The 57,671-nt window shown below is 42.3% G+C and carries 52 protein-coding genes (1 of these 52 running past the window's edge); 8 read left to right on the forward strand and 44 right to left on the reverse strand.

Translation table 11 applies throughout. The features are described 5' to 3' along the window. Window positions 1-361: 361 nt before the first annotated feature. A complete protein-coding gene (locus C7460_RS18155) occupies window positions 362-871 on the forward strand; it encodes a hypothetical protein (protein WP_115869560.1) in 510 nt (169 codons plus the stop codon). Between the two features lie 243 nt (window positions 872-1,114). Here C7460_RS18155 and C7460_RS18160 read toward each other — a convergent pair whose 3' ends face one another. From C7460_RS18160 to mnmE, 32 genes are all read right to left on the reverse strand, one after another. Then, window positions 1,115-1,756, reverse strand: coding sequence for a DUF6266 family protein (locus tag C7460_RS18160; protein ID WP_014022308.1), 642 nt, complete (start codon window positions 1,754-1,756; stop codon window positions 1,115-1,117). A 178-nt stretch (window positions 1,757-1,934) separates the two neighbouring features. Next, window positions 1,935-2,642 (reverse strand): DUF6943 family protein, encoded by a 708-nt coding sequence (locus C7460_RS24565; protein WP_394340434.1) that lies wholly within the window; start codon window positions 2,640-2,642, stop codon window positions 1,935-1,937. Further along, window positions 2,630-2,848, reverse strand: coding sequence for a GDCCVxC domain-containing (seleno)protein (locus C7460_RS18175; RefSeq protein ID WP_014022306.1), 219 nt, complete (start codon window positions 2,846-2,848; stop codon window positions 2,630-2,632). Before C7460_RS18175 ends, C7460_RS24565 begins: the two co-directional genes overlap by 13 nt. Then, window positions 2,845-3,453 (reverse strand): mercuric transport protein MerTP, encoded by a 609-nt coding sequence (gene merTP, locus C7460_RS18180; RefSeq protein ID WP_115869563.1) that lies wholly within the window; start codon window positions 3,451-3,453, stop codon window positions 2,845-2,847. The genes C7460_RS18175 and merTP overlap by 4 nt, the downstream gene beginning before the upstream one ends. Beyond that, window positions 3,450-3,818, reverse strand: coding sequence for an ArsR/SmtB family transcription factor (locus C7460_RS18185; protein WP_115869564.1), 369 nt, complete (start codon window positions 3,816-3,818; stop codon window positions 3,450-3,452). The genes merTP and C7460_RS18185 overlap by 4 nt, the downstream gene beginning before the upstream one ends. A gap of 1,025 nt (window positions 3,819-4,843) precedes the next feature. Continuing rightward, the gene (locus C7460_RS18190; protein WP_014022303.1) at window positions 4,844-5,641 is read right to left on the reverse strand and encodes a cation transporter; all 798 of its coding nucleotides are present in this window, start codon (window positions 5,639-5,641) and stop codon (window positions 4,844-4,846) included. Window positions 5,642-5,664: 23 nt separating this feature from the next. After that, a complete protein-coding gene (locus tag C7460_RS18195) occupies window positions 5,665-6,126 on the reverse strand; it encodes a heme-binding domain-containing protein (RefSeq protein WP_115869565.1) in 462 nt (153 codons plus the stop codon). Further along, the gene (locus C7460_RS18200; RefSeq protein ID WP_115869566.1) at window positions 6,123-6,740 is read right to left on the reverse strand and encodes a DUF3347 domain-containing protein; all 618 of its coding nucleotides are present in this window, start codon (window positions 6,738-6,740) and stop codon (window positions 6,123-6,125) included. Before C7460_RS18200 ends, C7460_RS18195 begins: the two co-directional genes overlap by 4 nt. 139 nt (window positions 6,741-6,879) lie before the next feature. After that, window positions 6,880-8,658, reverse strand: a complete 1,779-nt coding sequence (locus tag C7460_RS18205; RefSeq protein WP_115869567.1) for an efflux RND transporter periplasmic adaptor subunit — start codon at window positions 8,656-8,658, stop codon at window positions 6,880-6,882. Window position 8,659: 1 nt separating this feature from the next. Continuing rightward, entirely contained in the window at window positions 8,660-10,717 is a 2,058-nt protein-coding gene (locus C7460_RS18210; protein WP_115869568.1) for a copper-translocating P-type ATPase, read from the reverse strand. A 2-nt stretch (window positions 10,718-10,719) separates the two neighbouring features. Then, window positions 10,720-11,952, reverse strand: coding sequence for a TolC family protein (locus C7460_RS18215; protein ID WP_115869569.1), 1,233 nt, complete (start codon window positions 11,950-11,952; stop codon window positions 10,720-10,722). Continuing rightward, window positions 11,949-15,773 carry an efflux RND transporter permease subunit gene (locus C7460_RS18220; RefSeq protein WP_115869570.1) on the reverse strand — a complete coding sequence of 1,275 codons (3,825 nt, stop codon included), beginning with the start codon at window positions 15,771-15,773 and terminating at the stop codon, window positions 11,949-11,951. Before C7460_RS18220 ends, C7460_RS18215 begins: the two co-directional genes overlap by 4 nt. A 104-nt stretch (window positions 15,774-15,877) precedes the next feature. Then, entirely contained in the window at window positions 15,878-16,297 is a 420-nt protein-coding gene (locus tag C7460_RS18225; RefSeq protein ID WP_147303019.1) for an HYC_CC_PP family protein, read from the reverse strand. A gap of 56 nt (window positions 16,298-16,353) precedes the next feature. Beyond that, window positions 16,354-17,109 carry a heavy-metal-associated domain-containing protein gene (locus C7460_RS18230; RefSeq protein WP_115869572.1) on the reverse strand — a complete coding sequence of 252 codons (756 nt, stop codon included), beginning with the start codon at window positions 17,107-17,109 and terminating at the stop codon, window positions 16,354-16,356. A 92-nt stretch (window positions 17,110-17,201) separates the two neighbouring features. Further along, window positions 17,202-17,771, reverse strand: coding sequence for a helix-turn-helix domain-containing protein (locus C7460_RS18235; protein ID WP_115869573.1), 570 nt, complete (start codon window positions 17,769-17,771; stop codon window positions 17,202-17,204). A 45-nt stretch (window positions 17,772-17,816) separates the two neighbouring features. Then, window positions 17,817-18,704: a cation diffusion facilitator family transporter gene (locus C7460_RS18240; protein WP_041935341.1), complete on the reverse strand. Its 888-nt coding sequence runs from the start codon at window positions 18,702-18,704 to the stop codon at window positions 17,817-17,819. Window positions 18,705-18,706: 2 nt separating this feature from the next. Next, a complete protein-coding gene (locus C7460_RS18245; protein ID WP_115869574.1) occupies window positions 18,707-19,501 on the reverse strand; it encodes a cation transporter in 795 nt (264 codons plus the stop codon). Then, the gene (locus C7460_RS18250) at window positions 19,498-19,887 is read right to left on the reverse strand and encodes a DUF3703 domain-containing protein (RefSeq protein WP_115869575.1); all 390 of its coding nucleotides are present in this window, start codon (window positions 19,885-19,887) and stop codon (window positions 19,498-19,500) included. Before C7460_RS18250 ends, C7460_RS18245 begins: the two co-directional genes overlap by 4 nt. A gap of 12 nt (window positions 19,888-19,899) precedes the next feature. Further along, window positions 19,900-21,102 (reverse strand): efflux RND transporter periplasmic adaptor subunit, encoded by a 1,203-nt coding sequence (locus C7460_RS18255; protein WP_115869658.1) that lies wholly within the window; start codon window positions 21,100-21,102, stop codon window positions 19,900-19,902. Window positions 21,103-21,139: 37 nt separating this feature from the next. After that, on the reverse strand, window positions 21,140-25,540 hold the full coding sequence (locus C7460_RS18260; RefSeq protein WP_115869576.1) for a CusA/CzcA family heavy metal efflux RND transporter: 4,401 nt from the start codon (window positions 25,538-25,540) through the stop codon (window positions 21,140-21,142). A gap of 91 nt (window positions 25,541-25,631) precedes the next feature. Then, window positions 25,632-25,940 carry a DUF6660 family protein gene (locus C7460_RS24570; protein WP_394340435.1) on the reverse strand — a complete coding sequence of 103 codons (309 nt, stop codon included), beginning with the start codon at window positions 25,938-25,940 and terminating at the stop codon, window positions 25,632-25,634. Window positions 25,941-25,985: 45 nt separating this feature from the next. Then, window positions 25,986-26,393 carry a Fur family transcriptional regulator gene (locus C7460_RS18265; RefSeq protein WP_115869577.1) on the reverse strand — a complete coding sequence of 136 codons (408 nt, stop codon included), beginning with the start codon at window positions 26,391-26,393 and terminating at the stop codon, window positions 25,986-25,988. Further along, on the reverse strand, window positions 26,390-28,489 hold the full coding sequence (locus C7460_RS18270) for a Piwi domain-containing protein (protein ID WP_115869578.1): 2,100 nt from the start codon (window positions 28,487-28,489) through the stop codon (window positions 26,390-26,392). The genes C7460_RS18265 and C7460_RS18270 overlap by 4 nt, the downstream gene beginning before the upstream one ends. Window positions 28,490-28,511: 22 nt before the next feature. Beyond that, window positions 28,512-28,802, reverse strand: coding sequence for a helix-turn-helix domain-containing protein (locus tag C7460_RS18275; RefSeq protein ID WP_115869579.1), 291 nt, complete (start codon window positions 28,800-28,802; stop codon window positions 28,512-28,514). 119 nt (window positions 28,803-28,921) lie between these two features. Continuing rightward, window positions 28,922-30,739 carry a DUF3987 domain-containing protein gene (locus tag C7460_RS18280; protein WP_115869580.1) on the reverse strand — a complete coding sequence of 606 codons (1,818 nt, stop codon included), beginning with the start codon at window positions 30,737-30,739 and terminating at the stop codon, window positions 28,922-28,924. Between the two features lie 3 nt (window positions 30,740-30,742). Continuing rightward, the gene (locus tag C7460_RS24135) at window positions 30,743-31,663 is read right to left on the reverse strand and encodes a BT4734/BF3469 family protein (protein ID WP_115869581.1); all 921 of its coding nucleotides are present in this window, start codon (window positions 31,661-31,663) and stop codon (window positions 30,743-30,745) included. Next, entirely contained in the window at window positions 31,650-31,946 is a 297-nt protein-coding gene (locus tag C7460_RS18290; RefSeq protein WP_115869582.1) for a helix-turn-helix domain-containing protein, read from the reverse strand. Before C7460_RS18290 ends, C7460_RS24135 begins: the two co-directional genes overlap by 14 nt. Then, complete coding sequence (locus C7460_RS18295; protein WP_014022282.1) at window positions 31,943-32,242, reverse strand: helix-turn-helix domain-containing protein; 300 nt, start codon at window positions 32,240-32,242, stop codon at window positions 31,943-31,945. The genes C7460_RS18290 and C7460_RS18295 overlap by 4 nt, the downstream gene beginning before the upstream one ends. 231 nt (window positions 32,243-32,473) lie before the next feature. Next, window positions 32,474-33,490: a hypothetical protein gene (locus C7460_RS18300; protein ID WP_073093950.1), complete on the reverse strand. Its 1,017-nt coding sequence runs from the start codon at window positions 33,488-33,490 to the stop codon at window positions 32,474-32,476. Next, on the reverse strand, window positions 33,487-34,581 hold the full coding sequence (locus tag C7460_RS18305; protein ID WP_073093949.1) for a site-specific integrase: 1,095 nt from the start codon (window positions 34,579-34,581) through the stop codon (window positions 33,487-33,489). Before C7460_RS18305 ends, C7460_RS18300 begins: the two co-directional genes overlap by 4 nt. Then, window positions 34,578-34,862 carry a helix-turn-helix domain-containing protein gene (locus C7460_RS18310; protein WP_245986460.1) on the reverse strand — a complete coding sequence of 95 codons (285 nt, stop codon included), beginning with the start codon at window positions 34,860-34,862 and terminating at the stop codon, window positions 34,578-34,580. Before C7460_RS18310 ends, C7460_RS18305 begins: the two co-directional genes overlap by 4 nt. A 311-nt stretch (window positions 34,863-35,173) precedes the next feature. Further along, complete coding sequence (gene mnmE, locus C7460_RS18315) at window positions 35,174-36,532, reverse strand: tRNA uridine-5-carboxymethylaminomethyl(34) synthesis GTPase MnmE (RefSeq protein WP_115869584.1); 1,359 nt, start codon at window positions 36,530-36,532, stop codon at window positions 35,174-35,176. A 176-nt stretch (window positions 36,533-36,708) separates the two neighbouring features. Between mnmE and C7460_RS18320 the strand changes: the two genes are divergently transcribed. Together C7460_RS18320 and C7460_RS18325 are read left to right on the forward strand one after the other, a co-directional pair. Next, window positions 36,709-40,437 carry a DEAD/DEAH box helicase gene (locus tag C7460_RS18320; RefSeq protein WP_147303020.1) on the forward strand — a complete coding sequence of 1,243 codons (3,729 nt, stop codon included), beginning with the start codon at window positions 36,709-36,711 and terminating at the stop codon, window positions 40,435-40,437. Between the two features lie 77 nt (window positions 40,438-40,514). Beyond that, window positions 40,515-40,967, forward strand: coding sequence for an outer membrane insertion C- signal (locus tag C7460_RS18325; RefSeq protein WP_115869586.1), 453 nt, complete (start codon window positions 40,515-40,517; stop codon window positions 40,965-40,967). A gap of 6 nt (window positions 40,968-40,973) precedes the next feature. Here C7460_RS18325 and C7460_RS18330 read toward each other — a convergent pair whose 3' ends face one another. From C7460_RS18330 to C7460_RS18350, 5 genes are all read right to left on the reverse strand, one after another. Continuing rightward, window positions 40,974-41,849, reverse strand: coding sequence for a metal ABC transporter permease (locus tag C7460_RS18330; protein WP_115869587.1), 876 nt, complete (start codon window positions 41,847-41,849; stop codon window positions 40,974-40,976). Window positions 41,850-41,939: 90 nt separating this feature from the next. Further along, window positions 41,940-43,232, reverse strand: coding sequence for a metal ABC transporter permease (locus tag C7460_RS18335; protein WP_115869588.1), 1,293 nt, complete (start codon window positions 43,230-43,232; stop codon window positions 41,940-41,942). Continuing rightward, complete coding sequence (locus C7460_RS18340) at window positions 43,229-44,020, reverse strand: metal ABC transporter ATP-binding protein (RefSeq protein ID WP_115869589.1); 792 nt, start codon at window positions 44,018-44,020, stop codon at window positions 43,229-43,231. Before C7460_RS18340 ends, C7460_RS18335 begins: the two co-directional genes overlap by 4 nt. A gap of 6 nt (window positions 44,021-44,026) precedes the next feature. After that, complete coding sequence (locus tag C7460_RS18345) at window positions 44,027-44,935, reverse strand: metal ABC transporter solute-binding protein, Zn/Mn family (protein WP_115869590.1); 909 nt, start codon at window positions 44,933-44,935, stop codon at window positions 44,027-44,029. After that, window positions 44,932-45,600 (reverse strand): metal-dependent transcriptional regulator, encoded by a 669-nt coding sequence (locus tag C7460_RS18350; RefSeq protein ID WP_115869591.1) that lies wholly within the window; start codon window positions 45,598-45,600, stop codon window positions 44,932-44,934. The genes C7460_RS18345 and C7460_RS18350 overlap by 4 nt, the downstream gene beginning before the upstream one ends. A 306-nt stretch (window positions 45,601-45,906) precedes the next feature. On the opposite strand from C7460_RS18350, the gene C7460_RS18355 reads away from it, so the two are divergent. The 4 genes from C7460_RS18355 to lysA are packed head-to-tail and all read left to right on the forward strand — an operon-like array spanning window position 45,907 to window position 49,363. Next, window positions 45,907-46,725 carry a 2,3,4,5-tetrahydropyridine-2,6-dicarboxylate N-succinyltransferase gene (locus tag C7460_RS18355; protein WP_115869659.1) on the forward strand — a complete coding sequence of 273 codons (819 nt, stop codon included), beginning with the start codon at window positions 45,907-45,909 and terminating at the stop codon, window positions 46,723-46,725. A 57-nt stretch (window positions 46,726-46,782) separates the two neighbouring features. After that, window positions 46,783-47,580 carry a DUF3108 domain-containing protein gene (locus tag C7460_RS18360; RefSeq protein WP_170148093.1) on the forward strand — a complete coding sequence of 266 codons (798 nt, stop codon included), beginning with the start codon at window positions 46,783-46,785 and terminating at the stop codon, window positions 47,578-47,580. A gap of 25 nt (window positions 47,581-47,605) precedes the next feature. Further along, window positions 47,606-48,205, forward strand: a complete 600-nt coding sequence (locus C7460_RS18365) for a tetratricopeptide repeat protein (protein ID WP_170148094.1) — start codon at window positions 47,606-47,608, stop codon at window positions 48,203-48,205. A gap of 12 nt (window positions 48,206-48,217) precedes the next feature. Further along, the gene (lysA, locus tag C7460_RS18370; RefSeq protein ID WP_115869594.1) at window positions 48,218-49,363 is read left to right on the forward strand and encodes a diaminopimelate decarboxylase; all 1,146 of its coding nucleotides are present in this window, start codon (window positions 48,218-48,220) and stop codon (window positions 49,361-49,363) included. On the opposite strand, the gene C7460_RS18375 is transcribed toward lysA, so the two are convergent. The 4 genes from C7460_RS18375 to C7460_RS18390 all read right to left on the reverse strand — a co-directional run bounded on the left by C7460_RS18375 (window position 49,360) and on the right by C7460_RS18390 (window position 52,589). Then, on the reverse strand, window positions 49,360-50,778 hold the full coding sequence (locus C7460_RS18375) for a Na+/H+ antiporter NhaC family protein (RefSeq protein ID WP_115869595.1): 1,419 nt from the start codon (window positions 50,776-50,778) through the stop codon (window positions 49,360-49,362). The two genes, lysA and C7460_RS18375, sit on opposite strands and share 4 nt — an antisense overlap. Beyond that, the gene (locus C7460_RS18380; RefSeq protein ID WP_115869596.1) at window positions 50,778-51,341 is read right to left on the reverse strand and encodes a DUF4136 domain-containing protein; all 564 of its coding nucleotides are present in this window, start codon (window positions 51,339-51,341) and stop codon (window positions 50,778-50,780) included. The genes C7460_RS18375 and C7460_RS18380 overlap by 1 nt, the downstream gene beginning before the upstream one ends. Before the next feature lie 13 nt (window positions 51,342-51,354). Next, window positions 51,355-51,552 (reverse strand): hypothetical protein, encoded by a 198-nt coding sequence (locus C7460_RS18385; RefSeq protein ID WP_115869597.1) that lies wholly within the window; start codon window positions 51,550-51,552, stop codon window positions 51,355-51,357. Between the two features lie 128 nt (window positions 51,553-51,680). Continuing rightward, on the reverse strand, window positions 51,681-52,589 hold the full coding sequence (locus tag C7460_RS18390) for a hypothetical protein (protein ID WP_147303021.1): 909 nt from the start codon (window positions 52,587-52,589) through the stop codon (window positions 51,681-51,683). A 198-nt stretch (window positions 52,590-52,787) separates the two neighbouring features. Here C7460_RS18390 and C7460_RS18395 point away from each other — a divergent pair, with 198 nt between their 5' ends. Then, complete coding sequence (locus C7460_RS18395; RefSeq protein WP_115869599.1) at window positions 52,788-53,543, forward strand: hypothetical protein; 756 nt, start codon at window positions 52,788-52,790, stop codon at window positions 53,541-53,543. 204 nt (window positions 53,544-53,747) lie between these two features. Here C7460_RS18395 and C7460_RS18400 read toward each other — a convergent pair whose 3' ends face one another. The 3 genes from C7460_RS18400 to C7460_RS18410 all read right to left on the reverse strand — a co-directional run. Then, window positions 53,748-54,941 (reverse strand): sodium-dependent transporter, encoded by a 1,194-nt coding sequence (locus C7460_RS18400; RefSeq protein ID WP_245986464.1) that lies wholly within the window; start codon window positions 54,939-54,941, stop codon window positions 53,748-53,750. An 86-nt stretch (window positions 54,942-55,027) separates the two neighbouring features. Next, window positions 55,028-56,455 (reverse strand): TonB-dependent receptor, encoded by a 1,428-nt coding sequence (locus tag C7460_RS18405; protein WP_115869660.1) that lies wholly within the window; start codon window positions 56,453-56,455, stop codon window positions 55,028-55,030. 187 nt (window positions 56,456-56,642) lie between these two features. After that, a protein-coding gene (locus C7460_RS18410; protein WP_115869600.1) for an acyl-CoA dehydrogenase family protein crosses the window boundary here: on the reverse strand, window positions 56,643-57,671 show its 3' portion. It continues 780 nt past the right edge of the window; the window shows 1,029 of its 1,809 coding nt (coding positions 781-1,809); its start codon lies beyond the right edge, outside the window; it ends in the stop codon at window positions 56,643-56,645.

The following is a 57,671-nucleotide window of genomic DNA, read 5'->3' on the forward strand; positions in this document are numbered from 1 at the left end:
ACTTCAAAGAAACCGCCCAGTACGAGAGTACGCTGGGTGGTGTGAGAGGACAATGAGGCTGGATTGATCATCCATCCTCATTTCCTACTCGATTGTGGGATATATCTATGGATGGTGTGTGGAATTCGGTGATCGAGTGTGGAGGACTATTGAACACTCTGCCGTCGTAGCGGTTTGTTTATCAGTTAATCATCAGTACATTTGTATTATGTCATCCGTAAAATTATATAGCACCTACGAGGAACTAAAGCATGACCGAGTGAAGCGACCACAGACTCAAGAGGAAAAGCTTCGTCAAATGAAAGCCACCCAATCTTTGAAGAAGTTGAAAAACTTCAAATGACCAATCTCATCTTTTAAAGTGGAAAAGGAATTATCTGATCAGGTTAAAGAACTTTCCCTTTCTCTAAATAATCATGAAGTAGCCTACTTATTTGTAGGAGGAGTAGCTATTAGTTATTACGGAGAACCAAGACCGTCAGCCAATCTGCCGAAGGAGGTGGTATACGATATTGATGTTTGGTATTTAGCGACAAATGAGAACTTTATCAAATTGATCCGAGCTATATCGGATATTAGTCCAGAGTTAAAAGATGATCTAGCGCGTATTGTGTTCGACCCTATGAAGACCTTCATTAAGTTTCATAAAGAAGCATTCCATTTTGATTTTCTCCCCGTGCTAGTAGCTTTCTATCTTAAGGACTTTGATCGATGCTATCAAGACAAAGAATTAGGTGAAATTGATGGTGTGCAAATCCCTATTCTGTCCAGAAAGGATTTGCTTTTGGATAAAGAAAGATTATCAAGGGATAAAGATTTGGCAGATATAGAGAATCTTAAGAAGAACTCGTATCGAGGGTTTTCGAGATAATTTCAGGGTACTTTTTCAGGGTAACTTTAATAGGCGTTTTTTGATCGTTTACTTACCTACTTCCCAATACAAAATATAATGTACGTTGATTATCAGGTAGTTACGTGCTTATAGGTACAAATAAGCAACAAAAACTATCGCTAAACAGCTAAATAAGGGATAAAGAAAGGAAAAATGGAGCGGAGCGGACATAAAAAAACCGCCTCACAAAGGAAGCGGTTTTTATCGAAAACACCAATCGCTTTACGCAACTGTTACAGAGCCTAAATAAGAGCTGTTAGCAACTTTAGTTCCGTCTTCTGATACAAACCCTAAGAAGACTTCAACGTCTTCTCCTGAGTATTCAGAAGGCACTGGAATGGTTGCTGTACCAACTGATCTTGCTGGTCCCGCAGTTGTGAAAACTGCCTCACCTCTTGTGGTATTCAAAAGAGCAATCAGAGCTTTGTCCGTTGCTAAGGCACTACCACTTCCTGAATTGTCTGTCCAGGTCGCTTCTACGTTTCCAGCACTTGGAGAAGAAGCTGCACCATTCGCAGCACCAGTCAGGTTTCCTCTTGAGACCAATGCACTTGCATAGTCTACCATGAAGTTGGGGTAAGCTCCTGTAATGGCATTGTTCAGGTTGTATGACATGGCCGCATTGAATTGCGTCATCTTGTTGGCATACTGCTTAAAACCAACTCTAAGGAAGTCTGTCATTGGCTGCAAGAACTTCAATACAGTTGAGAACTTAGAACGCTGGTCAACCTGACCTTCAGTTCTTGGGTTCGCTACACTGGAAGGTTTGATTCTTAGGTAATCGATGCCCTTCCAAGTTCCACCGATTACATTCCCAACCTGTCCTGAGACACCACCGAGAATACCTTGATTAATTTTTCCCATCTTTTTACGATTTTTTAAGGGTTAAACATTTGCTTGGACTTGACACGGACTTACCATGGATTTGCCCTTCACCATCTAAAATACTACAAGAAACAGGCGAAGATTCATTCTTAGGTGCTGTTGCTTTGGTGTGCTTTATTTTGCCTTTGTTGCCCTGTTCTTTTGTCAGATCAAGAAGCTATCCTGCCCCTGTTTCCTTCATTAGGTTGTGGAATATTGACTGCCTGACAGTATCTATCATTTTTAAGGTGAGCTTGATTTTTTGCTCGTTGACATCCAATAGTTTTAGTGCCTGAATCGACTTTTCAAATGCCTTCTCTTTGGTGCTTGCTTTGACTTCACTTTCTCTTATAACCTTTCGGATCTCGTCAATAGTTATGAATGGAATCACCGAGCCTTTCAAATAGAAATGGAATGACTTAGACCTCCACAGTCCGAAGCATAGCCAATACAGAAACTCTCTATCTGCCTCATTTTCCAAAAGACATACAAAGCAATTCGGGCAAGGTGTGCAAAGAGGTTTTCCACTGTTCAATCCTTTATTCAGGATAAAGAAATGGGGTTTGTTGTAGGTGGTTCCTAGTCTGTGTGTTTTCAAGCGAAACGATTTCATATAGCAAGCCATTAGAATTATGCTCGCTGCGCTTCGCACAGACATTTTCAAAAGAGAAAAGAAAAAAGGGAAAAAAAGAAAAGAGAAAGCTCTTGAAAAGGTGGGTGTGGCACGATTGACAAGGTTTTTGGGAAAAATACTACCCGAAGGGTGGAGGTTTTTATCAAAACCCGTAGGGCTTGACCTTGACAATCCGGTTGTGCGGTGGTCATGTGCGAACCCACCTAACTTTGCTGCTCTCTTTATTTTGATTGTCTGATTTACCCACAACATGAACTTTTACCACCTTCTTGGATTGGTGGGCAAGCTACTGTACCATAAGAGCAATAAACGCAACAATCACCTTGTATGGGTTTAAGTACTTCTTTACAGTTTTCGCATTCATAGAAATACTGACATGCATCTGTTGGCATGGTTTCTTCTTTTTGATGTCCACACTTAGGACAAGTAATTGTTGATTTAAGAACTACTTCACTCATTTTGATTTGTTTACTGATTCTACTTTGTAACCTGTTTTGTCAACAGCCGATTTTACTTTCTCAATGTCTGTTTTAGATTCATCAAAAGTTACCACTGCATTCGCTTTTTCATAAGAAACCTCTAAACCAGAAATGCCAGGTAGTTTTCCAATTTCAAGTTTCACATGTTCTTCACATCCCGTGCAGGTCATTCCAGTAATATTGATTTCGTAGGTTGATTCGAGATTGACATTATCTGATACTGATAGTTTGGTTTCAGGGTAAAAGGCATCCGAGTAATAAGGGAATGCAAGCATGATCGCTGCAAATACCGTCACTATACCAAGGAATTTCTTTGAATGCCAAAAAGAAGGTTTGTCCTCATCACAATTACAAGCAATTTCTTCCTCAGTTCTTGGTCTCAATTTCTGATACCATGCAAAAGCTAAAACGACTACAGTTATTCCAATCAACCAAGGTCGAAAAGGTTCTAACCAAGAAAATGTTGCGGCTACTCCGCTTGATCCTGCAAGTAGTGCCAACACTGGGGTAATGCAACAAAGTGATGCACTAATAGCGGTCAGTACACTTGTCATTACTAATGAGCTTGATTTCTTATTCGTCATATTGTTGATTCTTTTTCTGGTGTTAATAACCCTAATATTGGATTCAGTATGAGGTCGTTTGATTCGGAAATAGAGTAGAATATTGTTTGTCCTACTTTGTTTGTTTCAACCAGTCCCGCATCTTTTAGCTTTCTCAAATGCTGAGAAATGGCAGGAACTGTCATGCCCAGAATATCACTTAGATCACATGGACACATTTTGGATTCCTTGTCCAATAGAAACAGAATTTTTAGTCGTACCTCATTGCCAGCAAGGTTAAGTGCCCTTGCTATTCGGTTTACTGCATCACCTACTTTTTCAATGTCTTGCTTACACTGCTTGATCTGTTTTTCATCAGCATAAACTCTAATACATGTTTTGGTCATAATGAATCGTATTTAAGTGATTACTTAAATAAACGCAAAGAAAAGAAATTTAGTTTAATGTTTAAGCAAATACTTAAATACAAGAGTCATTGACATGCTTAAATGTAATTGCTGTGTGAACGCAGGTAAACTAAGGCGTAGCCATTTATGCGAGCCGCCTGCGAGTGGAGCAAGGGTGGTGGCTGCAAAAGCCCGAAGAATGAGGGCGGCAGACAGCTACCGTTTACGGCAGGGCTGGCGTGATTTTTTGCTTTAGGGTCGGGAAAGGCAAGGGTAGCGATTGAACGGAACGGAACGATTTGTTGGGTGGAATGGAGCAATTACTGGCTGTTATTAGGGTTGGAGTATTTGACATTTTAATCAATTCACCAAATACTAATTGAAGGCATAACAGACGGATTGCGAAATGGAACTGTGTCGGCTCGTTGAGTGAAATGAATGAGCTACTCTTGTGTGGGGTGCTGAAAGTGGCTGAATGCAAGGAAAGAGGAACGAGAGACTGAAATGAAGCTACTGTAGGCACTGGATTAACTGCAAAAAGCATGACAGCCCGATTAGCCCGCAGCGACCCGCAGGCGAGCAAAAACACATGCAGCGACAGACCCCCAATTTAATTCTTCTGTGAGTACAGCGAACACCTTATTGGGGTTTGGGGGGATGAAGTAGCTGCAAGTGAGGATTGAGAGTAGTGTGTGAAGCAAAACAAGTGAACGGCAGGTGGTGAGCACCTACTGGAGCACAAACCACCTGGTAAGTGAACGGTATATGCAAGGGCGACCGAAGGGAGTACATTTTACCCTTGCAGATATGTTTTTGCGGAACAAAACGGAACGATTGACGAACACCGCTTTACCTGCGTTGGGGTGTGCGTTGGGAAAAGCAAGTGTATGACTGAATGGATTGGAGTGCAACGGAAAGGAATGAAGGAGTGCTCTTGCTTTGTGGTGCAGGAAGTGGGTGAATGTAAAGAGTGAGGTACGAACGAATGCAATGAACCTACTGGAAGCACATGGGTGAGGGTGGGGTTATTTCGCTAATCTTAAAATCCTTGTTGCTCCTCTAAATACAATAATGAAAACAACAGAACCAATAACTAAGTCAGGTATTTTACTTTCAAAATAGTAGACTAAGCCTCCAGCCAAAATTACACCTAAATTGATGATAATATCATTGGAAGTAAAAATTGCAGAAGCTTGCATGTGTGCTTCTTTGCTCTTCGCCTTTTGAATCAGGTAAAGTGAAACGGAATTTGCCAAAAGAGCTAAAAAGGATATGATAATCATGTTTTGAAAAATCGGTATGCCATCAGATCCTACAAAACGTCTAATGACTTCCAATAAACCAAATAGAGCTAATGACATTTGAAAGTACCCACTTAGTTTAGCTACTTTCTTTTTACGAATTAATGTTTGACCTACTGCCAGTAAGCTTAATGCATACACTAACGAATCTGCTAGCATATCCAAAGAATCTGCCACCAACCCCATAGATTTAGAAATCAAGCCGAATAGCATTTCAAGAACAAAAAAGACAAAATTGATGATAAGAACAGCCCAAAGGATTTTTCGTTGGTTGCTTGGGTCTGATTCTACATCAATTACTACCTGTGATTGTGTGTTTGATATTAGTTTTGAACCTAATTTTAGTTCTGCTAATATCCTTTCAATTTCCGTAGTATTGCCAATGTGAAATATGGTTAGTTTCCTTTGAGGTATCTCAAATTCAAGTTGTTTGATTTCGTTTATTCCATCCAATTTCATCCGAATCATTTGTTCCTCAGAAGGGCAATCCATTTGTGATATTTTGAATACAGATTTTTCCATTATAAAAAACAAAGGTTTTTTTTTCACCTATCAATATCAACTAATATTGAATCAAAGTAACTAACCAAAAGAGTTTTTTTTAGCGAATCCAGTTTGGCTTCTGAATGAAGAAATAGGTAGGATGGCATTGGCATTTTATCGTTATCAATTTGACTTAGAATTGATTTTAGTTTTGTCCGTTTCATTCGATTTGATAGAAGACCAAATTCTGATAGGTTTAATTCAGATTTTCCTTCTGAAATATGATTCTGTAAAAGAAAGCCTATAGGTTGAACATTACTGTACCATGGGTATTTGGTTTGGTTGCTATGACAATCATAACAGGATGCTCGGATAATATTTCCAATGACAACTGGAGACTCGTAATGCTCAATAAAATCAGCATTGGTAACTGGTTCTATTTCATTGCGTTGGACGGGGACAAATTGAATCCCCACCAACACAATAAAAACTACCCATAGAGATAATTTAAGCCGTTTTTTCATTTCATTGAAATGGTTTCTTTCACCGAACCACAAGTCAGCATTTTGCTGCCAAACAATGGGTTTTTGATCTCTTGAGAATCACTCAGCCAACTACCCCCTTTTCCCTTGTCGTACATCGGGCAATACTGTTGATAAAGTGTTCTGTCCGTTCCTGTGATTGCAAGCAAGTCCATGAAATCTTTTGCCATGCCTTCAAAATGCTCACGTTGATGAGCTATTTCGCTTTTTGCAATGTGTTCACCATGTTCTTTTACTACTTCCAATATTTCCTTAATCTCGGACTGCTTGGATGCTTCAAAAGTGTTAAGGTCTATACTTGAAGACGTTTCTGCAAGTTTTTGACCTGCGCTGGCAGCCGCTCTTGAATCGTCTTGAACCAGGGCATTTTTAATTACCAGGTATTGATCGATTAATTGAGAAATGGACTTATTTTCACTCGTTTCCACAACTGAACCATCTGACATTTCATCCTCTGCTTTATGATTCATGGCACTATGATCATGGACACCATTTCCATTTTCATGATCGGTAGATTTTTTATTGGCACATGCAATTAATGAAAATGAGATACTTGCTAATAAAGCGAGTGTTAAGATTGAATTTGATTTTTTCATTGTATTAAAATTTAGAAGTTAAACATTTGAATTAGTGATAAGCCAAGAACGATGAAGGATATGATACCCCATATTATTCTGGAAGCCCATTTTTTAAATTTTGAGGGAGGTGCATTGTCTCCAGTTTTGCAACACTCTTTCATTTTATTGTTTTGGTGTTTTCGCCACAAGAAAGCATTGACTCTCCGAAATAAGGATTTTGAATTTCTTTATCCAGACTCAACCAATCTGCTCCTTTGTTAGAGTCTGCCATTGGACAATGCTGAACATAAATAGCAGTGGATATTGGATCAAAAGATTCTGCTGTTGCTATCATTGAATTGGATATGCTGATGAACTTTTCTCGAATGGCTTTGATGTCACCAAGATGCTCGATGTGCTGTAAAGCTGCTTTCAAAACAGTTGACTGCTGCATCCATTGCGAGTGTGCATCTGCCTTAAAAAGGTTCATATCAACTTTACCTAAGGCGCTGTACAAAGCTGCGCCAGATGCTTTAGCTTCTTCAAAATCATCACTAGCCAACGCAACTTTCAATTTGAAGTAATTGTCAAAAATTGGTTGTAACGATTTTTTTGCATCTTCTGAGATTGTGGTTCTTTTGGATGAAACAGGCATTGTTTCCATATTTGAATTGGTATTTCCTCCATGGTTGTGACCAGCCATGGCTACACCTCCTTCCGGGTTCATCATACTTGGTTTGCCTGCTAATTGTGCTGCTGCATCAATACTGAAGGTACCATTGATTGCAATTTCTTCACCAGGCTGCAAGCCATCTTCAATCACATAACTTTCACCTAATTCTGGACCCAAAGTAACTTCTCGCATGATGAAACTTACACCTTGAGCTGACATTTGCATCACATAAACTACAGAGCGTTTGCCCGTCCACATTACAGCAGTTTTAGGGACAGTTAAGGATGTATAATTGGTATTGGTTTTTGCTTCTATCGTTCCAGTTGTGAACATTTCTGGTTTGAGCATTAAACCTTTGTTTGTTGCTTCAAGTCTTGCTTTTGCCACTCTGGTCTTTGGATCGATAACAGGATCGATGTAGCTAATTTTTCCTTTAAATGTTTTACCAGGTATTGATTGCACTGTGTATATCACCGCATCACCTTTGTTTATCCAAGTCATATCTGTCTCATACACATCAAAAAGCACCCATACTTTAGATAAGTCCGCTATTTCATATAAGGCTTCCCCTTGTTTGATATAGTCACCCAGATTGACCATTTTTTTAGTTACATATCCTGAAACATTGGCGAGAATTGGAAACTGTTCTATGGTCTTATTTGATTTGACTATCTGATCAATCTGTTTGTCTGAGAGTTTCCAGTTTTTCAATTTTTCTTTGGCAGCATTAAACAATGCAGGCTGTGTTTCTTTTATTTTTTTGGCTTCAAACAATTCTTCTTGTGCAGTCACCAATTCAGGGGAATACACATTTGCCAAAACCTGACCTGCCGACACAAATTCTCCTGTAAAATTGACTGAAAGCTTTTCAATCCTGCCTGGGATGTGTGAAGATTGGGTAGATAGCAAACGTTCATCTGCCTGTACTTTTCCATTTAGACGAATTGATTTATCAGCCTTACCCTTATTAACCACCATAGTTTGAATCTGTGCCAACTGCATGGCAGTTGGTGACATGCTCACTGCCATAGGGTCTAATTCACCATCTGTGGATTCCAAAGGAATCAAGTCCATACCACAAATAGGACAATCGCCTGATTCACTCTTCCTGATCTGTGGATGCATAGAGCATGTCCAAATTGTTTCGGAATCTGCCATTGCAGTATGGTTATGTTCATCCGTTTGGTTTTCATTGGATCTTCCGAAAATTATCCAGCCAAGTAGCAAGCCGATAGCCATTGTGCTTATGGCTATAATTACTGTTGTTTTATTTATATTTTTCATCTTAATTCTTGATTTGTCTTTTTAATAATTGTGCATTGAAAGCAACTATCACAGTGCTAAGGCTCATTAGAACCGCACCGATGGCAGGGCTGAGAATAATCCCAACACCTGCCAAAACACCAGCAGCTAAAGGAACGGCTACAATGTTGTAACCTGCTGCCCACCATAAGTTTTGCATCATTTTTTTGTAAGTAGCCGCACCGAAAAGAATCAAATTGGCAATGTCTTTCGGGTTACTGTTGACCAAAACAATATCAGCCGTTTCGGCTGCTACATCTGTGCCCGAACCAACGGCAATCCCCACATTAGCCTGTGCAAGAGCAGGGGCATCATTTACACCATCACCCGTCATGGCTACAAATTCACCTTTTTCCTGAAGCTCTTTAATGATGCGTTGTTTGTCTTCGGGGAGTACTTCTGCATAGAAGTTGTCCAAAGAGAGTTGCTGGCTAACTGCTTTTGCCACTTGCTGGTTATCACCTGTTGCCATGTAAACTTTTATACCTCTCTCTTTTAGCGTATTTATTGCTGATAAAGATTCTGGTCGAATTTCGTCTGCAAGGGCAATGTATCCTGCCAATGAATTGTCAATCAAAACAAATACTACCGTTTCATCCTCTGTTTTAAAAGCATCAGCTGGAGTGTCAAATCCCTGCTCTGTAAGCATTCCTGGACTAACAATTTTGATTTCCTGTCCTTTTAGGTTTGCCTTGATTCCTTTTCCTGTAATATTTTGGAAGTTCTCAGGCTCTTGTAAAGTCAAATCATTTGCTTTTGCCTTACGAACGATACCTGCCGCTATAGGATGCTCAGAACTATTTTCTATAGACGCAGCAATTTGAAGTAATTCATTGTCCGAGTAATTGTCTAAAGTACTTTTAAACCGTGTTACCCCAAATTCACCTTTGGTTAAAGTGCCTGTTTTGTCGAATATGATTGCGGTTAGTTTCCTTGCATTCTCAAATGCTGTTCGGTTTCTGATCAATAATCCATTTTTAGCAGAAACAGCCGTGGAAATGGCCACTACTAAAGGGACAGCTAAGCCCAAAGCATGAGGACATGAGATAATCATGACGGTTACCATACGTTCTAATGCATATTCAAAGTCTTTACCGAGGCTCAACCATACTACAAGTGTGGTCATACCTGCTCCTAAAGCGATGTAGAATAACCATGCAGCGGCTTTATCTGCCAGATTTTGGGTTTTGGATTTCGTTTCCTGAGCTTCTTTCACCATTTCTATCACCTTAGACAAGTAGGAATCTTTGCCCGTATGCTTCACTTTGATTTTTAAGGTGCCATTGTCATTGACCGAACCACCAATAACCTGATCATTTCTATGTTTGGTTACTGGTTTTGATTCCCCAGTAAGCATGGATTCATTTACATGACTTTCACCTTCCAATACGATACCATCAGCAGGGATTTTTTCGCCTGGTCTTACCAGTATGGTGTCATTGCCTTTTAAATTATCAATAGGCACATCTTCATGCTCCCCATCTTCTTTAATTCTGCGAGCTGTTGAAGGCATCATTTTGGCCAATTCCTGCAAGGCATTGGAAGCTCCCATAACGGATTTCATCTCTATCCAGTGGCCTAATAGCATGATGACGATTAAGCTGGCGAGTTCCCAAAAGAAGATTTTGCCACCAAGTCCAAATACTACAGCTGAACTGTAGAAATAGGCTACTGAAATAGCTAAAGCAATCAAAGTCATCATACCCGGAGCTTTCTTTTTTACTTCATCTGCGAGACCTTTTAGGAATGGCCAACCTCCATAAAAGAAAATAATGGATGAAAGCACGAATTGAACATATCGATCACCATTGAAGCGAAGTTCATAACCGATTAATCCCTGTATCATTGGTGCAAGCACTACGATAGGCAGGGTGATGACTAAAGAAATCCAAAAGCGTTTTTTGAAATCTTCAATCATGTGGGCATGATGTCCCTGGTGATGGTCATGAGATTCATGGCCATTATTATGATTACTATGGTCATGGTGTTCATGACTATGCTTGTGATCTTCGTTTGTATGATTATGATGTTTATTTTCCATGATTATTTCGATTTAGCTGTGATATAATCCAGTTCTGCTAATGCGATGTGGTATTCCGACAAGGCAGTAGCTTTCATTTTTTGATACTTTAATATTTGTTGTTGCATCCTAAGTACTTCTTCAAAGTCTTTTCCCGAAGTGCTGTAAGCAGAGAATAAAAGGTTTAATGATTGCCTAGACTCCTGTATTTGTTCTTCGTATAACTGTATCAACTCAATCTGTTTTTGGATCTCGAACCAAATCATGTCATAGGAACTGATTAGCCTGTTAGCAGCTTCTTCTCTTTGCAGGGAATAAGATTCTTGCATGAGTTGAGCTTCTTTTTGTGCTGCTTTATATTTTCCTCTGAAAATTGGAAGGCTCACAGACACCATTGGCATAAATACATCTTGACCATTATCAGGTAATGACACATCCGTACGTTGACCTACGATTACATAATCTAAGCCTACACCAAGTTTTGGAAGACCCTGCTTGATTGCGGCTTGTTCACTTGCTTTACTTGCTTCAATTTTCAACTCCAATTCATCAAGAATAGGATTGGACGCGAGTAACGAGTCTTTACGATAGTTTGCAGGTAAACTAAAAGTGAATAAAGAGTCCTGAACAACAATATTGTCGTCATCAGACCGATTCAAAAGCTTATTAAAACGAGTTACAAGAGGTTTTTGCTTTTGTTCCAGTATAGACAAATTACTAGTTGCATCTTTGAGCATAATATCCACCCGCAATACATCTACCATTGAGCCTTTATCGTTTTGAAATTGAATAGTGGCTATCTCTTTGTATGAGGACAGGATGCGTTGATTTTCTTCTTCAATGGAAATCAACTTATGCAGCTCATAGAGTGGATAATATGATGCTGATACTTGGTAGTACAATTTGTTTCGGGCATCTAAAAACTCTTGATATGTTGCTTCTGCCATTAAAGTAGCAGCATCTTCCTGGGCTTTTAAAGTGCCGAACCATGGAAACATTTGTGTCAAAGAAAACCTTGCTCGTTGCGGCCCCACTCTTGTTTCCACTGGAGACACGAAATAACCGAAGGAAAGATTGGGGTCTGGCAAACTGCTAACTTGTGTTACTTTTTGCATAGCAGCTTCAAAGGATTTGTATTTAGCCTGCAATCCCGGATTGTTTTCTGCCGCTAACTTGAAATAGTCATCTAACGACTGAGCATTTGTTAATGTGGAAAAGCCAAATGCCGTGAATATGATTATGATTATTTTTTTCATGATTGGCCTTTTGAAATTTTACGTTCTTCTCTCCAGCAGTAAATCACCGGAACTATGAAATAAGTGATGGCAGCAAATAGCATCCCACCAACAGCAGGCAATGCCATGGGTATCATAATATCTGAACCTCTACCAGTAGAAGTGAGGATAGGTAGTAAAGCAATGATGGTCGTGGCAGTTGTCATTACTGCTGGCTTTATTCTGCGCTGTCCTGCTTCCACTGTTGCTGCTCTTATTCCTTTTATATTATCTGTTTTATTTCTATCAAAGCTTTGATCCAGATAAGTAGCCATCAATACTCCATCGTCAGTTGCTATTCCAAAGAGGGCAATAAACCCAACCCAAACGGCCACACTCAGATTAATGGTGTGTATTTGGAATAAATCACGAAAATTTGTGCCGAAGACTGAGAAGTCTGCAAACCAACTTTGCCCATAGAGCCATAGCATGATAAAGCCACCGCTAAAAGCCATTGCAATACCTGTAAATACCATTAATGAAGTGGATACCGAACGGAACTGGAAATAAAGAATGAGAAATACAATGCCTAATACCAAAGGAACAATGATAGAAAGTCGTTTTTCTGCCCTCACCTGATTTTCATAACTCCCTGAAAACTTATAGCTCACACCAGCAGGTACGGTCAGTTCACCTGAATCAATTTTATCCTGAATCGTGCGTTGAGCATCGTTTACCACAGTGACTTCCGAGAAACCATCACGTTTATCAAACAGTACATAGCCAACCAGAAAGGTTTCTTCACTTTTTATCGCTTGTGGGCCCCTTACATATTCAAAGTCAATGATTTGAGATAATGGAATTTGAGCACCTGTGGGTGTCGGCATTAGTATTTTACCCAATGCTTCCGGGTCATCCCTCAATTCTCTTGGATAGCGAACCCTTACAGGAAATCGTTCACGGCCTTCTACAGTAGAGGTTATTTTCATTCCACCAATTGCGGTTTCTATGGTCTGTTGAACATCCTCAATGTTCAATCCGTATCGCGAGATTTCATCCCTATTTATGTTGAGGTGTATGTAGGGCTTACCTACAATTCTATCCGCAAATACTGCTTCTGCCTTTACAGAAGGCACTTCTTTTAGAACATTCTCCAACTGCAATCCAAAGTTCTCTATTGTTTTCAGGTCAGGGCCATATACCTTGATTCCCATAGGAGCTCGCATCCCTGTTTGGAGCATGACCAACCGAGTTTCAATCGGTTGAAGCTTAGGTGCTGAGGTGACACCTGGTAGTTTGGTGGCTTTTACTATCTCATTCCAAATATCATCGGGAGATTGAATGTGATCACGCCAATTGCGGTAATACTCGCCATTATCATCTGCAATTAATGCAGTCGCTTCTATGCCCTGTTCCAAACCTTCTTTGTTAGTAAGGGCATCTCCCGAAATAGTAATGAACCGATTGTCTTTGTCCACCTTAAACCTTTGTCTATGTCCTTTTTTGTTTAGGATGTATTCTGACTTGTAATTGATGATGTTTTCGTACATCGAAATAGGGGCTGGGTCAAGGGCTGATTCTACCCGTCCGAGTTTACCAACCGTTAGCTCTACTTCGGGGATACTGGTTAGTAGCATATCCAACTGGCCTACTATCTTTCGATTGAATGTTACTCCGGAATGAGGCATTGAGGTTGGCATCAACAGAAAGCTGCCTTCATCCAGAGAAGGCATAAATTCCTTTCCTATACCTGGAAAGGTTTGGGACATGGCTGACCATCCTTTGGTCTGATCCAAATTCCATCCAACCTTCTCAAAACCCTTGGAGACAAAACCAAAAACAGCATTGAAGCCAAGCCAAATATTTGCACCTAATAGGATGAGTATAGTCGGGATAATCAAAAACTTGATTTTGTTATTTAAACACCAAGTGAGGATTTTTTTGTATTGAAATTCCAATAGCCTAAACGCACCGAGTATAACACCGACCAATAGGGCAACAAAAACAAAGTTGAGGAGAAGGGATTTAGATGCACCTAGTGGTAACCAATATTTTGCCAGCAACCAAATGACTCCCAACAGGACAATGATTAATTCCGCATACTTGAGTAAGAACTTTATTACAGTCGGAAGTGAAGCATTTTTGAGCTGTTCAATGTTTTTTACAATACCGATGATTCCAAATAGAATTAGTAACACTCCCGTCCAAACCTGTCCAATAAAGAGGCTTATAATTCCAATAAGTACTAAGCCGTAATGACCATACTTTCTTAAAAACTTGTTTTTGATATTGAATCCAAAAAACCAATGTGCCAGCGTTGGTAAAATCAGCAATGAAACGATCAATGCAGCTAAAAGGGCAAAAGTCTTTGTAAAAGCCAGAGGACCAAACAGCTTGCCTTCTGCTGCCTGCATGGTAAATACAGGGACAAAACTCACAATTGTGGTAGAGACAGCCGTTAATATCGCAGTGGCCACCTCTGATGCTCCATTGTAAATGGTATCAATTAGTTTTTGGCTTGGTGGGGCTTCATCAATATGCTTGATGATATTTTCAGAAAGAATAATACCTAAGTCCACCATTGTTCCGATGGCAATGGCTATTCCTGATAGTGCTACAATATTCGCATCGACACCAAAGTATCGCATGGCAATAAACACCATGAGCACGGCAATGGGCAAAAGGCTGGAAATAAGGAATGAAGCTCTTAGGTTATATACCATCACAATCACCACCAGAATGGTAATGAGAATTTCCAGCGACAAGGCTTCTTCCAGTGTACCTAAGGTTTCATAGATCAATTCTGAGCGATCATAAAACGGGACAATTGTAAGCTGGCTTTCTCTACCGTCAGCCAATGTTTTCTTGGGAAGGCCGGGTGCTATTTCAATAATTTTGGCTTTTACATTGTTGATGACCTGCAAGGGATTCGCTCCATATCGAGCTACTACAACGCCACCTACTACTTCAGCACCATCTTTGTCCAAAATACCTCGTCTTGTAGCGGGGCCAAGAGATACTACACCAATGTCTTTTATCCTTATAGGCACATTGTCTTGTACTGCAACTACTGCCTTTTCTATGTCTTCTACTTTCTTGACATATCCTAAACCACGAACTAAATATTCAGCCTGATTGATTTCTATGGTCTTTGCACCAACATCCTTATTGGATTTTTGTACTGCCTGCATGACTTTATGCAAGGGGATGTTGTAGGCTTTCAAAGCGTCAGGATTTACATCAATTTGGTATTCCTGAATAAAACCGCCAATGGAAGCAACTTCTGAAACGCCTTCTGTTGCATTTAAACCATACTTCACATAGAAGTCCTGAACTGTGCGGATTTCGTGCAAATCCCAACCGCCAGTTGGATTTCCGTTTTTGTCCCTTCCTTCAATGGTGTACCAATACACCTGCCCTAAGGCGGTGGCATCTGGGCCCAATGCAGGCTGTACGGCATCAGGGAGTAAGCCAGAGGGTAGTGAGTTGAGTTTTTCGAGTATTCTGGAACGTGACCAATAGAACTCTACATCTTCGGAGAAGATGATATAAATACTGGAAAAACCGAAGATGGATGAACTTCTGATAGATTTTACTCCTGGGATACCTAATAAATAGGTAGTTAAAGGATAAGAGATTTGATCTTCAATATCCTGTGGTGAACGGCCAGCCCATTGGGTAAAAACGATTTGTTGGTTTTCTCCTATGTCTGGTATGGCATCTACCGGAACGGGATCAGAAGGCAATGCACCCACTTGCCATCCAAATGGAGCAGTTACAATTCCCCAGGCTACAAAACCTGTAAGGACGAGAACAGTGACCAACTTATTCTCTAAGAAATATTTTATGATTTTATTGAGCATAATACAATTGAATTTGATTGAACAGAAAAGAATTGTTCAATGGCAGGAAATGCCACTATGCTCCATAGTCACAAGACCAGGAACATCAAATTGTACTATGCGGTTTAAATTAAAAAGGTCTGAAAAAGGACTTGAATATCCTTATCAGGTATGGGAGGAGAGTAATAAGTGTTATGAACAAAAGCTTGATCAGCAAATAGAATCGGCTGAACAAACGAATGAACAAAAGCAACGAAGAAAGTCGGGTTAACCTCAGTTGAGAAGGCTTGAAGATTTGCATTCTCATCTAATTGAAGTACCTCATGTTGATTTTCACAACAGGGTTTAGGTTTTACCTGTTCTTCTGAGGATGGTTCTTTTTTGCAGTCTCCATCCATGTCGGACATTCCGCAATCAGGATTATGAAGCCCGATTGAAAAAGAGGTCTCAACCGCTACGCCACCACAAAAATGTGTGTTCATAGAGAAACCCACGCTGGAAAACAACATGAGCAAAGCAAGCGATATGGAGATTATTCTTTTCACCTAAAGCAAAAATAGGAAATTAAAAGAAGCATGTTTTATAAAATTTTGACTTTTGTTTACAAGATTCGGTTTTGAAGAAGCATAATCAATGACATGCCTATCATTGAAAGGTCTTCAACAATTGTAACTGTGCTCATTGGTAAGTTGAAAACATCCCCTAAACAAGCGCATTTAATCTTTCTCTTATCCAAATTACTTTTTATTACCCCTATACTACTTATACCTAAGATTAAGAAGGTACTCAAATTGGTAACTAATGGGGCAATATTAGTTAGGTAAAGAAGTCCGAGAGCCAACTCAACAAAAGGGTATATGTAACCCCAAGTCTTCCATTTAGCAGCTACAATGTCATACATACTGTATGAATTGGCAAAGCCCTGTATGTTTAGCAACTTGAAAAAAGCAAAGACAATGAAAAACCCTGCCATAAAATGACGCATCCACAACATCCCCGAAAATTCATTGAATGGGTATTGGCTCAAAGCTGTTACCACAGCAATGAACCCTACAATAAGGATCAGTGGTTTGTAGGTGGTAATGGACTTCTCAGCGAGTGGTTCTTGTTTTTTGATCTTAGGGAGCGGAGCTTGTACGGTCTCTTGATATTCTTCAGAAATGGCATAGTTCCCTACCTTTTTTAATGCCAGATTAATTTCTCCAAGGTCTAAAGATTCATCGGAGATAATCTTTGCCTGTGGGTATTCCAGTTGAATAGCGGCTTCTTGTATCTCTTCGATTCCATTGATCGTTCTCTTCACTTTGGCCAAACAGCCAGTGCAAGTCATTCCGGTAATTGTATATTCTTTGGTCATCTTGTTATCGTATTAATTGTCACGATACAAAGATGATCGGTAAGCTGCTTGTGGCTGTTACACAATTTTGAAAAAGGCTTATGAGATTTTGATCACAGCTGATCCAGTGATTGCCGTCCCGGATTTCTCATTTTCTTAAAAGCTGTGGGGGTCATGCCCGTCTCTTTTTTGAATTGGGCGGATAGATGGGCTACACTGCTGTAGTCCATTTGATGAGCAATCTCTGAGAGCGTTAGCTCATTGTAAAAGATGAGCTCTTTCACTCGCTCTACTTTTTGTTTAAGGATAAACCGCTCAATAGTGACTCCTTCGACAGAAGAGAAAAGCCTGCTGAGAGAAGAATACTCCTGGTGCAGTTTATCAGCTATTAGGGTAGAGAAATTGATATTTAAGGCTTCTTTGTTGTGATGAATTTGATCTACAATGATCGCTTTGATCTGTCCGATCAGTTTCGACTTTTGATCTTGAAGCAACTCAAAGCCTCGTGCTGCCAGTAGTTCCTCCAGCTGTGATTTCTGATCACTCGTGATGTTGTTTGGTGTATGAACTTCTCCGAGTTCAATGGAGGAGGTTTCTATATTCAGGTTATCCAAAATGTCCTTCACTGTGTCAATACAGCGAGGACAAACCATGTTTTTTATGTAGAGGGTGTTTAGCTTCATTTTGTTTTAATCTGATATTTTTTCATCACTTATCAAATGATTTGATCAACAATCCTCCAACTCACAGTTTTCACCCTGTGCTTCAAACTCTATGGTAATGTGATTAATCGATTCATCTTTTAATTGTGTTCTTACTTGCTCTTTGAGCTTAGCTTGTTCTGAAAGTTTGTAGTCTTTATCTAGTCGAAGGTGAAGTGTAAGAATGTTGTACTGGCCGTCCATCGACCATGCGTGGCAGTCATGGATGTCAGTAACTTTTGATATGTTCTTGAGCTTTTGCCGAATGTCGTCAATGGAAATTTCCTCGGGAATGCCCTGAAGAATTACTAAAAGGCTCTTTTTGAGGTTTTTGTAAACATTGTACAAAACAAAAAGCGAGATTAGTACTGAGAGTAACGGATCTATAAATGGTGCATCTGTATACATCATAATGACACTACCTATAAGAACGGCCACCCATCCCAAGACATCTTCTAAAAGATGTAGTGAAACTACTTTTTCATTCAGAGATTCTCCTTTTCGGAGTTTGAAAACAGCTGCACCATTTACTACTATTCCCAAAATCGATAGATAGAGCATGCCTTCAACATTTGTTTCCCCAGGATTAAAGAGTTCAGGAATCGCTTTTGTCAGGATGAATATTGACCCTGCCACTAACACAATCGAATTGATTATCGCACCAAGCAATGAGAATCGTTTGTACCCGTAAGAGAATGTCTTGGTTCTACCTTTCTTGGATAGCTTCTGAAAGTACCACGAAAGTCCTAAACTGAGGCTATCTCCTAAATCATGCAGTGCATCCGACAGGATAGCCAAACTATTGGTATAGAGACCACCAATGATCTCAATGATTGTAAAGGCAAGGTTGAGAAAGAAGGCTACTTTTACATTGCCCTCTGAATGATTATGTGAATGATTGTGATTATGTCCCATAATTATTTTGCAAGTTTTAGTATTCTGATCGCACCCCTCATTACTAAGGCAAAGACAATTCCCCCGATGGCCAGATCCGGCCATTTACTATCCAGCCAGTAAACCAGCATACCCGCCAGCATCACTCCACCATTTACGATAATGTCATTGGAAGTGAATATGGCGCTGGCTTGCATGTGAGCTTCTTCGCTTTTAGCTTTATTGATCAGCCAGAGTGAAACCAGATTACCAATAAGGGCTAATGCTGATATGATAATCATCCATTGAAACAGCGGTGTTTCGCTTTCGCTGAAAAACCTGCGCAAAACTTCTGAAAAACCTAACAGAGCCAATCCCATCTGAAAATAGCCACTGATTTTGGCTACTTTCTTCTTACGAGAAATAGCTGCACCGACAGCAAATAAGCTCAGGCCGTAGACGATGGAATCTGCCAGCATATCCAGCGAGTCAGCCACCAGACCCATAGAGCGGGATATCCAGCCGGTAGTCATCTCTATCACAAAGAACCCGAAATTGATTCCCAGCACCCACCACAATATTTTGCGCTGGTGAGAATCGTCAGAAGCCAGTGGCAACTCAACTTCATCTTCCGTATTTTCCAACCGGTCATTGAGTTTGAGTTCACTGAGGGCCTGATAGATATTGTCCACTTCTCCCGTGTGATATACCTCCAATTTACGATTGGGAATGTCAAAAGAAAGCTGCTTTACCTCTTTATAAGGTTCCAGCTTCATACGAATCATCTGCTCTTCTGAGGGACAATCCATTTTGGAGATGTGGAAAGTCGATTTTTTCATACTTCCTGTTTAATTGGTTTCACGCCTGCCTTTTTGAATATTTCTCTGATCTCATGAGGCATATCCATTAGCATTAGAGGTGGTACATCAGCCCCTCCAGTATTCCCCACCGGAATATGACCAACAAAAGATTTAACTCCTCCAACCAATAGTCGAGGAATCTGGCCAATCACTTCTTTCGTGTTTTTAATATGGATTCCGAACAAGAGCATTTTCCAGTGTACATAACTGTGATGGTATGGGTACGCCTGACCGATAATGTGTGCCCGCTCTAAATGATGCCATGCCGATTGAAGTTGCCCTGCATCGAAATACCTTTTGTATTCCACTAATTCTTGATCGAAGTATGGGGCAAGGCTTTCTGGTATTCTAGTGTAAAACTTCATGATTCAGGTTATTTAATGTTCATGTTCTGTTTCTCCCTTTTTCATTTCCGATACGAGATAGTACGCATTATTCCAAGCGACTTTAGCCCCTTCAGGTAACTCTTCCAGGAGCTTGATTTCTATCCATCCTTCATCGGTAATACCTGTTCGAATTTCAATGGGGGTAAACTCCCATTCTGCTTCGCCATCTTCTTCATGAGCTTCCGCCATGAAAATGTAAGGCTTGCCTTCTTCTTCTATAATGGCTTCTGAGGGAAGTGCGTATACCTTCCTTCCTGCGGTATGAATTTTACCATTGATGTACATGCCCGGTATAAGAAAATTTTCTTTGGTTTTGATTTCGGCATGGATATGTACCGCCTTAGGGTTTTGTTCAAATTTTTTACCGACAGAATAAATCACGGCTGTAAGTTGAGAATCTGGTACTGATTCTATAGTGAAAGAAATTTGCTGACCTTTCTTTACCTTATAGATGTCTTTTTCAAACACCATCAGGTCGGCATGAACGTGATCCGTATTGACGATCATGAACATCTCTGACTGAGGATCTACAAATTGACCAATCTGAACTTTTACTTTTTCAATGTAACCACCTATTGGACTTACAACCGGAATCTGCTGGTATATCTTTCCGGTCTGAATTTTCGATTCATTCAAACTAAGCTGTCTTAACTGCACTTCATACCCCTTCACTTCTCCCTTCATGCCTTGATATTCAGCTACGGTTTCTTGGTATGCTTTTCCAGAACCAACCTCTTCCTCATACAGTCGCTTCTGCCGTTGCATTTCCTTTTCTAAATACTGTAGGCGACTATATGCCTTGATGTAATTGCTTTGAAGCTGTGACAAGTTTGGGTGTGAGATGTAAGCGAGGATTTGTCCTTTACTGACTTTATCACCCTCAATTACCTTGATAGAAGTGATGTTTGCACCAAGTATGGCCGTAACAGTTGCCTCATGTTGAGGTGGCACTTCCAATTGCCCATTGGCCTCTATAACGCCTGAAAGTGCTTTTAATGGAACCGTGTCAATTTTAAACTCCAGGCTATTAAACTTCAATTGTGACAAGTGAACAGTACCTACTGATTCTTCACCATGTCCTTCTTTATTTTCATGGGAAGTTTCTTCCGTGTTATTAGCAGACTTGTTTCCGCAACCTGTAAATACCGATACCATCAGTATCAAGGTCAAGGTGTATATGATTTGATTTTTCATGTCTATTATATTTTCAGGGATCATTGATCCGTATATTTTAGTTTGATTTTTTTAAGAAGTACTCCAACTGATAGCGGCTTTCGAGATAGTTGCCAAAAGCTTTCCATGCATCCACTTCCATGCGAATGGCATCCCGGATGTTTTGCAGGAAGGATACATAATCAATGGCTCCTGCGCGATAAGCAGTGATAGCTCCTGCGCGTTGTTCCTCAGCAAGAGGTAGAGCCTTATTCCGGTAATATTCCCAGGAGTTTTCCCACTTCAAATACTGTTCGCTTGCATTCTGATATGCTGCATTCAGCTCCAATTGTGTCTGGAGTAAGTTCTGATTAGCTATCTCTCGTTGAATTTTTGCCGCCTGTGTTCTACCGAGTTCCGGTCCAAACAAGAGCGGAATTCGAATGCCAATTTGATATTGATAGAACCCGGACTGTCCGGCAATTTGCTGTCTACCGTACTGACCCTGCAACTGTGGAAGAAATTGCGATCGCTTTTCTTTGACCAAAGCATCGGCAACTCCCAATTGTTGCTGAGACACATCTAATAGTGGATGTCTTCCCAGGGAATCAGATGTGTAGACAAGTGGCTGATCCAGATCACTTGCTGGAATGTCAGGAACAGTGAACAACGAGTCGCTGACAAACCATATGTTGAGCTGCTGTAGTGCACTCAAATAGTCTCGATATGCTTGTTCCTTTTGTATTTGAACTTGATTGGCCTGATTGGAAGTAGCCAAGTATTCTAGCCTGGATGTTTCTTCTGTTTCCAGTCTGATCTTTGCTGCCCGATCTATATCAGCGAAAATGGAGTCTAATTGCTCATAAACTGAGTAGGTGTTTTTGGTTGTAAACACCCGTGCCCAGGCTTTACTCACTTCACGCTCAAGCTCTATGGTTGTAAGGCCAAGTAAGGATTCAGCCAGTGCCACTCTTTCCCTTTGCAGCTTTAGTTTAGGAGCAATGCCAAAAATATCAATGTTTTGTTGCTGAATACCTATTTGAGTAACTACACCATCTGAGCCATTCCCCACTTCTTCTGCTCCTGTAAATACCTGCGTATTACCCAAGTCCCAGGCGGTTTTCTTCAATGCCTCTTGGTTCTCTATTTCCAGTTGTGCTGACTGAATTTTAGGGTAGTTTTCTATAGCTCTTTTTCTCGCATGTTCTAGGGTAATCGTTGGAAGATTGTTGCTCTTGGTCTCTTGAGCGTTAGCAAAAGAAGGTGCCGCGAAAAGCCCACTACAAACAATCAATGCGACAATCACATTGGCATTTGGAACTTTTAATCTTCGCTCATTTCTACCTTCTACAAAAGTGTAAAGCACAGGAAGAACCACAAGCGTCAGCAGAGTAGCCGTAAGCATCCCACCAATCACTACTGTAGCCAAAGGACGTTGCACTTCCGCTCCGGCAGATGCTGAAAATGCCATTGGCAGGAATCCGAATATGTCAGTGGTTGCTGTAAGCATAATAGGTCTGATTCGTTCTTTTGTCCCTGTTAGAATTCTTTCTCTAATACTGGTTACTCCTTCCTCTTTCAATGAATTGAAGCGGTTGATAAGTACCAGTCCATTAAGTACTGCAACTCCGAACAGTACAATGAATCCGACACCTGCCGAAATACTGAATGGCATATCTCTTACCCATAAGGCAAACACACCTCCAATAGCTGCAAGTGGAATGGCGATGTAAATCATGATGGATTGGGTAAATGAACCCAGAGCGAAATAGAGTAAAACGAAAATGAGGAACAGAGCTATTGGCACTACGATGGACAATCTGCTCTTTGCTCGTTCTAGATTTTCAAACTCTCCTCCATAGGTTATATAGTATCCAGCCGGCAAGTCAAGCTCAGCATCTAATTTTTGCTGAATATCTTTCACAACCGACTCGACATCTCTGCCTCGAGTGTTCACTCCAACATACGTTCTACGGTAGGTGTTGTCTCTAGATATTTGCATCGGTCCTGGCACATAGCTTATATCAGCTACTTCCTTTATAGGTATTTGTGTCCCATCCGGCAGATCAATATATAGGGTTCTCAAGTCATTGATACTTTGACGGTGTTCATTGTCAAAGCGTATCACCAGATCAAATCGCTTCTCGCCTTCAAAAACCACTCCGGCCACCCCACCTGCAAAAGCGGAGCTGACATACTCATTGAGTTTTTGAATATCCAACCCGTATTGAGCTACTTTATTTCGATTGTAGCGTACAGTCATTTGGGGAAGTCCCGATGTGCGCTCCGGATTGACATCTCCAGCACCCGGAACAGTCGAAATGATATCCGCCATCTCCTGAACTTTAATTGCCAAGATTTCCAAATCCTCACCGTAAAGCTTTACAGCAATATCTTCTCTTACTCCTTCAAGCAATTCGTTAAACCTCAACTCTACGGGTTGAGTAAAGACCAGATTAACACCAACCAGTTGTTCATCGAGTATATTCTTGATTCTATCAATTAGCTCGTCTTTACTATTTGCCGACACCCATTTGTTTTTGTCTTTTTCGAGAATGATGTACATATCTGCAATGTCCATGGGCATAGGATCTGTAGGAATATCTGCAACTCCTATCCGTGCTGTTACCGTTTTTATCTCAGGAAAACTTTTAAGAAGAAGTTTTTCAATTTTTATTGAGACCTCTTTGGACTCGGTCAGTGAGCTTCCCGGTCTGATCAATGCCTGCATAGCAATATCTCCCTCATCTAATTGCGGAACGAATTCACCTCCCATTCGGGAAAAAGTAAAGCCTGCAATTCCAAGAAGTAAAACGGCTATCAGGATTACTATAGCCTTGAATCGTAAAGCACTTTTCAAAACTGGAAGGTAGGCTCGTTGAATCCCTCCAATAATTTTGTCACTAACTTTTTCCAATGATCTTTCGAAGCGGCCAAACCAATTCTTTTTGTTCTGAACAGGCTTCATAAGCAGTGCTGACATCATGGGTACATAGGTTAGACAAAGCACGATTGCCCCGATCATAGCAAAACCAAAGGTGTATGCCATCGGTTGGAACATCTTGCCTTCAACACCTGTAAGAAACAGAATAGGAGCGAAAACAATGAGAATGATAATCTGACCAAAAAAGGCTGAACCCATCATGGTGCTTCCAGACTCATAAGCTACCTCATCCATTACCTTCTGATTGAATCCAAGCTTACCTGCTCTAATTCTTTTCTGGATTTCGTAGACCGTGCCTTCAATGATAATCACAGCTCCATCAATGATAATCCCAAAATCAATGGCACCAAGGCTCATGAGGTTAGCCCAGACATTGAATTGCTTCATCAGGATGAATGCAAAAAGCAATGAAAGCGGAATGGTAGTAGCCGTGATTATGCCACCACGCAAACTGCCCAATAAAATGACGAGCGCAAATATGACGATGAGCGCTCCTTCAATCAAGTTGGTTTTGACCGTGCTGGTAGTTCTGGAAATGAGGTCACTTCTGTCTATGATGGTATTGATTTCCAACCCCTCAGGAAGTGACTTTTCAACCTCTTTCATCCGCTCTTTCACATTCTGTATGACTGCATTGGGGTTAGAGCCCTTTAGCATCATGATAATGCCACCTACTGCTTCTTCACCGTCTTGGGTAAATGCTCCATAGCGCACTTGATGACCAAAATGAACATTAGAAGCCACATCGCCTATCGTTACAGGAATGCCATTTTCGGTTTTGACCACAATCTTTCGAATGTCTTGCAATGACCGAATCAATCCTTCTCCTCTTATGAAGTTGGACATTCTATTCTTCTCAATATAAGCCCCCCCGGTATTGACATTATTTCTCGCCAATGCCTCGTACACCTGTGAAATACTCACATCCATGGCGTTCAGCTTGTCGGGATTGATGGCTACCTCATACTGCTTGATGTAACCTCCAAAGGAGTTGACTTCAACTACTCCATCCAATAGTGTGAGCTGTCGTTTTACAATCCAGTCCTGGATGGTACGAAGGTCAGTTGGCGAGTATTTTGTTTCAAAGCCCTCCTTAGTTTGAATGGTGTATTCGTAAATCTGACCCAAGCCTGTGGATATAGGTCCCATGGTCGGGCTGCCGAATTTTTCAGGTATGGTCTCTTGCAGTTCATTGAGCTTTTCTTGCACAAGTTGGCGCGGCAGATAAGTACCCATATCGTCTTCAAAGACGATTGTCACCACAGATAGCCCAAATCGTGAGATGGAACGAATCTCATCCACACCAGGAAGATTGCCCATTGCAAGTTCCACGGGATAAGTGACAAATTGCTCAATATCTTCAGTAGCCAGGTTAGGTGATACCGTCATCACTTGCACCTGGTTATTAGTGATATCCGGAACGGAACCCAGATTGACTGTGGACATGGAATAGAATCCCGCACCTACAAGCGCAAGTGTGAATAAGCCCACAATAAATTTGTTCTTTATCGAGAACAATATGATTTTATTGATCATGTAAGAAATGATTTAGTATCAGTTAAAATGATTCTGTTTTTGATCCTTTGAGTAAGATCGATTGGACGGAATTGTCCTTATGAAACTGATATTAAACCTGTGGTGGCTGTAGCAGTGAGCCGATAAACCCTGATGTTATCGGGGCATTGTAGGCACTTCTTTTAAGGGGAAATATAAGCGCGCCTAATTCACTTATGAAGATTTGCTGAACAATCAGGTGTGAATGGCAGCAATTACAGACACAGAAAGGAGAGCACAAATCCTCTGATTTATTGTGATCATGATCTGATCCCGATTCTTCATATGAAATTTCAACACTATCCGGTTCGGTTTCATCCGCGCAGGGCACTAGTGATAGTCCTAGCAGGAAAAAGGATAGTATGATAGTTAGAAATTTCACTATGCAACAATAATGAAAAAAGAGTGCAACCTGTTTGCAAAGTTGCTAGGGACAATTGGCACAAACCCCTTTGTATACCATACTGGCACTGGAAGCTCTAAAACCAGAGGGTATTTGGGTTTGTGGGATTTTAGACTGTGTTAGGCAATAGGTTTCACCGCATTTCACACAATGAAAATGTACATGCTGGTCTTGTGGTTCGCATTCACAACCCTCTTCACAAAGGGCATACTTCATAGAGCCTGTACCGTCCTCGATACTGTGGATTAGCTTTTTATCTTCAAATGTTTTGAGCGTACGGTAAAGCGTAGCTTTATCGGCTTGCTCAAACTTTGCATCCAAATCACTCAAACTGATAGCAGAACCAGATTCAACCAGTTTTCTGAGCACTAAGAGGCGCATGGTGGTGGGTTTGATTTTTCTCTTTTCAAGTCTGTTTTCTAATTCGCTCATAAAAACCAAAGATTGTCTTTTCCAAATTCAGGTATTTCATTTCCATCAAAATGAGGGAGCATTTCTGCTACCATTTCAGGGTATTTGATGGTAACTGGTAAGTTCTGTTGTCTTACTGATTTCCAGTACATACGGCTGAATTGATATACCTGATCAATCAATTCTTTCACGGTCTTATATTCGTCTACCAATTCTTTTTCTGTACAAAAGATTTTCAGTTTTATCGGGAACGGAAAGCCGTCATGGAAGCTGTAGAATTTTGGGCTGTATCTTGTGTTGTTAAATAGCAGGAACTTGTTGTATCCAACCTTTATGAAAGTGCCACTCATTGGCATAAGGTCTTTCCAACTGTTATCAAATGCAACAATGTCCGAGGATTCTGTCTTGTTGATGGAAACTATAAATACTGGAATGTCTAAGCCAAGGTCTTTGAGGCCGTCTTCTATCGGTTGTAGTTCATCTTGCCTCATACTCTTGTAGAAGTGTATAACAAGGCGTTTGATGCCTGTATTTACATTTGCATACTCCTTTACTGCTCTGATAATTGAACCTGCTAACTCTTTTGTTTGGTCTTTTTGGAAGCACTCAAAACGGTTGAATTTCCCATTATTAGCGAAGCTAAAAGCACTGCCAATGTATTGTATATCTACCTCTGAGTTTCTGAATGCTCCAATCCCTACAATCAATTCGTTCTTGAGCTTGGTATCCAGTTTCCACGGAATGCCGTTCAATTTGGCTAAAATGGCAATTGCAATATTTGGTAAGCTGTAATAGTACTTTTCATTAGTCATTACCTTTTCTCCATCAATTACCTGTGAGGATACACCTTCCTTTAAAAGCAATTCTTTCAGCTTGTAGTATATCTTCCTTCTTGATTTGTCTGCTGAGTTCTTGGAGAATGGACTGATATAAATGGCGATATACTGAATATCTGATTCAAAGTGTTTGTTGGTAACCGCTTCATAGATTTCTGGCCATGGATTGTCTCTGTCTTCAAATCTTATACTGAACCCTTTTTCAGTATGGTATGGCGTATGAATAAACTTGGTCAATCCTTTGAAGCCAAATTCTGATCCTTTGAAATAACCGTCCATCTTCTGAGCGATATGTTGATCATCTTTATGGAAGATGAAAAAGAAGTGAATTTTAGAAGTAGAGCTGAAATCAAAGGGGCCATGCTCTTTCATTCCATCCATTGGCACAATGCCAGACTTCTGTTCACCGAATAAAAGGCGGTTACTGGAATTATTGACTGACCCGATATTGATTTTATTAACTGGTATGAATCCATTGGAGGTAATTGGAATGATTGCTTTGAACTCCTCTGTATTCAGGTATTGATTGTAGAACTTGTCGATTCCCTCTCTAAACTTTTTGTACTTATTGGTTTTGTCCGGGGCTTCCGTTCCTTGCATTAATGCATCTCTGATTTCGAAATTCCATACTGGATACACCTTGTCATATTCTCGTTTACCGCTATCAGGTAACTCATCAAAACGGTACAGACCCTTTTCATACACTACCCAATTAATATCTGTCGGTGATACATCCTCTAAAAGAGTGGAAACAGGAACTTTGAAGATTTTGGATTTACCTTCAAATGTCACCAACAATTCAAGACTGTCGGAAACTGTCTTAAACTGTACTTTGAGTGAGAAGCGGTCGAATATCTTGTACTTGCCTGTGGTGTCTTGTTTGGCACTTGGAAGCCAAACTTCTGTATCACTTACAAAATTGGGCTTCACTAAAAATCCTTTCTCCTTGAAATGGCTATGAATGAGTGAATTGTAATATCTCTTTAGTACTGAAGTGGAAAAGGTAGAATTACGGATGGTATATGACCGTTCTTCTCCTTGCTCATTTGTCTTGGTTTCAAACTGCGGACTTGTTGGTTTTGATACGACTAAGAAATCTTCCTGCTCAACTGTAAATGAGGTGTAATAATGGTCTTGCTCTCCATACTTTTCAATGACCTCATCAGGCACTAAAGATTTGTAAATCCTTGTGAGGTTGTCTTGTTCCTGGTCAGTGAAGTAAAAGGTTTGCTCTTCCTGAGGGTGATTGAATGTGAGTATGTTGAAAGAGTGGCTGGCCATAAAAGTTTACTGTTTAGTTAGTTCATTTTTTCAGTTGTAATTTTTTTAATGCCAGTTCTACAATTTCCTCAGCTAGCGGTTCTTTGATTAAATCGGATGCAATTTTTTCACTATAAGCCTGAATGAGCAGTTCACCTTCAGAAACCTTTAAAATCAAAGCGAGTTTTTCGATTTGTTCTCTCGTAGGGAGTCTGTCGCCATTCTCAAACTTGCTTATCATAGAGGTGTCTACATCTGTAGCTGCTGCGACTTGTCGCATTAATAGCCCTTGTTTAGATCTTAATGTTTTCAGTTTAGTACCGAAACTTTCCATGTTGGCAATATAAAACTTGACAAATAATGCCAAATATAGGAAAACAAAAGAAGAAATAAAGTAGGAATGAATATGAATTTAATGTTTCAGGAGTTTAAGGAAATAGAGGATACCAAGGATTAACTTTCCTTAGTATCCTTAACTTCCTCATTTTCCTCAATCGAGGTGTTTAGGTAGTTGTCCTGAGACTCACGGTGAAGCAGACCTGATTTGCAGAAGTCAGTGATATAGCCCTCTGATGTTTTGTTTGGAATGTTCAAAGCTGTAGCCACTTCAAGATACTTTTGTCGGTTGAAGTGCTTGGGCAGCTTGTTCAAGAATTTCTCTTTCCTGTTTAATCGAGTAGGTTTCTGAACGTCTTCTGGTAGTTCTGCAAATACTTTACTCGAATGCTTTACCAATACTTTGACCATAGCAAGCGAAGCTTGAAAGTCTCTTTCTTCACAAATCATCTTTGATGATGTTTCGCCTGTTTCCATGATCCGCAAAGCGGAGAATATCATGCAGAAACGATAGGCAATCAATCCTAATCTTCGGATGGTTGCCATATAGTCGATACCCTGAATGCTCATGTACTTTTCTTGTATCTGACCAAAGAACTGATTGAACTGGTCTTGCTGGTCAGCGGTGAGAAAGAATTGAACATCCTGTCCAGCTTTTAATGAACTGTAAAGATTGAAAAACTCATTACCTAAAGCATCAAAGTAGTCGTCTAATCCATTGGTAGTTTGCGAAGCAAATACATTCTTCCACACTGGCCGAACATTCATGTAATAGAATATGAAACGGCTGAATAAGCCGTTTTCTGCATTCGGGATTAAGGCCGCTACTTGCTTGGGTGTACCTGACAAGACAGTAGAAAGGCAAGGGCTTTCTATGTCCACATATTCACGGTCTGTCCTGCGATAGTAGGAAATGGTTTCATGGTGAAAGGCTTTTCTAAAGCCGTCACTATAGTTACCGTAATCGCTCTTAAAAGCATGTGCAAGTGTGTCACCCTCAGTTTCAAATATCAGTCCTTTACCATCACTATCACCTAATAATTGATAAGCTCCTGTGGAGCTGTTATTGGCAGGGATAAAGAGCATCTTTTCGGGTGGCTTCTCGGGTTTCTCTATTCCTTCAACTTTTCCTTTGTTGGCGTTGTATTCAGCCAATTCCAGTTCGTAATGTTGCTTGTGGAGTTTTGCTTGTTCCCGAAACTCTTTGTGTACTGGATTCACTAATTGACGACAATGCACCAAACGACCTTTACCTGCTGAGGCTTGGGCAGTAATGAATAGAAACAGATTGGAGTAGACACGCTTGCCATCATAGATTCCTGACACTTTGGGTAAACAGGCACTAATAGCCACTAAGGAGCCAAGGAGTAGAATATCCCTTTCTTCATTGGAAGTGGCTATCTGTATTACCTTTTGCAAAAACTCAGGAAGTTCAGGAAACAAGGAATTTGGGAATGTTGGCATTAAATCCGGTTCTTTTTTGTTTTCTGCCTGAGTGTTGAGATTCTTGCTTTGGTATTCAGACTTGCTTGCAGGGCTGTAGTCCTGTCGTTCCTGCTTTGGTGTAGCCAAAGGAATGCCCGCTTGTTTGGCATGAAAAAAGAAGGTTTTCAGGGAAACTCCCTGACCTCTTGCCTTCATGCAATTATCAAACTGCTTGTCGCATTCCAGTGTGGAATACTCAGGATGATATTGACTAACACGGTGAAACAGGTTTCTACCTGTCTCACCAAACTCATCCGCAAAGGCAAAGCCGATGTTTACCCAATCACTGTAAGCGGAGGTAATATCTATACGGCTGGCCTCAATGCCTTTAATGATTCGTTCAACTTCTTCGAGTTGTGTAGTTGTATTGTAATTGCTTTGCTCTGTAACTTTTACTTGTTGGTCTGGCTTATCAAGCCATTCCAGCGGATTGAATGTTTTTCGCTCCATAACCTATATGTATTTAGGGTTGATGAATATGTCTGTATCATGCGGAAGGAAACATGCTCTTGAAATGTCCTTTCCTGATTGGTCTACTTCAATCTGGTAGGTGTGGGAAACGTAGTTTGCCACTGCCTTGAAATAGTCCTGGTGTTTTGCCTGTGTCAAGTCAATCGGTATTACCCATTTTAATCCATCACCTGAAGGAGACACAAACAGTAGCTCTGTTTCAAAATAATGGTCATTGAGTAATGATTGCTTGAGTGTTGGGATGTCCTCAATGTGGTCAAAATCGATTGTGAGCAAACCTGAGTGTCTTTGGAGGTTTGCATCATTCCGTTTAGAGAATGAGCCTGAGAAGGTCACATAATCGAAATTTTGAGCCTTGTACTTTCGGGCATCCTTTGGCTCGGAGATATTGCGAAGTGTACTTGTACACGTAGCAAAATCATTGCCTTTGATGAGGTGGTACACCTCAATCAAGGAGACTTGGCGACTTGGTTTCACATTAGAAACAGGCTTTTTGAAATAGCTGAATACTGGCGGTGTAGGCTTTTGAATTTCAGGAATAGCAACCGCAGGTTGCGTTTCCTCTTGATGATAAAAACCTCTTTCCTTGCCAATTCTCAGGTATAGTTCTTCATTGATCTTATCGAGAAGGGCTTGCCCTTCGAGGCTGAAATGCAATGAAGCAAAATCAAAGCCATTGCCCTGTGCAATGGCTTCTTCTGTATCTGTGTGTGTAGCAATGCCGTCAACTACTTTAACCATCAATGTGGGCTTGTCCGCATTGAATGGATTCTTAGCAGGTTTGCAGTCCCGTCCCGAAAGGGATAGGACTGTTTCACCCTGATAGTAGTGGCGTAACACATGGGCATAGATATTCAAGCCGTAATGTGTCTTTCTCAAAATGGCTTCTCTACTGATCTCCATAATGCTTTGATTTTGAAGGTGAGTAGTTGGATTCCAGTAAAGCTTCCATATCAGAAACTTTGTAATAGAACTTGCCATTGATTCGGCTGTAGGGAAGAACCCCACTATCCCGAAGGGATTGAAGGGTTCTTTTGCTAATATGCAGCGTTTGCATCACTACCTGTCCGTCAATCCATTCATCACTGAATTGCTCCAATCGTGACTTATGGAAATTGAGGAGGTAGGCTTTGATTGTTTTGATGTCCTGTGCAAGTGTCAGGAGCATATCGAATACCTCTGTCATAGCTTTACCCTCCCTTTCTTGATTAGGTAATCCGCAGCTCTGCGGTCTATTTCTTCCTGAGTAGAATTGCGGTTGCGAAGCAACCAGCTTTCTAACTCCGTTCTCTTGAAATAGAGCTTCTTTCCGTTTGGCTTGTAGTGTGGAATATTGCCTCCACTTGTCAACTTGTACAAGTGTGACTGTGAAAGCTCCAAGTACTGGCAAGCCTCATTGAAGTTTAAAACTTCTTTCGTGTAAATCCCCTGGCTCTCAATTAGGCGTTGGAGATTTTCAAGACGTTCAATTATTTCGTCCATCTTAAATCGTATTAAGAATTAATGAATGGACTCTTGGCCAAAAGTCATATCCGATTGTCGAATACGATGCTAAAGTATGAGGCTAAAAGGGGCGTTATGAGGCTCTAAAGTATGGTGCAGTGTAGAGTGCAGAGTGCAGAGTGGGCTGTAAAAATTGATAGCCCACTTTTAAGGTAAAAGAGGACTAAACAAAAACAGAAAAAAGATAAAAGGAGTATAGTGCAGAGTGGACTATATCAGGTGCGAAACTGCCTTTTCTATTTTATCTCCTGTCAGGTTCGGTCTTTTTAAAGACCTGAACTTTGACCTGTCAAAGGAATTTCCATCAGTATCAACGAAGCATAGGCAAGTCACTTCCCATTGCTTTTGCTTTAGATCATCCACCAACTTATACTCTGAGTATATCAGCTTAATGAAATAGAATAGCTCGCTGATATTTCCTGTCCATTCTATAGGTGTTTTGATTTCACCTCCTGAGAATACCTTTTTGAAGTTGAGTAGGGTTGTGGATTTGCTAATGAAATGATTCAGCTTTAGACTATCCCATAGATCGGTCAATTTATCTGGGTTGGTGGGTAACTGTTTGTAGGTAAATGAATGAAATGAATTTACCGTTGCTGTGGATTCCGTTTTGGCTGCTGGTACTGGTTTGGATTCAACTTCAATTACTTGAACTGGTTTCAAGAAATGGTTGTCCGGGATAGGTTCTAAAAGTAGTTGGCTGTAAAAGTCCTCCAGTATGAATTGATCATCTATCCAAGTGCTGAAAGCATTTTGGATTTCTAAGTAAAGCTGCATGTATGCAAGCTTTAGAAGCTGTACGATGAATGTGTTTGCCTTGTGGGTTTGGTCTAATTCAAAGGATGTTTTTTTAGGATCTATGTACGTCAGTGCATAGTCCTTTTCTTTAATGAGTTTTCCAAGGTCTTTTAAGCGGGTTTTAATCCGCTTGTTGAGTGTGTCTTCAAGCCAATACTTGATTAAGTTTTCGTTGTTGTCCTCCTTGATCAGTTCCACAAGCCTGACACATTCTGATTTGACATTATTTAATATCAGTTTGGAATAGTACTTTGTTTTGTGATCGAATGGCCTGTGAAAGCTGATTTCATATTTGAATTGAAAATCTGTGGAGGCTTCCTTTACGCTACTGAGTTTGGAAGCATACTTTTGATCAAGGCTGTTTTTTCCTAACCAAGGGCGAAGCTCTTGGTACAGGATGTCGTCAAGTAATTTGGTTTGATTGCTCATAGGTCAAGTTTGATTTTGTTGGCTGCTTCCTGTTTCTTTTCATCTATGATTTTCGCATAGACTTGGGTGGTCTTCAATTCCTTATGGCCTAAGAGCTTTGAGACTGTGTAAATATCAGTTCCTGCCGTAAGCTGCAAAGTGGCATAGGTATGACGGGCACAATGGAAAGTGATGGTTTTGGAGATACCAGCTTTCATCATCCATTGTTGCAATTTCAGGTTATGCCATGCAGAGTATTTCAATCCTTTGAATACTCGCTCTTCTGGAGCTTGCCTTTCACCGAGCAAGCCAAAGGCTTGTTCTGAAATAGGGAGGGTTTCTGCTCCCTTGGTTTTCTTTTGTCTGAATCGGATGTAATACCCGTTATCATTTGAGTGCTGCACCTCTGACCAGAGTAGCTTATTAATGTCTGACCACCTCAGACCTGTAAGGCATGAAAATATGAATGCCGTTTTCATCTGAGGTATTTCACATTCCGTATTGGCTGCTGCTTGAAGTTCCTCCAAAGTCAGAAATTCTCTTTCAGGTTCACCTTGTTTAAAGGCGTTAACTCCTTCACTTGGGTTGGTAGGTAGAATGCCGTCTTTCACTGCTTGCTTTAAAGCTGCTCGCAGCTTGTTAAAGTAGGAGTACTTAGAATTTTGAGATAGTTTCTGGTCACCATGTGCAATAGCCTTCTTATCAAGGTAGTATTTGAAATCCTGAATAAACTGTCGGTCAATATCTGAGAAGGATACCTCATAGGAACAGAAAGCCTTTAGATGTTTCAGCATACTTGTCCAATTGCCGTAATTGCCTGGACTGTCTTGTCTCTGGTTGGCAAGTAGCTCAATATATGCAAGGAAGCTGCCTTTTAATTTCTCATTGTCTCGGAATCCATAAACACCGTTTTGGATTTCGATTTGTCGCTGTGCTCTAATAGTCTCAGCTAATTGAAGGGTCTTTTTATTGACTTCCTTTTCTTCCTTGGTTTTGGCATTAGGAGAAAGGTATAATTTGAGGTATTCGGTTTTCCTTTTCCCTTTGTGGTAGTAGTCGAGGTATAGACTGGTCTTGCCACCTTGATTGCGTTTTCTTAGTGTTACTTTCATGCCTGAAACAGTTTTTCGATTTCTTCTCTCTTGATGATGGTACGGCTACCAATTTTCGCAGCTTGAATTTTTCCGTTCTTGATCTGACGGTACAGAGTCATTCTACTTGCTCCAAGTAGTTTGCAGGTTTCGGCAATACTTAGAAAGTCTTTGTCTTTGACTTGCTCCTGATTGTATTCTTGTTTCTGTACCGCAGTAGGGGCAATCTCCTGCACCTTCTGGTCTCTCTTGCGTTTCTTGTAGGCACGCTTGGCACAGTTATCACCACAAAATTTGGTCACAGTTGTCTTTGCGATAAACTCAGTACCGCAATGCTGACAGATTTTGGGAACTCGAATGTTGCTGCTCATGGTGTTTCCTTTTTGGGCTTGTTTCTGTATCAGAGTGTATCCCTTTGTATCAGGATGTATCTGTATGTAACATTATCTCGCCTCTATCTTAAAAATCTGTTGCTAACAACAAATATTGATTGTTCAGCAACAAATTAGAAACGAAAGATAGGAAAAAATAGGAAAATTAGCAACAAGTAAAGGAAGTAAAAACAGTCTAATAGCAAGTAAAAGAAGGGTTTAGCGTATCAAGGGAAATGTAATTACTTTCCGATACAAAACTTACTAAAGATGTTGTCCAGTAGGTCATCCGTGGTAATCTCGCCGGTGATTTCTCCCAGATGATGCAGCGCATGTCGGATGTCCATGGCTAGAAAATCATTGGTGATCTGTTGATCGATACCGTTCAGGACCCGATCCAGCGCGTCATTTGTCTGCTGGAGGCTTTCGTAGTGGCGCATATTAGTGACGATGGTATTGCCTGTTTTGAAATCGTCCAGCGAAACCAGCTCCTTCAGTTTTGCTTTGAGGTCTTCCAGGTTTTGCTTCTGACTGGCAGAGATAAACAACGCCCCGTCCGCAGCGAGCTGCTGTTGGATTTCAGCTTTAGCCTGATCCAATTTATTGCCAATAAGAAGGTAAGGGATGTCTAAATCTCGCAGGTAAGCTATCTGCTGCTGGATGTCATCCAATGTGTCATGGATCATGTCGATTAGGTAGATGATCACTGAAGCTTCTTTCATTTTAGCATAGGTGCGCTCCACACCGATGGCCTCCACTTTGTCCTCCGTGGTGCGTATACCGGCCGTATCCGTAAAGCGGAAAGCAATGCCTTCCACATTGATTACATCTTCGATCACGTCCCGTGTGGTGCCCGGTATGTCCGACACGATGGCTTTTTCTTCATTGAGCAGGGCATTGAGCAGGGTTGATTTGCCAGCGTTTGGTTTACCTGCAATCACCGTGGGGATGCCGTTTTTGATGGCATTGCCGAGTGTAAAGCTTTCAGTCAGCCGCGTGATCAGACCCTTCAGGCTGTAAATGAGTTTTTTGAGGTCCTCTCTGCTGGCAAACTCGACATCTTCTTCCGAAAAATCCAGTTCCAGCTCGATCATACTGGCGAAGTGCACCAGCTCTTCGCGTAGGTTTTTGATTTCTTGTGAAAGTCCACCTCGCATCTGGTTCATGGCTGCCCGATGCATAGACTCGTTTTCGGAGGCTATCAGGTCGGCCACCGCTTCGGCTTGCGCCAAATCAAACCGGCCATTGGCAAAGGCCCGCTGGGTAAATTCTCCCGGATGGGCAAGGCGTGCCCCTTTGCTGAGAATAAGTTTGATCAATTGCTGGATGATGTACGGACTACCGTGACAGGAGATCTCGATTACATCCTCTTTGGTGTAGGAGTTGGGTCCCTTAAACAAGGAAATGAGCACTTCGTCTACTATGACATCTTCATCGCGGATAGTACCCAGGTGGATGGTGTGGCTTTTGGCGGATGCCAGGTCTTTACCTTTAAATATGCCATTGACCAGCTCAATGGTTTTACCCCCTGATACGCGAATTACGCCAATGGCGCCTACACCTGCAGGTGTAGCCAATGCTACGATAGTGTCCAATTCCATTCGGTAAAATTAATGGGAGTGGACTGGCTCACCAAGCTTGGGAAGATCTCTGATCGTGATCAGGTCTAATTGACTGTTTATTGCGTAAAAACAATGCGTTTTGATGGGATTTCATACTTCACTTGGCCAATTTCGCGGTTGGATTAATCGATGAAGCCAGCCTGACAGGATTATACATGAGTTTGAAGCGGGAAATATTAGATCAATTAGGAAAGCTACCTTCTGTCATTAAGAGTCGAGGGGAGTCCATATACAATGCCGGCTGGATGGAGGCTACGTACTATGAGGTGTCTGGTGAACAATTCGAGTTTGAGGTAAAAGGTAAGGTAGAATCATTTTACCATGTCAAATTAAACTTCTCACCCACAAAACATAGCTGTGAATGTGTGTACTATCACAACGAAGGGGAGTGCAAGCACATCGCTGCTTGTCTGCATTATCTAGTTGTAAGCCATGGTGCGGAGGAGTATGAGCGGGCAGCGTCCAAAAAAGCGATCCAACAGCCCATCCAGGTAGTGCCCACAGAAGATGCTATAGATCCCAAAGCCTTATTGGAGCCGCTCATTACCACTACTCGCAAAGAAGACTATGACTACACGGTGAGTCTCCATGCCGATGAGCTTCGGGTAATGCTCAGCAGCAAATGGAAATTTGTGAACGAGCAAGACGTTAGTGTAGGGGTAAAGTGGCACGATGGAGCCTATTGGCTGGCATGTAGTAACAAGTCTTGCCACAATAATTGTGACCATATACAGTGGCTGATTGCCTACATTCTCCGCTTTCGTACCCGCAATTTGCTTCTCGATTTGAGAGCTGAAGCTTATCATCAACGTAACGAAAATTTTCTTTTTCAGTCGGGGTTATCACTGCGCGAAGGAGAGCAAATTCAAGACCTGCTGGACACTTTTGTCATAGGGGAAGACGTACGGTTTTTCCCGAAAGGGCGTCTCAAAGGCGTTACGCAGGTAGGTCACATGGTGAGGCACCTGCATGAGGATGTGCTGGGAGGTATTCGTGACATACGTCAAAAAGAGGCACTGCTCGTAGGTGGTAGGCGTGAGGAAAATGCAGAGCGAAGAGTGCCTGCCTTTGTCTGGGTACTCAACCAAAACGAACAGTCGCTACAGCGGGTCATTGCGGTAAAAGGGAAACCCAATAAGGCCAATACCAAACTCAGCAGTCACTTAGAGGTGCTGAAAAGTCCGGGTGATCTCTCCCTCGAAAGTGGAGCTGGGATAAAAGAAGGGTTTTATCAGGCAGAAAAAATCAATTCCATTGCAGTGCTGGATAAGCAAAGGCAGCAGCTTAGTGAAATGTTTCACCTGGTCAATGGTTTTTTTGAAGCAACTCCACACGTCTTTCATTATGTGTATAGTGTAGATTCAGCCATGTTTGGGTCGGTGGAAAACTTTAGGCTATCCGAGCTCCAGCCGCTAAACCACCTGGAACAAGAAGTGAAGCTCAAATTCAGGTTTTTCCAGGAGGAAGATTTGTTCACGCTAAAATCCTATCTCGAGACCGCCAACAGAGGACTGATCGAAGTAAGCAGTGATATGGAGCTTTTTGATCAGATGTTGGTGCGCTACATGGGTACCGACTTGTATTTGATCAACTCCATGAAAGAAGCTCAGGCATTGAGTGGCCTATTGCAATCTGGAGTGTTTCGTACTACTCGTCAAGGGTTATCTGATTTTATTGAGCAGGTGTTGCAGCCTGTGGCGGAGCAGTTTCCTGTGGAGATCGAAGACGGAATTCCATACATCGCCTACAAAGATATCAAGCCAATGGAGCAGCGACTATACCTTTCAGAACTCAATCAGTTTGTGATGCTGCGTCCGGCAGTGCTGTACGAAGGTGGTCGGGAAGTCAATGTGATGGAAGATCATGAAGTCACCACTCATGATGGACAGGATCTCGTGGTTTTTGAGCGGAATAAAGAATATGAAGACGAGTTGGTTCAAAAAGTAGCAGCGCTGCATCCTGCCTTTCACATCAATACCCAGCAGTCATTTTTTCACCTGTCCCACAAAGAGTTGGTGAAGGGTCACTGGTTTTTACATGCTTTTGATCAACTCAAAGACATGGGCGTGCGGGTTTTCGGGCTCAATGATCTGAAAAATTTAAAATTCTCACCCCATCGTGCAAAAGTCAATGTAAGCTTCAAGTCCAATCAGGATTGGTTTGAAACGGCCATAGATGTAGCTTTTGGTAATACCAAAGTAAAGCTCAATGATGTACGAAAGGCCATCGAGCGCAACAGTAGCTATGTAGAACTATCAGACGGCACCCTTGGGATACTACCCGAAGAGTGGCTCCAGAAGTTTGGAAAAATCTTTAGAACAGCAGCGGTAGATAAAGGGACTGTAAAAATCTCCAAAACGAACTTCAATGCGGTGGATGACCTGGTAACGGAGGACGAACATCCAGAGATATTTGAAGAGATCAAGGAGAAAAAAGCAAGGTTGGAGAGCTTTTCCGAAATAGAACAAGTACAACAACCAAAAACGCTCCGAGCAGAGTTGCGTGACTATCAGCAGTCTGGCCTCAATTGGCTCAATTTCCTTCGGGAGTATGGCTGGGGAGGAATTCTCGCAGATGATATGGGACTGGGTAAAACCCTGCAGGCGCTTGCGCTCATTTGCCTGGAGCTAGAACAAAACCCTGATAAGCCCAACCTCGTCATTGCGCCTACTACTTTGCTATTCAACTGGAAAGCCGAAATAGAGAAATTTGCGCCGGGACTGGACTACTTCATTCACCATGGCCAGCGCTACGATAGTGTGGACGACTTTCGCAATCATCAGGTGGTACTCACCAGTTACGGTATTGCAGTGAATGACATTGCCCTGTTAAACAAGATAGATTTTAACCTCATCATAGCGGATGAATCGCAGGCCATCAAAAACCTCAACTCCAAGCGGCATAAAGCGCTCATCAAGCTCAATGGGAGGGTACGCATCGCTATGTCTGGTACGCCTATTGAAAACAATGTATACGAACTCTACGCTCAGATGCGTTTTGTCAATCCAGGGTTTTTTCAGGGGATTTCTACTTTCAAAGAACACTATGCAGCGGCCATAGAGCGAGACAACAACCCCGACTTGATCTCCGAGCTACGCAAAAAAATCAAACCATTTATTCTGCGCCGAACCAAGGAGCAGGTGCTCACCGAGCTCCCAGACAAGACCGAAGAATACCTCTACTGTGAAATGTCCGCTGGTCAGCGCAAAGTCTACGATGCTTTTCGCAATGAGTATCGGGACTATCTGATGGAGAAATTTGATGAAGAAGGGCTCGAAAAGTCTCAAATGTATGTGCTGGAAGGTTTGACCCGCCTGCGTCAAATATGTGATAGTCCACAACTCATACAGCGGGAGGGACTCACCGAGACCAGTTCGGCCAAGCTAGACGAGCTACTCAGTCATGTGATGGAAAAAACCGGCAAGCATAAGATCCTGGTTTTCTCACAGTTTGTGAAAATGCTTAAACTCGTAGAGCAGAAGTTTGTAGAAAACAAGATTTCCTACGAATACCTGGATGGACAGACCAACGTGAAGAGTCGTGAGCAAAAGGTGCGACGGTTTCAGGAAGATGATGATTGTCGTGTGTTTCTCATTAGTTTGAAGGCCGGCGGTACAGGACTCAATCTAACCTCAGCAGATTATGTCTACATCCTGGACCCCTGGTGGAATCCAGCCGTTGAAAATCAGGCCATCGACCGATGCTACCGCATGGGACAGAAAAAGAGCGTATTTGCCTATCGGATGATTTGTAAGGGCACCGTGGAAGAAAAAATTATTGCTTTACAGGACCGAAAACGGGAGCTTTCCAATGACATAGTTGGGACTGGGGACGGTATGATGAAAAAGCTGAGTCAGGAAGATATCGAAGAGTTGTTTAGTTGATTCAGAGTAACTGAATTTGATTGGTTTAAATAGCTGTTCGTACACTACTTTTGCCGCAAAATCGAAAACACATAGCAATGAAAAAGGTATTACTCATTTGTTTTTTAGTAGGTGGAATGATTACAGCTTCATCTGCACAAGAGTTAGGATTGCGCTTCGGAGACGTGACCGGTGGTAACGTGGCTTTGGATGCTATTTTTTCTACCGGAAAGTTCAATCGTATCCATGCCGATGTGTCAGCTGGTCACGGAGGACTGGGAGTTGATGCCCTGTGGGATTTCGTGTATTTGCCCTTTGAGGAGTTTGGTGAGCCTGGCTTTTACTGGTATGCAGGTGCAGGTCCGGGTCTATACATCAACGACCCGATATGGATCTCGGCCATGGCTGAAATAGGCCTGGAGTACCGCATAGCGGATGTGCCATTGTCCGTCAGTGCCGATTGGCGCCCTACACTCACGTTGGTACAGACCACAGACCTGTATTTTGGCCTGTTTGGACTCAATGTCCGATACATTTTTGATGGTGAATAATCGGAACTAATCTTGAGAAATTGGAGGGCTCGTTACAGGACGGGCCTTTTTTATTTGGGTCCACCCAAAAACGAATCCGAAGTTGAGGCCGGCTACTGTGGCCATAGCTCCTGCTATAGATCCATCTATCCAGTAGGCGATGTAGTAGCCTAAAATGGCCGCTAGTATACCAAAAACACAGCTGAGCCCGATCATATGGTGGAGTCGGGTGGTGATCAGGTAGGCCGTAGCTGGAGGCACGATGAGAAAGGCTACCACGAGTATAGCTCCCACGGATTCGAACGACGCGACGGTAGTGATAGAGACAAGGCTCATGAGCAAGTAGTGCCATATAGTAGCAGATATCCCGATGGCTGCCGCATAGGCCGGGTCAAAGGAGGTCAGGAAAAACTCTTTGTAGAATGGGAGAATCACCGCGAGAATTACCAGCAATACGATGCTGAGTACAATGAGCGCTTTTGGCCCCAATACGCTACCACTGTCAGTAATGATAGGGTCTATGGGTACGTAAGCGATTTCACCGTATAGCACACAGTCCTGATCGATATGCGCATCTCCGGCATAATATGATACCATGATCACGCCTATAGCGAAAAGCCAGGTAAACGTAACACCTATCGAAGCGTCGGTTTGTAGCTTTCCCTGCCGGTGAAAAAACTCTATAAGAAAAGTAGTAAATACCCCCACAAGCCCGGCACCTACCAGCATCCAGATAGAGTCCAGGTCGCTGCCAAGCATAAATGCAATCACAATTCCCGGTAGCACCGCATGAGAGATGGCATCACTGACCATGGCCATCTTGCGTAGAATAAGAAAACACCCCAGTATCCCGCAACAAATAGCGACCAGTGAGCCCGTGACTATGATAATCAGGTCATTCATTGCTTAGCGATTTTTATGTCTTTTTGTCGGTTATCCATTACCTAAAGTCTTATGTCTAAAGTCTCGAATCTTTTGTCTTCTGTCTCCTTCCTAATTATACGGAATATTCGAACTGTGCGGATCCTCGTCTGGGTATTCCAGGAGTTTTTCCAAACGGGCTTCTAGCTCCGGAGTGATCACGTGTTCGATCGTTTCTGCATCTTCGTGCACATGGTCAGGTGCTATTCTTAGGTATTTAGTCAGGTATAGTTCCCACAGGCGGTGTAGCCTGACCACTCTTCGGCCTTTTTGCAGACCTTCAGCTGTCAGCGACCAGGTGCCATTATTTCTTTTGATAAAGCCCTGTTTTGCCAGACGGTTGAGTCCTTCTCTAAATTGCCCTGAGCTAAACCTTCGTACCTCTTTTAGCTCTGCATTACTACGAGCTGCTTTAAAGTCTTCGGTGATCTCGCCTATTTTGTAAAAGCTTTTGAGTAGGTTTTCTTCCAGTAGTTGCATCTGAATTTTACGGCGTTTGAGAAGCTTTATGATGATGCCTTTACCTGGAGCAAAGAAAAAGGAGAACACTGCAATCAATGACAAAACCATCACAATCCAGGGGCCAGTAGGCATTGATGGGGTAGTGTAGGAGATAAATGCACCACTAACTCCCGACAAGGCTGCAAATATAGAAGCCAACACCAGCATGAAGGACAGTCGGTCCGACCAAAACCTTGCTGCTGCTGCCGGTGTAATGAGCATGGCGGCCATGAGTACTACACCTACTGCTTGTATGCCCGTAACTACCGCCATCACCGTGATGGAGGTGAGGAGCATCTCCATTTTTTTTACGGGTACGCCTATGGCCTCAGCGTAATCAGGGTCAAAACAGATGAGCTTGAATTCTTTGTAAAACAGAAAAACGGTTGCTAATATGACTATAGCAATCAGTCCAAAGGCCAAGAGGTCTTTGCCTATCAGGGCGGCGGCCTTTCCAAAAAGGAAGCTGTCCAGGCCACTTTGTGCTGCATTACCGGAGTGTTGGATCACTGTTAGGAGTAAAATGCCTATGCCAAAGAATACTGATAAAGCCAATCCGGTGGCGGTGTCTTCTTTGATTTTTGAGTTTTGGACGATGTAGTCCATCACTAAGATCGAAAGCCAACCAGTAATAAATGCTCCGATGATCAGCATAAAAGGGTCCTTGGTACCCGTCACTATAAACGATAGACAGATGCCGGGTAATACCGCATGGGACACTACATCACCTACCAGGGCTTTTTTCTTCAAAAAAGTAAAGCAGCCCACGATGGCCGAACTGATCGAAAGCAACACCGACCCCAGTACCACATAGCGGACATTGGGGTTTTGCATACCAAAGAATTCTATGAATACTTCTTTCATTGCTTTTCTCGTGTAGGGTACTGGCCTTTTTTCATGAGTTCGCCTACTTCAGTCAGTAGGGTGAGTTTGCCGCCATAGGTTTCTTCTAGTAGCTCTTGCGAAAAGGCCTTTTCGGTGGGGCCGGAGGCCACCAGGCGGAGATTGAGCATGATGATCCAGTCGAAATAGGTAGCGACAGACTGTAAGTCATGATGCACTACAATGACTGTTTTTCCCTGGCTAGCCATCTCTTTGAGTAGTTGGATAATAGCCTTTTCGGTGGCAGCATCCACCCCGGCAAAGGGCTCATCCATAAAGTAGATGTCGGCTTGTTGGGTGAGGGCTCGGGCCAAAAACACCCGCTGCTGTTGGCCTCCCGAGAGCTGGGAGATTTGACGTTTCTCAAATTTTTCCATGCCTACCTGCTGTAGCGCATAGCGCGCGGCCTCCAGATCTGCTTTTCTCAGGCGGCGCATTAGGCCTACTTTAGAGTATCTGCCCATCATCACCACATCCAGTACCGAAGCAGGAAAGTCCCAGTCCACTGATTCGCGTTGTGGGACGTAGCTCACTCGCTTGCGTACGGTATTCAGCTCCTCATCGAAGATTTTTACATACCCGGAGCTCAGCGGTACCAGACCCATTACAGATTTGATGAGTGTAGATTTGCCGGCACCATTTGGTCCTACTATGCCAGCAATGGCTCCTTTGGGCACGCTCAAGTCTATTCCCCACAGCACTGGCTTTTTGTCATAGCTTACCGTAAGGTCATGAATCTCTAATGCTGGATTTTGTACTTGCTCGATCATTGGTACTTATTTTAGAGATTGTGTAATAGTGGCCACATTGCTTCGAAACATCCCGATATAGGTACCTTCTGCGGTACCAGGCTCGCCCATGGCATCACTGTAGAGGTAGCCGCCCAGTTTTACTTCATGTCCGCGCTGCTTGCAGCCCTCCAGCACAGCTTTTATGGCTTTGTCAGAAACGCTCGTTTCCACAAAAATGGCCTTGATTTCATTGTCAATTATCAGGTCTGTAATGTCCGCAATGTCCCTTAGGCCAAAGTCAGAAACTGTGGAAATCCCCTGAATACCTTCTACGCGAATGTTGTACGCTCTACCAAAGTAGCGAAACGCATCATGAGCGGTTACCAGAATTCGTTGCTGTTCAGGAATGGATGCTAGTGTGGAGGTAGCATAGGAGTGGAGTGCTTCCAATTCTTCCAGGTATTGCACTGTGTTTTGCTGGTAATAATTAGCGTTAGTCGAGTCCACCTGCTGTAGTGTTGTGCTGATGTTTTGAACCACCTGCTTCCAGAGGTTTACGTCAAACCACACATGAGGATCATAGGTGTTTTCGTACTGCACGCTGGAGAGTAGTTCGGTCTTGTTTAGATTTTCGGCTGCCGCCAAAACAGTTTTTTGCCTACTCAGCTTTTGTAGTATATCTCCCATTTTTCCTTCGAGCAGTAGTCCATTATAGATGATAATGTCTGCCTTGTTGAGCTTGGCCAAATCACCTTGTGTAGCCTTATAAAGGTGTGGGTCTACCCCCGGGCCCATCAAGGCTTCGGCATCCATTTTGTCACCGGCTATATTGACCACAGCATCGTGCAACATCCCGGTGGTAGAGACCACTTTTAGGAGGTCGTTATTTGCTTCTTTAGAAGGGGTGCAGCCCCAAAAAAATATGATGAAAAAGAGCGTGAAAAATCTGTTCATTTTACTGCTAACATTATCGTTTTGGCAATCTCACCGGAGAGGTAAATTTTTTCGTGTTCGTCAATTTGAATCAATACCGAATTGTCAAATTCGACTTTGTCATGAATCATAATTTTAGACCCCAGTCTCATGTTGAGTTTGTCAAGGTGTCGGAGTAGGGAAGGGTCGCTATCAGGCACCTTCACCACGATGCCCTGAGTCTCTGGTTGAAGGTCTGCAAGGGGCAGTTGAGGAGCTTCTTTGATCTCTCCATTTTCATCTGGAATGGGGTCTCCATGAGGATCCATGGTGGGGTGGCCTAGAAACTTATCTAGACGTTGTGTGAGAAGGGAAGATTTGATGTGCTCGAGTTGCTCTGCTACATCGTGCACTTCATCCCAGTTGAAGCCCAATTTTTCCACTAGAAAAACTTCCCAAAGGCGGTGCTTGCGAATTACTTGCAGCGCTATTTTTCGGCCGGAATCTGTAATGGAAACACCACGGTATTTCTGGTAGTGGACCACACCTTTTTTGGACAGCCGGCGTAGCATGTCACTCACTGATGCAGGCTTGGTAGCCATCTCATCTGCTATAGAATTGGTAGATACATCCAGTCCGCTATCTTCAGATAGGTGGTATATAGCTTTCAGGTAGTTTTCTTCTGTCAGACTTAGTTCGGGGTTCATGTGTCAAAGTTAAAAATATCTTTAGATATATCTAAAAATATTTTTCATTGTTATCGTTTAAAGACCTATAATAGTTTAAAAATCAGATATTAAGAGTGAGTTTATGAAAGTATTAAATGAACTGTTGTTGAGCGTTGGAATTGAGTGTTTGTAGAGAACTTCATGAATTAGTAGAAGATCAATATTTGCTGAAGGTGCCGGTATTTTTATAGATATTCGTTCAAATAAAGCTTGATATTCTTTTGGCATGTCCCCACGCTGATTAATATTGCTGTTTCAGAATTTTACTCACTTTTAATAAAGCAAATGGAATTACGGGAAATCATAGAATCCGCCTGGGAGGATCGATCATTGATTACTAAGAAGGAAGTTTCGGTAGCGATCAAAACGCTTATCGATGATTTGGATATTGGCAAACGTCGTATTGCTGAGCCTTTAGAAGATGGCTCTGGATGGAAGGTGAATGAGTGGATGAAAAAGGCTGTAATCCTATACTTCCCTATGATGAAAATGCAGCTGATAGAAGTGGGGCCTTTTCAGTTTCACGACAAGATGAAATTGAAGTCTGGATACGATCAATTGGGCGTCCGAGTAGTGCCTCATGCAATCGCTAGATATGGTGCATTTATCAATCGTGATACAGTGCTAATGCCGTCTTATGTAAATATAGGCGCTTACGTTGATTCAGGCACAATGGTAGATACCTGGGCTACAGTAGGAAGTTGTGCGCAGATAGGTAAAGGTGTTCACCTGAGTGGCGGTGTAGGAATAGGTGGAGTTTTAGAACCAGTGCAAGCTGCTCCTGTTATTATAGAAGATAACGCATTTATTGGTTCGCGTTGCATCGTGGTAGAAGGCGTAAGAGTAGGTAAAGAGGCTGTTCTTGGAGCTAACGTTGTGTTGACTTCAAGCTCTAAGATAATCGACGTAACTGGAGACGAGCCTGTAGAGTACAGGGGGTATGTGCCAGAGCGTTCAGTGGTGATACCAGGTACCATGCCGAAGAAGTTTGCGGCAGGCGAGTATGGAGTGCCATGTGCGCTGATCATTGGCAAGCGAAAAGAAAGCACAGATAAGAAGACTTCTCTCAATTCTGCGCTTAGAGAAAATAACGTTGCAGTTTAAGAAATTTTGTTGGCACACATGTTGTTATCGATATGCTCGGGCCAACGGCTGACTTATATGCTGATAATCGTATTGTTATTAAGTTTACTTTCCGCTGGAGCACAGCCCACAAGCAGTGCTCCTGTGGATCGTCATAACTTCAAAAAGGGAGAACACCTCGAATTTAAGCTGAGCTACGGATGGTTTACCGTGGGCAAAGCCTCCCTGGATATAGACAACAACTACCACCCATACCAAAACACTGATTGCTTTAAAGTAGATGTGAAAGGCTCCACTGCTGGCTTGCTTGGAGTATTTACACACGTGGATGATCGGTGGGGTGCCTATGTGCGCAAGGATAACTTGTTGCCATTACATGCCTATCGTGATATCGAAGAGGGGAAATACATGCGTGTAGAGCGTACATACTTTGACCATGAAGCTGGCAAAGTAGAGGTGCTACGCTATGACCCTAGAAAAGAACAACGCAAACCGAAGCGCGTATATGAAATTCAGGGTGAGGTGTACGACCTAATGAGCTCCTATCTGTATTTGCGCAACCTCAACTTTTCCCAATATTCGAAAGGGGACACCATTCGGGTAAAGACTTTCTATGAAGATGAGCTTTACAATTTCAGGCTTGTCTATGATGGGAAGGAAACAATGGATTCTAAAGTAGGAGAGATCTCAGCACATCGATTGTATTTCCTCATTCCACCGAGTGATATTTTTCCTAACGAAAAAGGTATCATTGCATGGATATCTGCCGATCCGAACCACCTTCCGTTGCGAATTGAGGCCGAAATGTTTTTTGGAAAAGCCTATTGTGACCTTACTTCTTATAGAAATATAAAGTATGGTCCCGATTATCAATAGTCTGTTTCTATATTTGCGCCTAATTATGAATGTTATCAGGAATTTTGTTTTCGTCGCAGTATTTGCTTTTGTGGCAGCCTGTGGTGGTGAAAAGGTGAGTAAAGGGGATAAACTTTACAGTCTGGGAAAGTATAAGGAAGCCATTGCTGCCTACAATGCCGAACTGGAGTCTCATCAAGAGAGTGTTCACATCTTGTACAATAGAGGTAGATCCTACGAAGAGACTGGGCAGTTAGAGAAAGCAGAAGCTGATTTTCTCAAGGTACTGGAAAAAGACGAAAGAAACCTGAATGCAAATTTGAGCCTGGCTAAGCTCTACTATCGAATGAAGTCTTATAATCAGGCAGTTTTGTTTGCTGATAAGGCGATAGAACTTAACGAAAACTCTGCACAGGCGCACTTTTTAGTAGCCAGAGCTAAGCACCAGCTCGGCTATGTAGACAGTGCGTTGGAGTCCTACAGTTTGGCCATCAACATTAACCGAGACTATGGCGAAGCTTATCTATACAGAGGAGCTTTGAAGGTGCACAAAAAGCAGTCAAGTTCTGCTTGTGAGGATTTCCGAAAGGCCGTAAACCTCAACGTGCCCGAGGCTAAATCCATACTAAAAAAGTATTGTAAATAACTTTCCAAAGTCTTGAAAGATTTTCTAGCGGGCTTTTCTAATCTGGAAACGCCCTTTTATTTTTATGATCTCTCTATTCTGGATGAGACGATTTCGGCTATTCGGCAGGCCAATAGGTACGGCTATCACATCCACTATGCCCTCAAGGCTAACAACAATCCACGTATTCTGGAGCGCATCCGAAAGGCTGGGTTTGGTGTGGACTGTGTTAGCGGTAATGAAATTCGAATTGGGTTGGAAAATGATTTTGACGCGAGTCATGTCGTACTCGCAGGAGTAGGTAAGACCGATAAGGAAATCCAATACGCCATAGATCAGAACATCTTTTCCTTCAATGTTGAATCCATTCAGGAGCTGGAAGTGATCAATGAGATTGCGACCAAAAAGGGGAAGGTGGCTAATGTATCCATTCGGATCAACCCTGCCATAGATGCAGGTACCCATCATTACATCACTACAGGAGCGAAAGAGAATAAATTTGGCATCTCTGAAGATGAGCTTTTTGGAGCATTGGTCCAGATCCAGGCCATGACCAATATTCATTTCATTGGTCTGCACTACCACATAGGCTCTCAAATCATGGATCTGGGGCGCTTCAAAAACCTTGCTGTTCGGGTGAATGACATTCAGCAAAAGCTTGTGGCTAAAGGCGTGGAGCTACCTCACCTTAATGTTGGGGGTGGATTGGGTATAGATTACGAAAACCCCGATGAAAACCCTGTGCCTGACTTTGAGACCTACTTCAAAACTTTTCATGAAAACCTGGAATTGTTGCCCGGTCAGGAGCTGCATTTTGAATTAGGACGATCTGTAGTAGGCCAGTGTGGCTCACTTATCAGTAGAGCGCTCTATGTCAAAGAGGGTAGTGATACCAACTTCCTGATCATCGATGCGGGTATGAACGACCTCATGCGTCCGGCACTCTATCAGGCACAGCACAAAGTGATTAGCTTGTCTGGGCGATCAGAAGAAAAGAAATACGATGTAGTGGGGCCAGTGTGCGAGTCGTCAGATACGTTTGGAAAAGGGCTGATGCTGCCTGAAACCAAACGCGGTGATTTTTTGGTGATTCGTTCGGCTGGAGCATATGGTGAGACCATGAAAAACACCTATAATGCTCGCGAACTAGCTAAGCCGTATTATTCGGAAGATTTCTAAATCGCAAAACCAATAACCAGATACAGTAAGATAGCCAGTCCTCCGGTGGCCAAAGCATAGGGCAACTGCGTGCGTACATGATCGATGTGATCAGAGCCGGAGGCCATGGATGCTATCAGCGTGGTGTCAGATATTGGAGAACAGTGATCTCCGAAGACGCCACCACCCAGCACGGCTGCTACTGCCAGTGGCAGGTGCAGATCTACCGCCTGAGCGAGCGGTACCACTATAGATATCATGATGGCGAAGGTCCCCCATGAGGTGCCTGTACTAAAGGCTATAAAACAACTTGTGACAAAGATGACAGCCGGCGCCAATGATGGAGAAAGCCATGATTCGGTTACCCCAGCTACATACACACCCGTGCCCAGAGCCTTACAGAGATTGCCGATAGCAAAGGCCATCATCATTAAGGTAGCCATAGAAAGCATATCTTTCATACCTGCCATGCTTTCTTCGATGAATGCTGTGAGATTGATTTTCTTTTGAAACGCATAATATGCGCCCGCAAACATAACCGCGAGCGTCACAGCATATAGTACCGCAGCAGAGCCCGAAGCATCCGCAATAGATGCCCAAAGGTTGGCTCCCAGTGTCTGATCTTCCTGAGGGTTCCAGCCTGTATAAACTAAAAATAGCGGCATAGAGATGATCATTACCGCCAGAGGAATAAGCATATTTCTGGCCTTTCCATCGTCTTCCAATGCTGGGTTGGAAATGCTTTTGACCGGTGCAGAAGTCTGCGCTTCAAATCGTTTCATTGGCCCGAAGTTTTTACCTGTTACCGCCAATGTGAAAACTAAAATAAGGGTAAGAATGGGGTAGAAGTTGTACCCGATACTGTAAAGAAGCGTCTGAAAAGGAGCTACGCCCTCATAGACAGCCAGTAAGCCAATGATATAGGCACCCCAGGCGTTGATAGGAAAAAGGATGCATGATGGAGCTGAGCTGCTGTCAGCCAGATAGGCGAGTTTTTGGCGTGATATGCCAAACCGATCAAAAAGCGATTGAAATACCGTGCCTACAGTAAGTATTGAAATGTTTGATTCAATAAAAATCAGAAAACCTGTGAGACTAGCGGCCACCTGAAGTTTGGATTTTGGCTGCTTGCTTCGCAGGATACTCGTTTGAATTGTTTTTACAAAGCCATTAATGCCTCCTGAGTATTTGATCAGCTGAATGAGGGCGCCAATGAGCAAGGTGAACAAAATAGTTCGCGTGTTTCCCGGACTCGCAAATACGTCGATGAGTGCATCTACAGTATTTAGCAATCCCTGAAATACATTGCCACCAGCTATGATGATATAACCCAGGGCAAGTCCTAATAGGAGGGAAATCAGTACTTGTTTGGTGCGGATAGCCAATACAATGGCAAAAAGTGGGGGTAGGATGGATAAAAAACCAAAATCTGTCATTAGTGGGTTTTCAGTGATTCGTCTTTACGATTGGATTTTGCCCGGTAAAGGTACGTATCGAAAAGCATTGCGATTGCATCTTTAAGGATTTCTTCTTTGCTGTCTTTTTTTGCGTATTTGTTGAGGTCCACACTGGCTTGCCACACGAGTTTTCCAGTAGTCCGGTCAGTCAGTTCAAGTAAAATAACTGATTCTAGAATTGTGCGGATCGTATACTCTCTGTAGTTAAAATTATAAAAAGAGGTGCGCTCTGTCACTTCAGAACGCTGAGCAGAGACTAGCTCATACCGTAAAATCAGCTCCGGATCATTCGATACGCGCCTGTAAGACCGCTCATCCATCTGTTTTTCCAACTCTGAAGCGATAATGGACTGAACCTCCACGCCTTCAGCGGATATTTCACGCTGACCAGACTTGTAGTTTACGATTTCGTAAGTTTCATATGCAGCAAACCGTGCTTTTTCATTTGTAAAATGAATGACTTTTGGGCTACAGCTCCAAAAAATAAGGCTTATAATCCCTCCTAAGATCATAAGCCTTGCTGTGCTTTTCAGTATACTCATATATGCAGATACGTCATCCTGCCAGCTCGAGTTGGCGTACGGTGTTCAGTGATTGTAGAATTTTATTGATAAGCTTTTCAGGGGTATCTGAAAATTCATAAAGAATATCAAACCTGTCTACGTTAGAACTAGTGGTGATGACCACATCATAGTCCTTCATGGTACCTTTCTGGTATGCGTCAATGTCGGGATTGTACCAAATAAATTGCATGCTATTGGGATGTTTTGGTAACGTATTGTAAATATAGTAGAATTGATTCTTGATTTAATACAAAAATTAAGGAAAAGGTAACCAATCCACAACGTTTTTTTAATTTATATAAGAAACCTTACTAACGGTCAGTTGTCTCTGTGTCGCATCCAGATCTCATCGATTAGTGAAGAATCTCGCACTATATCTCCAGTGTTGGTGTCTATGCTCACTACCGGAAGGTACCCCGTGTGACTCCACTCAGAATCTTCCAGGCTAGCTTGAAAAGGTACGGTTTCGCCCACCTGACCACTATTGATGGGGTAGATCATATCGATTGTTTCAGAGTATTGCTTTTCGTCGTAGGTATATTGTCCAGATCCTGCAGCATATACTTCGTCTCCTTCCTGGTTGAAATACACCCAGGTAAAATGCGTGGGAGTGATGAGTTTGAGGTATCCGATAAAGTCTGGGTATTCTAGAAAACTGCCTTCAGGTTTTTCCCTATAGGAAGCAAGCTCCCAGGTTCCGTGTAGCTCATCGGAATTGTCTGGAGCACTGATTCGCGCCCACTTTTCTTCTATTTTGTTTGAATCGATGACAATCATCTCTCCGGATTCAGGATCCATGTCCATTACTTTGGCGTAGCCTGTATGATACCAAACATCATTTTCCAGTTTTACGGTGAAAGGAATAGCCTGGCCGAGTTCACTACTCCCTGGAGGGTAGAAGTATTCGATATCTTCGATGTATTGCCCGTTTTCTATCTTATACTGTCCGCCTCCCAGACCTAGCAGTTTGTCATTGGAGATGTCGTAGCTAAACCACGTGAAATGATCGTTCGTTAAGTGTTTTTCGTATTTGATACTATCTCCATAAGAGGTCCACTCCCCGTCATCGCTCTGGTGCGGTACATAGCCTATCAGTTGCCATGATCCTTTCAGCTCGAGAGGAGCATCTGTTGCGGTTTCTTTGGAAGTTTGCTTACCTCCCTGACTGCAAGCAAATACGGTCATACTTCCAGCAATAATTAGGATTTGGGGTAGAGTGGGGCTCATGACGTTATCTTTTTGGGTTGTAGATAAAATTTAATAGAAAATGGGCGTAATTCAAATCATTTAGCTGATTTTATCTACCATTGGGTAAGTATAAAAATGAGTGGTCTGAGTGTAGAAAATTGAATTTTTCTTATCTTCATCCCTTCACCTGCATCGTCTTTATTTGTGCTGATTTTAACGATAGTTTTAAGAATTCAATTGCTCATTGCGGGCTTTTTGCCTCAGGAGCCTGCCACCACGCATTATACAGGTGTGTATCAGGGGAAGTCCCTTTTTGTTCAAAACCCCTTTGACAGGGAGTCAAATTCCTTTTGTATTAGCGCTATTAGTATCAATGGGAAGCCACAGCCTTACAATTACCGTCTCAGTGCTATCAAGTTAGATTTTGACGGGGTGAGCAAAAATTCTCCCGTCAATATTAAGATTACTCATCGGGAAGGGTGTACACCTATCATAATCAACAGGGATGCTATTACCTATCATACGACCTTTTCCTTTCAGGAAATATCAGTGACAGACTCTGTATTGGTGTGGCAGACTCGTGGAGAGCGCGCAAATTCAACTTATGTATTGGAACACTACGAAGGGGGGATTTGGCTGGAGCAGGACACAATTCAGGCTGAAGGTACTTTCGGGGGTGCAATGTACGTACATTTCCCTGAAATTCAAGAGGGGGCTAATAAGCTGAGGCTAAAATATATTTTCCCAGGAGGAAATTACCTGTATTCACGCGAAATCGATTTTCATCACTATCCTGAACCGGTAACTTTTAAGCCTTTTGTAGCAGAACGGGAATTGATTCTTTCGCGATCAGCAAGGTATGAGGTTTTTGATGCTGGGGGGGATCTAGTACTTACCGGAAAGGGAGCTACAGTGGATGTGAGCAATCTACCCCGAGGTGAGTATGTGATTTACTTCAACAATACTGACCCCGGGGCATTTACTAAAAAGTAATGTTTTTGTACTACAAGACGGAGATTCCGAAGAAGTTGCTAAGCAGTACCAAAATGAAAAGCACTGACAACAAGAGCGGGCAAAGATAAAGGATGGCCACATTCAGAGCCTTTTTGATAAAACTTTGATGATACCCTTCATATCCGGTAGCGAGCTCTTCGTGCAGGTTTTCTTTTTTCCATACATACGCCGCAAACGAAACAATCAGGAATCCACCGAGCAACAGCAATACGTCAGCCAGGCCAGAGCTACTGCGGACAAGAAGTCTGAAGAGCCAGGAAGGGTAAAGGCTGTGCTGAAAAACGCTGAGTATCCATTTGCCAGCAAAGAAGGTATGCCGATGAGGAAGATGACAACAGCAACGAGTATCACCGCTTTCTTTCGGCCATAGCCGAGCTCATCTACAACATATGAGACTGGTACTTCTAGAAGCGATACCGTAGAGGTGAGTGCGGCAAATGACAGGAGTAAGAAGAAAAAGCCTCCTACAAATGCGCCTACACCACCAAGGGTTTCGAATACTCCTGGAAGAGTGATGAAAATCAAAGCAGGTCCGGCCTGGTTAGAAGATACCAGGCTCATGTCTCCTCCGTTGTTGTAAGCTACCAGAGGAAAAATCATCAAACCGGCTATAAAAGCGATGCCTACATCAGCCAGGGTGATAAAGGCCGATGAGCTCACGATGTTGTCATTTTTACTTAAATAACTACCGTAGGTGATGAGCGCTCCCATTCCAAGGCTAAGTGAGAAAAACGCTTGACGGAGTGCTCCTCCAATAGTGGAGATATTGATGGCGTCCAGGTTAGGCACCAGGTAAAACTTTACACCTTCTATACTATTGGGTAGGGTGAGGGAGTAGCCTACCAGCAGCAAGATCATTACGATGAGGGATGGCATCAAGATCTTAGCTAATTTTTCGATTCCTCCAGAAACACCTTTAGCAACAAAAAAAGCCGTGAAGGCCATGAATATAATCGCATAAAGACCTACTTTGAAGATTTCTGAAGTAAAAGCTCCAAAGTTGTCGGCAACAGCAAAATTGCCTTGAGCCATTTCAAAGAAGTAACCAAAGGCCCAGCCCGCAATCACGTTGTAAAACGATAGAATCAATACCCCAGCCAGGAGTCCAAGCTTGCCGATAATGTTCCATTTGTTGTACCCGAGTGCATTGAAAGCACCTACTACATTTTTTTGCGTTTTTCTACCAATGGCAACCTCCGTGACCATCACCGGAAAACAGAGTATGAAACAAAAGAACAGGTACATCATTACAAATGCAGCACCACCGCCGAGCCCTACTTCAAAGGGGAATTTCCAAATATTACCTAAACCTACTGCCGAGCCTGCCGCTGCTAAAATAAACCCCAGTTTACTGGAGAAAGAACCTCTATTTGCCATACTTTGAGTTAAAATTGAAAGCATCAAATATAACAAAACAGACCAAAGAGGCTTTGGTCTGTTTTAAATCATTTTGATGTAGTTGTTTAAAGGTCTTCGCGATCTATCGGAACCTCATAGGGGTAGTTAAATAAATGATTCTCCTTGATGGCATCTGCCACCTTGTTGGGGACATATTTCTCCCAACCCACTTCGCCACGTTCTATCTTTTCCAGCACTTCATCTGAGATAATATGCAGGTTTTCGGTTTTAGCACCTTTGATATCGGCGATCTTGTCATTATCGACCAGATAGTTAAACAGGTTTTTGAGGTGATCTTCTGTTTTGAAGGTGTTCGTGGACTGAATTTCGCTGGTATTTGGCTTTAAAGTAGGGTAGACATACAGTTTTACATTGCTACCAAACAATCTGCTGAAAGACTCCAGTATACCTCCATTGAGGTTTTCGTAATAAGACTCATCGAAGATTCTCACCAGGTTGTAATACCCCAATACAATACCCAACTTCTTATGTCTGGTAAACTTAGAAAGGTAAGACGCCAATTTGTAGTGCTCCTGGTAATTAGATATCAGTACATTTTGTCCCAGGGAGCAAAGGAGGTCTACACGGTCTAAGAAGTCTGTTTCGTCGATTTCTCCTTCCAGCGTAAGGTCATTGAGTGTGAGCTCTACGAGAGGTATTACATTTTGAATTTCTACATCAGATTCTTTTCGAAAGGCCCGCATGCCAGTGATCATCATGTCTACGTTGACGTGTGTCACAGGTCTGAAACGCCCTCTTAGCACAAAGATGTTTTTCTTATAAAGTGCAGCAGATGGTTGCAGTACATTGCCTTTTGGATCAAACATAGCTGCATGTGTCAGGCCATTTTTCACTAGTTTGAGGCTCATGAGCCTGTTGTCTACATGATGAAAGTCTGGGCCTGTGATGCGAAACATGTCAATTTCCAATCTGCTCGGATGGATGTTGTCTCGCAGCGAATTGAGAATGTCTTCGGGCTCCGAGTAGTTGTAGCAGCTATGGATCAAATTAACCCCTGTCATGCCCAATACTTGCTGCTGCCACAGTGGGTCATTGTCTTTCAGAATCACATGAATGACACAGTCGTTAGGAGGGGAGCTGGGGTGTTTTTGAAACCGCAGGCCTATCCATCCGTGGCCTTCGTTGGTGCGTTTATAGTTGATGATTTCTACCGTGTTGGCAAAAGCGAAAAAGTGTGATTTTTTTGCTCTGTGTGATAAACGTTGGTCAAGCAACGAATACTCACGATCTAGCATCTTCATGAGCTTGTCTTCACAGACATATCGTTCACTTTTTCCATAAATAGCATCTGAAAAAGTCATGTCATATGCAGACATTGTTTTGGCTATCGTGCCTGATGCCGCTCCCGCTTTGAAAAAATAATCAGCTACTTCCTGACCTCCGCCTATTTCTGCAATGGTGCCGTATATTCGATCGTCCAGATTTAGGGAAAGTGCTTTTTCCTTGGTAGTCAGTGTTTTAAATGATTCCATGTAAGATACCCGCTTTTGAAACATAAATGTATGCCAACTATCGTTTAAAGTAAACTTCTAACTCAGGAATATGTCGTCTTTCTTGGCCAGCCTCTACTTCCTGAAAAAATAACACCCAGCCTGTAACGACAAAAGCCGGGAGACCCGGCTTTTGTTCAAACTTAAGTAGTAGAATTATAATCGATTTTTAACTATACAAACTGTAGGGGAATTTGTTTTCCCGGATCATCACGTCGGCAATAGCACGACGTAGATTTCTGGTATTTACAGGGGTTGACTTGGTAAACCGTTTCATACCCATGAGCATTACCTTCAGCTCATCTCCTTCGGTGAAGCATGCTACGGCTTCATCGCCGTGGTTTTTTATTTTCTGTACTGCTTCGTGAAAATAGAGCTTGCACATATTTTGGTATAATTTGCTTCCATCTTCACCATATAGGTTCATGAGTTTTTCTGTGCGCAATATGGTAGATTCTGCAGCATAGATTTCAATGAGCATATCGGCAATGTGCATCAGTATTTCCTGTTCGTCATTGAGCTTAGGGCCAAACGTTTCGGCCGCTTTTCCGGCTACCATCAGTGCAGATTTCTTAAGCTTTTTGAGTACCTCTTTTTCTTCTGCAAGTGGCGCACTTAGGTCTGGTTGCTCAAAAGACGGGATAGCTGTGAGTTCTTTGCCTACAGCCATGGCTGGTCCCAAGAGGTCCAGTTCGCCTTTCATAGCTCGCTTGAGCATCATGCCTACAATGAGCATTCGGTTGATTTCATTGGTGCCTTCATAGATACGTGTAATCCTCGCATCCCGGTAGGCTCTGGCCATAGGGGCTTCTTCTGAAAAGCCCATGCCGCCATAGACCTGGACGCCTTCATCCACACAGTAGTCCAGCACCTCAGATCCGTGGATCTTAATGATTGCACATTCTATCGAGAATTGTTCCAGTGCCTTTAGTTTGGCTTTGCTGGGATCCATTCCTTCACCAATTAGGGCTTCTATGGCGTCATCTATATTCTGACCTGCCCGATAGGAGGCAGACTCAACTGCATAGGTTTTTGCTGCCATATTGGCCAGCTTGGTTTGGATGGCTCCAAAGCTGGATATGGAAACGCCAAACTGCTTTCGCTCATTGGCGTAGTTGGTTGCTTCGGAGGCGATGGATTTACAGCCATTGATTACACCACAACCCAGCTTGATACGCCCAACGTTTAACACATTGAC

It is taken from the genome of Marinoscillum furvescens DSM 4134 (genome assembly GCF_003386095.1).
Classification (GTDB): Bacteria; Bacteroidota; Bacteroidia; order Cytophagales; family Cyclobacteriaceae; genus Marinoscillum; species Marinoscillum furvescens.

What these genes read in the sequence shown, in the direction of transcription:
- C7460_RS18160 (WP_014022308.1), bottom strand. Translation starts at nt 1,756, where the DNA reads ATGGGAAAAATTAATCAAGGTATTCTCGGTGGTGTCTCAGGACAGGTT.
- C7460_RS24565 (WP_394340434.1), bottom strand. Translation starts at nt 2,642, where the DNA reads ATGTTGTGGGTAAATCAGACAATCAAAATAAAGAGAGCAGCAAAGTTA.
- C7460_RS18175 (WP_014022306.1), bottom strand. Translation starts at nt 2,848, where the DNA reads ATGAGTGAAGTAGTTCTTAAATCAACAATTACTTGTCCTAAGTGTGGA.
- merTP (WP_115869563.1), bottom strand. Translation starts at nt 3,453, where the DNA reads ATGACGAATAAGAAATCAAGCTCATTAGTAATGACAAGTGTACTGACC.
- C7460_RS18185 (WP_115869564.1), bottom strand. Translation starts at nt 3,818, where the DNA reads ATGACCAAAACATGTATTAGAGTTTATGCTGATGAAAAACAGATCAAG.
- C7460_RS18190 (WP_014022303.1), bottom strand. Translation starts at nt 5,641, where the DNA reads ATGGAAAAATCTGTATTCAAAATATCACAAATGGATTGCCCTTCTGAG.
- C7460_RS18195 (WP_115869565.1), bottom strand. Translation starts at nt 6,126, where the DNA reads ATGAAAAAACGGCTTAAATTATCTCTATGGGTAGTTTTTATTGTGTTG.
- C7460_RS18200 (WP_115869566.1), bottom strand. Translation starts at nt 6,740, where the DNA reads ATGAAAAAATCAAATTCAATCTTAACACTCGCTTTATTAGCAAGTATC.
- C7460_RS18205 (WP_115869567.1), bottom strand. Translation starts at nt 8,658, where the DNA reads ATGAAAAATATAAATAAAACAACAGTAATTATAGCCATAAGCACAATG.
- C7460_RS18210 (WP_115869568.1), bottom strand. Translation starts at nt 10,717, where the DNA reads ATGGAAAATAAACATCATAATCATACAAACGAAGATCACAAGCATAGT.
- C7460_RS18215 (WP_115869569.1), bottom strand. Translation starts at nt 11,952, where the DNA reads ATGAAAAAAATAATCATAATCATATTCACGGCATTTGGCTTTTCCACA.
- C7460_RS18220 (WP_115869570.1), bottom strand. Translation starts at nt 15,773, where the DNA reads ATGCTCAATAAAATCATAAAATATTTCTTAGAGAATAAGTTGGTCACT.
- C7460_RS18230 (WP_115869572.1), bottom strand. Translation starts at nt 17,109, where the DNA reads ATGACCAAAGAATATACAATTACCGGAATGACTTGCACTGGCTGTTTG.
- C7460_RS18235 (WP_115869573.1), bottom strand. Translation starts at nt 17,771, where the DNA reads ATGAAGCTAAACACCCTCTACATAAAAAACATGGTTTGTCCTCGCTGT.
- C7460_RS18240 (WP_041935341.1), bottom strand. Translation starts at nt 18,704, where the DNA reads ATGGGACATAATCACAATCATTCACATAATCATTCAGAGGGCAATGTA.
- C7460_RS18245 (WP_115869574.1), bottom strand. Translation starts at nt 19,501, where the DNA reads ATGAAAAAATCGACTTTCCACATCTCCAAAATGGATTGTCCCTCAGAA.
- C7460_RS18250 (WP_115869575.1), bottom strand. Translation starts at nt 19,887, where the DNA reads ATGAAGTTTTACACTAGAATACCAGAAAGCCTTGCCCCATACTTCGAT.
- C7460_RS18255 (WP_115869658.1), bottom strand. Translation starts at nt 21,102, where the DNA reads ATGAAAAATCAAATCATATACACCTTGACCTTGATACTGATGGTATCG.
- C7460_RS18260 (WP_115869576.1), bottom strand. Translation starts at nt 25,540, where the DNA reads ATGATCAATAAAATCATATTGTTCTCGATAAAGAACAAATTTATTGTG.
- C7460_RS18265 (WP_115869577.1), bottom strand. Translation starts at nt 26,393, where the DNA reads ATGAGCGAATTAGAAAACAGACTTGAAAAGAGAAAAATCAAACCCACC.
- C7460_RS18270 (WP_115869578.1), bottom strand. Translation starts at nt 28,489, where the DNA reads ATGGCCAGCCACTCTTTCAACATACTCACATTCAATCACCCTCAGGAA.
- C7460_RS18275 (WP_115869579.1), bottom strand. Translation starts at nt 28,802, where the DNA reads ATGGAAAGTTTCGGTACTAAACTGAAAACATTAAGATCTAAACAAGGG.
- C7460_RS18280 (WP_115869580.1), bottom strand. Translation starts at nt 30,739, where the DNA reads ATGGAGCGAAAAACATTCAATCCGCTGGAATGGCTTGATAAGCCAGAC.
- C7460_RS24135 (WP_115869581.1), bottom strand. Translation starts at nt 31,663, where the DNA reads ATGGAGATCAGTAGAGAAGCCATTTTGAGAAAGACACATTACGGCTTG.
- C7460_RS18290 (WP_115869582.1), bottom strand. Translation starts at nt 31,946, where the DNA reads ATGACAGAGGTATTCGATATGCTCCTGACACTTGCACAGGACATCAAA.
- C7460_RS18295 (WP_014022282.1), bottom strand. Translation starts at nt 32,242, where the DNA reads ATGGACGAAATAATTGAACGTCTTGAAAATCTCCAACGCCTAATTGAG.
- C7460_RS18300 (WP_073093950.1), bottom strand. Translation starts at nt 33,490, where the DNA reads ATGAGCAATCAAACCAAATTACTTGACGACATCCTGTACCAAGAGCTT.
- C7460_RS18305 (WP_073093949.1), bottom strand. Translation starts at nt 34,581, where the DNA reads ATGAAAGTAACACTAAGAAAACGCAATCAAGGTGGCAAGACCAGTCTA.
- mnmE (WP_115869584.1), bottom strand. Translation starts at nt 36,532, where the DNA reads ATGGAATTGGACACTATCGTAGCATTGGCTACACCTGCAGGTGTAGGC.
- C7460_RS18320 (WP_147303020.1), top strand. Translation starts at nt 36,709, where the DNA reads ATGAGTTTGAAGCGGGAAATATTAGATCAATTAGGAAAGCTACCTTCT.
- C7460_RS18325 (WP_115869586.1), top strand. Translation starts at nt 40,515, where the DNA reads ATGAAAAAGGTATTACTCATTTGTTTTTTAGTAGGTGGAATGATTACA.
- C7460_RS18330 (WP_115869587.1), bottom strand. Translation starts at nt 41,849, where the DNA reads ATGAATGACCTGATTATCATAGTCACGGGCTCACTGGTCGCTATTTGT.
- C7460_RS18335 (WP_115869588.1), bottom strand. Translation starts at nt 43,232, where the DNA reads ATGAAAGAAGTATTCATAGAATTCTTTGGTATGCAAAACCCCAATGTC.
- C7460_RS18340 (WP_115869589.1), bottom strand. Translation starts at nt 44,020, where the DNA reads ATGATCGAGCAAGTACAAAATCCAGCATTAGAGATTCATGACCTTACG.
- C7460_RS18345 (WP_115869590.1), bottom strand. Translation starts at nt 44,935, where the DNA reads ATGAACAGATTTTTCACGCTCTTTTTCATCATATTTTTTTGGGGCTGC.
- C7460_RS18350 (WP_115869591.1), bottom strand. Translation starts at nt 45,600, where the DNA reads ATGAACCCCGAACTAAGTCTGACAGAAGAAAACTACCTGAAAGCTATA.
- C7460_RS18355 (WP_115869659.1), top strand. Translation starts at nt 45,907, where the DNA reads ATGGAATTACGGGAAATCATAGAATCCGCCTGGGAGGATCGATCATTG.
- C7460_RS18360 (WP_170148093.1), top strand. Translation starts at nt 46,783, where the DNA reads ATGCTGATAATCGTATTGTTATTAAGTTTACTTTCCGCTGGAGCACAG.
- C7460_RS18365 (WP_170148094.1), top strand. Translation starts at nt 47,606, where the DNA reads ATGAATGTTATCAGGAATTTTGTTTTCGTCGCAGTATTTGCTTTTGTG.
- C7460_RS18375 (WP_115869595.1), bottom strand. Translation starts at nt 50,778, where the DNA reads ATGACAGATTTTGGTTTTTTATCCATCCTACCCCCACTTTTTGCCATT.
- C7460_RS18380 (WP_115869596.1), bottom strand. Translation starts at nt 51,341, where the DNA reads ATGAGTATACTGAAAAGCACAGCAAGGCTTATGATCTTAGGAGGGATT.
- C7460_RS18385 (WP_115869597.1), bottom strand. Translation starts at nt 51,552, where the DNA reads ATGCAATTTATTTGGTACAATCCCGACATTGACGCATACCAGAAAGGT.
- C7460_RS18390 (WP_147303021.1), bottom strand. Translation starts at nt 52,589, where the DNA reads ATGAGCCCCACTCTACCCCAAATCCTAATTATTGCTGGAAGTATGACC.
- C7460_RS18400 (WP_245986464.1), bottom strand. Translation starts at nt 54,941, where the DNA reads ATGGCAAATAGAGGTTCTTTCTCCAGTAAACTGGGGTTTATTTTAGCA.
- C7460_RS18405 (WP_115869660.1), bottom strand. Translation starts at nt 56,455, where the DNA reads ATGGAATCATTTAAAACACTGACTACCAAGGAAAAAGCACTTTCCCTA.